The organism is Phormidesmis sp. 146-20 (genome assembly GCF_052939475.1).
In genome coordinates this window covers 1-56,373 of record NZ_JBJPHT010000014.1, presented here as the reverse complement: position 1 = coordinate 56,373, position 56,373 = coordinate 1, and the positions used below count along the sequence as shown (strand labels likewise).

57 protein-coding genes and 1 tRNA gene (1 of these 58 only partly in view) are annotated in these 56,373 nt (G+C 49.0%); 25 read left to right on the top strand and 33 right to left on the bottom strand.

The genetic code is table 11. The features are described 5' to 3' along the window. From ACKFKH_RS13635 to ACKFKH_RS13610, 6 genes are all read right to left on the bottom strand, one after another. Positions 1–230, bottom strand: the 5' portion of a protein-coding gene (locus tag ACKFKH_RS13635; RefSeq protein ID WP_446858852.1) for a class I SAM-dependent methyltransferase. 562 nt of this gene lie to the left of the window's left edge; only the first 230 of its 792 coding nucleotides appear in the window; its start codon is at positions 228–230; its stop codon lies beyond the left edge, outside the window. Positions 231–240: 10 nt separating this feature from the next. After that, positions 241–1,194, bottom strand: coding sequence for a PhoH family protein (locus ACKFKH_RS13630; RefSeq protein ID WP_446858851.1), 954 nt, complete (start codon positions 1,192–1,194; stop codon positions 241–243). A 265-nt stretch (positions 1,195–1,459) separates the two neighbouring features. Then, entirely contained in the window at positions 1,460–1,843 is a 384-nt protein-coding gene (locus ACKFKH_RS13625) for a KH domain-containing protein (RefSeq protein WP_446858850.1), read from the bottom strand. Next, positions 1,836–2,123, bottom strand: coding sequence for a 30S ribosomal protein S16 (rpsP, locus tag ACKFKH_RS13620; protein WP_446858849.1), 288 nt, complete (start codon positions 2,121–2,123; stop codon positions 1,836–1,838). The genes ACKFKH_RS13625 and rpsP overlap by 8 nt, the downstream gene beginning before the upstream one ends. A 172-nt stretch (positions 2,124–2,295) precedes the next feature. Then, complete coding sequence (ffh, locus tag ACKFKH_RS13615; protein ID WP_446858848.1) at positions 2,296–3,789, bottom strand: signal recognition particle protein; 1,494 nt, start codon at positions 3,787–3,789, stop codon at positions 2,296–2,298. A 158-nt stretch (positions 3,790–3,947) separates the two neighbouring features. Continuing rightward, positions 3,948–4,391, bottom strand: coding sequence for a hypothetical protein (locus tag ACKFKH_RS13610; RefSeq protein ID WP_446858847.1), 444 nt, complete (start codon positions 4,389–4,391; stop codon positions 3,948–3,950). 63 nt (positions 4,392–4,454) lie between these two features. Between ACKFKH_RS13610 and ACKFKH_RS13605 the strand changes: the two genes are divergently transcribed. Next, positions 4,455–5,654 (top strand): DUF2252 domain-containing protein, encoded by a 1,200-nt coding sequence (locus tag ACKFKH_RS13605; RefSeq protein ID WP_446858846.1) that lies wholly within the window; start codon positions 4,455–4,457, stop codon positions 5,652–5,654. A gap of 147 nt (positions 5,655–5,801) precedes the next feature. Here the strand turns inward: ACKFKH_RS13605 and ACKFKH_RS13600 are convergent, their stop codons facing one another. Continuing rightward, a complete protein-coding gene (locus ACKFKH_RS13600; RefSeq protein WP_446858845.1) occupies positions 5,802–6,191 on the bottom strand; it encodes a histidine kinase in 390 nt (129 codons plus the stop codon). Positions 6,192–6,409: 218 nt separating this feature from the next. Here ACKFKH_RS13600 and ACKFKH_RS13595 point away from each other — a divergent pair, with 218 nt between their 5' ends. After that, on the top strand, positions 6,410–7,006 hold the full coding sequence (locus tag ACKFKH_RS13595) for a hypothetical protein (RefSeq protein ID WP_446858844.1): 597 nt from the start codon (positions 6,410–6,412) through the stop codon (positions 7,004–7,006). A gap of 95 nt (positions 7,007–7,101) precedes the next feature. Here ACKFKH_RS13595 and apcB read toward each other — a convergent pair whose 3' ends face one another. Next, positions 7,102–7,614 (bottom strand): allophycocyanin subunit beta, encoded by a 513-nt coding sequence (gene apcB, locus ACKFKH_RS13590; protein WP_446858843.1) that lies wholly within the window; start codon positions 7,612–7,614, stop codon positions 7,102–7,104. A gap of 562 nt (positions 7,615–8,176) precedes the next feature. Between apcB and glnA the strand changes: the two genes are divergently transcribed. Beyond that, complete coding sequence (glnA, locus tag ACKFKH_RS13585) at positions 8,177–9,595, top strand: type I glutamate--ammonia ligase (RefSeq protein WP_446858842.1); 1,419 nt, start codon at positions 8,177–8,179, stop codon at positions 9,593–9,595. Positions 9,596–9,808: 213 nt separating this feature from the next. Next, the gene (locus ACKFKH_RS13580; RefSeq protein WP_446858841.1) at positions 9,809–10,924 is read left to right on the top strand and encodes a class I SAM-dependent methyltransferase; all 1,116 of its coding nucleotides are present in this window, start codon (positions 9,809–9,811) and stop codon (positions 10,922–10,924) included. Positions 10,925–11,222: 298 nt separating this feature from the next. On the opposite strand, the gene ACKFKH_RS13575 is transcribed toward ACKFKH_RS13580, so the two are convergent. Beyond that, positions 11,223–11,303, bottom strand: a tRNA-Leu gene (locus ACKFKH_RS13575). Positions 11,304–11,460: 157 nt separating this feature from the next. Continuing rightward, positions 11,461–13,671 (bottom strand): BamA/TamA family outer membrane protein, encoded by a 2,211-nt coding sequence (locus ACKFKH_RS13570; protein WP_446858840.1) that lies wholly within the window; start codon positions 13,669–13,671, stop codon positions 11,461–11,463. Positions 13,672–14,074: 403 nt separating this feature from the next. Between ACKFKH_RS13570 and ACKFKH_RS13565 the strand changes: the two genes are divergently transcribed. Both ACKFKH_RS13565 and ACKFKH_RS13560 read left to right on the top strand, forming a co-directional pair. Further along, entirely contained in the window at positions 14,075–14,896 is an 822-nt protein-coding gene (locus ACKFKH_RS13565) for a cysteine hydrolase family protein (RefSeq protein WP_446858839.1), read from the top strand. A gap of 125 nt (positions 14,897–15,021) precedes the next feature. Further along, positions 15,022–15,921, top strand: a complete 900-nt coding sequence (locus ACKFKH_RS13560; RefSeq protein ID WP_446858838.1) for an FG-GAP repeat domain-containing protein — start codon at positions 15,022–15,024, stop codon at positions 15,919–15,921. 57 nt (positions 15,922–15,978) lie between these two features. Here the strand turns inward: ACKFKH_RS13560 and ACKFKH_RS13555 are convergent, their stop codons facing one another. The 3 genes from ACKFKH_RS13555 to ACKFKH_RS13545 form a co-directional block, all read right to left on the bottom strand. Then, positions 15,979–16,401, bottom strand: a complete 423-nt coding sequence (locus ACKFKH_RS13555) for a hypothetical protein (RefSeq protein ID WP_446858837.1) — start codon at positions 16,399–16,401, stop codon at positions 15,979–15,981. Positions 16,402–16,441: 40 nt separating this feature from the next. Beyond that, on the bottom strand, positions 16,442–16,618 hold the full coding sequence (locus tag ACKFKH_RS13550) for a hypothetical protein (protein WP_446858836.1): 177 nt from the start codon (positions 16,616–16,618) through the stop codon (positions 16,442–16,444). An 80-nt stretch (positions 16,619–16,698) separates the two neighbouring features. Further along, complete coding sequence (locus ACKFKH_RS13545) at positions 16,699–17,313, bottom strand: Uma2 family endonuclease (RefSeq protein WP_446858835.1); 615 nt, start codon at positions 17,311–17,313, stop codon at positions 16,699–16,701. Between the two features lie 41 nt (positions 17,314–17,354). On the opposite strand from ACKFKH_RS13545, the gene ACKFKH_RS13540 reads away from it, so the two are divergent. After that, complete coding sequence (locus ACKFKH_RS13540) at positions 17,355–17,615, top strand: DUF2584 family protein (protein ID WP_446858834.1); 261 nt, start codon at positions 17,355–17,357, stop codon at positions 17,613–17,615. 72 nt (positions 17,616–17,687) lie between these two features. Here ACKFKH_RS13540 and ACKFKH_RS13535 read toward each other — a convergent pair whose 3' ends face one another. The 3 genes from ACKFKH_RS13535 to cysS form a co-directional block, all read right to left on the bottom strand. Further along, positions 17,688–19,025 carry a TldD/PmbA family protein gene (locus tag ACKFKH_RS13535; protein WP_446858833.1) on the bottom strand — a complete coding sequence of 446 codons (1,338 nt, stop codon included), beginning with the start codon at positions 19,023–19,025 and terminating at the stop codon, positions 17,688–17,690. Then, complete coding sequence (locus tag ACKFKH_RS13530) at positions 19,022–20,461, bottom strand: TldD/PmbA family protein (protein WP_446858832.1); 1,440 nt, start codon at positions 20,459–20,461, stop codon at positions 19,022–19,024. Before ACKFKH_RS13530 ends, ACKFKH_RS13535 begins: the two co-directional genes overlap by 4 nt. A gap of 93 nt (positions 20,462–20,554) precedes the next feature. Next, positions 20,555–22,006 carry a cysteine--tRNA ligase gene (cysS, locus tag ACKFKH_RS13525; protein ID WP_446858831.1) on the bottom strand — a complete coding sequence of 484 codons (1,452 nt, stop codon included), beginning with the start codon at positions 22,004–22,006 and terminating at the stop codon, positions 20,555–20,557. A gap of 151 nt (positions 22,007–22,157) precedes the next feature. Here cysS and ACKFKH_RS13520 point away from each other — a divergent pair, with 151 nt between their 5' ends. From ACKFKH_RS13520 to dtd, 3 genes are read left to right on the top strand one after another with little or no spacing between them, the layout of a single operon-like run. Further along, positions 22,158–23,306, top strand: coding sequence for a CobW family GTP-binding protein (locus ACKFKH_RS13520; protein ID WP_446858830.1), 1,149 nt, complete (start codon positions 22,158–22,160; stop codon positions 23,304–23,306). Between the two features lie 55 nt (positions 23,307–23,361). Continuing rightward, positions 23,362–23,646 (top strand): (2Fe-2S) ferredoxin domain-containing protein, encoded by a 285-nt coding sequence (locus ACKFKH_RS13515; RefSeq protein WP_446858829.1) that lies wholly within the window; start codon positions 23,362–23,364, stop codon positions 23,644–23,646. Positions 23,647–23,672: 26 nt separating this feature from the next. After that, the gene (dtd, locus tag ACKFKH_RS13510) at positions 23,673–24,128 is read left to right on the top strand and encodes a D-aminoacyl-tRNA deacylase (protein WP_446858828.1); all 456 of its coding nucleotides are present in this window, start codon (positions 23,673–23,675) and stop codon (positions 24,126–24,128) included. 19 nt (positions 24,129–24,147) lie between these two features. Here the strand turns inward: dtd and cpdA are convergent, their stop codons facing one another. From cpdA to ACKFKH_RS13460, 10 genes are all read right to left on the bottom strand, one after another. Then, a complete protein-coding gene (gene cpdA, locus ACKFKH_RS13505; RefSeq protein WP_446858827.1) occupies positions 24,148–24,999 on the bottom strand; it encodes a 3',5'-cyclic-AMP phosphodiesterase in 852 nt (283 codons plus the stop codon). Between the two features lie 590 nt (positions 25,000–25,589). Further along, entirely contained in the window at positions 25,590–26,261 is a 672-nt protein-coding gene (locus ACKFKH_RS13500) for a sugar transferase (protein ID WP_446858826.1), read from the bottom strand. A 169-nt stretch (positions 26,262–26,430) separates the two neighbouring features. Next, on the bottom strand, positions 26,431–27,132 hold the full coding sequence (locus tag ACKFKH_RS13495; protein WP_446858825.1) for a WecB/TagA/CpsF family glycosyltransferase: 702 nt from the start codon (positions 27,130–27,132) through the stop codon (positions 26,431–26,433). 264 nt (positions 27,133–27,396) lie between these two features. Further along, positions 27,397–27,939 carry a hypothetical protein gene (locus ACKFKH_RS13490; protein ID WP_446858824.1) on the bottom strand — a complete coding sequence of 181 codons (543 nt, stop codon included), beginning with the start codon at positions 27,937–27,939 and terminating at the stop codon, positions 27,397–27,399. Between the two features lie 980 nt (positions 27,940–28,919). Then, on the bottom strand, positions 28,920–29,177 hold the full coding sequence (locus tag ACKFKH_RS13485; RefSeq protein WP_446858823.1) for a hypothetical protein: 258 nt from the start codon (positions 29,175–29,177) through the stop codon (positions 28,920–28,922). A 124-nt stretch (positions 29,178–29,301) separates the two neighbouring features. Next, positions 29,302–29,538, bottom strand: a complete 237-nt coding sequence (locus ACKFKH_RS13480) for a hypothetical protein (protein ID WP_446858822.1) — start codon at positions 29,536–29,538, stop codon at positions 29,302–29,304. A gap of 325 nt (positions 29,539–29,863) precedes the next feature. Next, positions 29,864–30,292 (bottom strand): hypothetical protein, encoded by a 429-nt coding sequence (locus ACKFKH_RS13475; protein WP_446858821.1) that lies wholly within the window; start codon positions 30,290–30,292, stop codon positions 29,864–29,866. Then, positions 30,289–30,597 (bottom strand): hypothetical protein, encoded by a 309-nt coding sequence (locus ACKFKH_RS13470; protein ID WP_446858820.1) that lies wholly within the window; start codon positions 30,595–30,597, stop codon positions 30,289–30,291. Before ACKFKH_RS13470 ends, ACKFKH_RS13475 begins: the two co-directional genes overlap by 4 nt. An 826-nt stretch (positions 30,598–31,423) precedes the next feature. Continuing rightward, the gene (gene leuS / locus ACKFKH_RS13465; protein WP_446858819.1) at positions 31,424–33,982 is read right to left on the bottom strand and encodes a leucine--tRNA ligase; all 2,559 of its coding nucleotides are present in this window, start codon (positions 33,980–33,982) and stop codon (positions 31,424–31,426) included. Between the two features lie 102 nt (positions 33,983–34,084). After that, entirely contained in the window at positions 34,085–34,726 is a 642-nt protein-coding gene (locus ACKFKH_RS13460; protein WP_446858818.1) for a Uma2 family endonuclease, read from the bottom strand. A gap of 143 nt (positions 34,727–34,869) precedes the next feature. Here ACKFKH_RS13460 and ACKFKH_RS13455 point away from each other — a divergent pair, with 143 nt between their 5' ends. Next, positions 34,870–35,340 carry a gamma-glutamylcyclotransferase family protein gene (locus ACKFKH_RS13455; protein WP_446858817.1) on the top strand — a complete coding sequence of 157 codons (471 nt, stop codon included), beginning with the start codon at positions 34,870–34,872 and terminating at the stop codon, positions 35,338–35,340. Positions 35,341–35,370: 30 nt separating this feature from the next. Here ACKFKH_RS13455 and ACKFKH_RS13450 read toward each other — a convergent pair whose 3' ends face one another. Both ACKFKH_RS13450 and ACKFKH_RS13445 read right to left on the bottom strand, forming a co-directional pair. Continuing rightward, a complete protein-coding gene (locus tag ACKFKH_RS13450) occupies positions 35,371–35,928 on the bottom strand; it encodes an anti-sigma factor family protein (RefSeq protein ID WP_446858816.1) in 558 nt (185 codons plus the stop codon). 233 nt (positions 35,929–36,161) lie between these two features. Further along, a complete protein-coding gene (locus ACKFKH_RS13445; RefSeq protein WP_446858815.1) occupies positions 36,162–36,821 on the bottom strand; it encodes a sigma-70 family RNA polymerase sigma factor in 660 nt (219 codons plus the stop codon). An 802-nt stretch (positions 36,822–37,623) separates the two neighbouring features. On the opposite strand from ACKFKH_RS13445, the gene ACKFKH_RS13440 reads away from it, so the two are divergent. After that, on the top strand, positions 37,624–38,139 hold the full coding sequence (locus ACKFKH_RS13440) for a L,D-transpeptidase (RefSeq protein WP_446858814.1): 516 nt from the start codon (positions 37,624–37,626) through the stop codon (positions 38,137–38,139). Positions 38,140–38,220: 81 nt separating this feature from the next. Here ACKFKH_RS13440 and ACKFKH_RS13435 read toward each other — a convergent pair whose 3' ends face one another. Next, a complete protein-coding gene (locus ACKFKH_RS13435; RefSeq protein WP_446858813.1) occupies positions 38,221–38,763 on the bottom strand; it encodes a late competence development ComFB family protein in 543 nt (180 codons plus the stop codon). Positions 38,764–39,236: 473 nt separating this feature from the next. Here ACKFKH_RS13435 and ACKFKH_RS13430 point away from each other — a divergent pair, with 473 nt between their 5' ends. Continuing rightward, the gene (locus tag ACKFKH_RS13430; RefSeq protein WP_446858812.1) at positions 39,237–41,558 is read left to right on the top strand and encodes a cation:proton antiporter domain-containing protein; all 2,322 of its coding nucleotides are present in this window, start codon (positions 39,237–39,239) and stop codon (positions 41,556–41,558) included. A gap of 30 nt (positions 41,559–41,588) precedes the next feature. On the opposite strand, the gene ACKFKH_RS13425 is transcribed toward ACKFKH_RS13430, so the two are convergent. Then, a complete protein-coding gene (locus ACKFKH_RS13425; protein WP_446858811.1) occupies positions 41,589–41,804 on the bottom strand; it encodes an Hfq-related RNA-binding protein in 216 nt (71 codons plus the stop codon). 148 nt (positions 41,805–41,952) lie between these two features. Here ACKFKH_RS13425 and dapF point away from each other — a divergent pair, with 148 nt between their 5' ends. After that, complete coding sequence (gene dapF / locus ACKFKH_RS13420) at positions 41,953–42,795, top strand: diaminopimelate epimerase (RefSeq protein WP_446858810.1); 843 nt, start codon at positions 41,953–41,955, stop codon at positions 42,793–42,795. Positions 42,796–42,864: 69 nt separating this feature from the next. On the opposite strand, the gene ACKFKH_RS13415 is transcribed toward dapF, so the two are convergent. Together ACKFKH_RS13415 and pdxA are read right to left on the bottom strand one after the other, a co-directional pair. Continuing rightward, on the bottom strand, positions 42,865–43,086 hold the full coding sequence (locus tag ACKFKH_RS13415) for a DUF4327 family protein (RefSeq protein WP_446858809.1): 222 nt from the start codon (positions 43,084–43,086) through the stop codon (positions 42,865–42,867). Between the two features lie 275 nt (positions 43,087–43,361). Further along, positions 43,362–44,405 carry a 4-hydroxythreonine-4-phosphate dehydrogenase PdxA gene (pdxA, locus tag ACKFKH_RS13410; protein ID WP_446858808.1) on the bottom strand — a complete coding sequence of 348 codons (1,044 nt, stop codon included), beginning with the start codon at positions 44,403–44,405 and terminating at the stop codon, positions 43,362–43,364. A 222-nt stretch (positions 44,406–44,627) separates the two neighbouring features. Between pdxA and petM the strand changes: the two genes are divergently transcribed. Then, the gene (gene petM / locus ACKFKH_RS13405; protein WP_446858807.1) at positions 44,628–44,732 is read left to right on the top strand and encodes a cytochrome b6-f complex subunit PetM; all 105 of its coding nucleotides are present in this window, start codon (positions 44,628–44,630) and stop codon (positions 44,730–44,732) included. Positions 44,733–44,768: 36 nt separating this feature from the next. Here the strand turns inward: petM and ACKFKH_RS13400 are convergent, their stop codons facing one another. After that, positions 44,769–45,185: an ArsR/SmtB family transcription factor gene (locus ACKFKH_RS13400; protein ID WP_446858806.1), complete on the bottom strand. Its 417-nt coding sequence runs from the start codon at positions 45,183–45,185 to the stop codon at positions 44,769–44,771. A 245-nt stretch (positions 45,186–45,430) separates the two neighbouring features. Here ACKFKH_RS13400 and ACKFKH_RS13395 point away from each other — a divergent pair, with 245 nt between their 5' ends. The 10 genes from ACKFKH_RS13395 to ACKFKH_RS13350 all read left to right on the top strand — a co-directional run bounded on the left by ACKFKH_RS13395 (position 45,431) and on the right by ACKFKH_RS13350 (position 56,203). Further along, complete coding sequence (locus ACKFKH_RS13395; RefSeq protein ID WP_446858805.1) at positions 45,431–46,423, top strand: SDR family oxidoreductase; 993 nt, start codon at positions 45,431–45,433, stop codon at positions 46,421–46,423. 117 nt (positions 46,424–46,540) lie between these two features. Continuing rightward, positions 46,541–47,443, top strand: a complete 903-nt coding sequence (locus ACKFKH_RS13390) for an NAD(+) kinase (protein ID WP_446858804.1) — start codon at positions 46,541–46,543, stop codon at positions 47,441–47,443. A 156-nt stretch (positions 47,444–47,599) separates the two neighbouring features. After that, positions 47,600–48,292, top strand: coding sequence for a response regulator transcription factor NblR (gene nblR, locus ACKFKH_RS13385; protein ID WP_446858803.1), 693 nt, complete (start codon positions 47,600–47,602; stop codon positions 48,290–48,292). A gap of 9 nt (positions 48,293–48,301) precedes the next feature. Next, a complete protein-coding gene (locus tag ACKFKH_RS13380; RefSeq protein ID WP_446858802.1) occupies positions 48,302–48,838 on the top strand; it encodes a DUF192 domain-containing protein in 537 nt (178 codons plus the stop codon). 382 nt (positions 48,839–49,220) lie between these two features. Next, the gene (locus ACKFKH_RS13375) at positions 49,221–49,418 is read left to right on the top strand and encodes a DUF2949 domain-containing protein (RefSeq protein WP_446858801.1); all 198 of its coding nucleotides are present in this window, start codon (positions 49,221–49,223) and stop codon (positions 49,416–49,418) included. A gap of 55 nt (positions 49,419–49,473) precedes the next feature. Next, entirely contained in the window at positions 49,474–50,628 is a 1,155-nt protein-coding gene (locus ACKFKH_RS13370; protein ID WP_446858800.1) for a glycosyltransferase, read from the top strand. 199 nt (positions 50,629–50,827) lie between these two features. Next, positions 50,828–51,979, top strand: coding sequence for a glycosyltransferase (locus ACKFKH_RS13365; RefSeq protein WP_446858799.1), 1,152 nt, complete (start codon positions 50,828–50,830; stop codon positions 51,977–51,979). Next, entirely contained in the window at positions 51,979–53,073 is a 1,095-nt protein-coding gene (locus tag ACKFKH_RS13360; RefSeq protein WP_446858798.1) for a glycosyltransferase family 4 protein, read from the top strand. The genes ACKFKH_RS13365 and ACKFKH_RS13360 overlap by 1 nt, the downstream gene beginning before the upstream one ends. After that, entirely contained in the window at positions 53,070–54,479 is a 1,410-nt protein-coding gene (locus ACKFKH_RS13355) for an SLBB domain-containing protein (protein ID WP_446858797.1), read from the top strand. Before ACKFKH_RS13360 ends, ACKFKH_RS13355 begins: the two co-directional genes overlap by 4 nt. Positions 54,480–55,225: 746 nt before the next feature. Next, a complete protein-coding gene (locus tag ACKFKH_RS13350; protein ID WP_446858796.1) occupies positions 55,226–56,203 on the top strand; it encodes a pentapeptide repeat-containing protein in 978 nt (325 codons plus the stop codon). The last annotated feature ends 170 nt before the right edge of the window (positions 56,204–56,373 follow it).

Below are 56,373 nucleotides of genomic sequence, written 5' to 3'. Positions count from 1 at the left end.
TTCAGCAGATTCGTAGCGATGTCAATCCCAATCACATGTCCATCAGCACCCACGATTTGAGAAGCCGCGATCGCCACGGTTCCTGTCCCAGTGGCTACATCTAAAATCTGCTGTCCAGGCTGAGGGGGCGCATAGTTGATCAGACGCAGGGCCCGTTCGCGAGTCACCTCATTATCGTAGTCAGTTCTGGAATTGTAGAAGTTGGCAACTCGCTGTTTGTACGCATCCATAATTTACCGTCTAACTCTCAAACTTTTCGTAAGCTTCCACGATTTTCTGCACCAGTGGATGACGCACCACATCTGCCTTTGAGAGATTGCAAAACGCTACGCCATCCACCGATCGTAAGATTCGTTCTGCCATTCCCAACCCTGATGTTTGATTGTAGGGCAAGTCAGTCTGTGTCAAATCGCCCGTTACGACCATTTTGGATTTAAACCCGATGCGCGTTAGTAACATTTTCATTTGCGCTGGCGTTGTATTTTGTGCTTCGTCAATGATCACAAAGGCGTTGTTTAAAGTGCGGCCTCGCATGTAAGCGATCGGAGCCACTTCGATTACACCTCGCTCCATCAAGCCTGCAATTTTTTCAGGATCGACAAATTCATACAGCGCATCATACAGCGGTCGCAGATAAGGATTGACCTTCTGCTGCAAGTCTCCTGGCAAAAAGCCCAACTTTTCTCCCGCTTCGACCGCCGGACGAGTCAAAATCAACCGTTCGTATTCATTAGCCAATAGTGCCTGAACCGCCAAAACCGCCGCTAGATAGGTTTTTCCTGTTCCTGCTGGCCCAATACAAAACGTCAAATCATGCGTCCGCACCGCTTGAATATATTGCCGCTGCCGAAATGTCTTCGCTCTGATCGCATCTCCGCGTCGAGTCCGCGCCAGCATATCTCGCTGAAGGTCTTGCAGTTCGTCTTCGCGATCGGTATCCAATGCCTGACGAGCCGTGAGAATATCAACGTTGGTAATCGGCTTGCCCTGAGTCCAATAATCCTTAAGCGCCTGAATCAACCGATGGCACAACTCCACTTGATTAGCAGTTCCAGAAATCAGCAACTCTTGACCCCGCAAAACCAGCGCTGCTCCTGTTTGACGAGCCAACGTCTTCAGGTTATCTTCCTGGGTTCCTGAGAGAGCGATCGCGCTTTCAATACTGGGCAATTGGACGGTTAAAGTGTCTACCATGCAGATTCTAAAAGTTTTGTAATCGACAATAGGAACTCAGACTACTAGTCTGTCAGGAATGAAGTGAGGAATACTAACATCTCTGAACCGATGACAGCAGTTTTCTCACCCCTCATCCCTCTCTTAATGAGGTACTAACCCTTCAAACCGGAAATTAAAACGTTAAAGACACCCGAATTCCTGTCTTAATGTAGACATTTCAGGTGCCTTCTTTCAATTCTTATAGGTTGCGCCCTTGCGAACGTCGATCGACTTCAAGCAGCGTTTACTCACTCAGCTTGGGGCGAGGTTTTGGCACACTTCTGGGAGGCGTTGATCGAGACGGAGTTTCGCCGCGTGACCCGACTGAAGGCCTTTCAGAGTCAGACTCTCGATCGCTCTGACTGCCAAAAATATCTAAAACAGCAGAATAGCCTGCCGCCTTTGCCACACCTTCTAGCACCGATCGAATCGCCTGAATATTGCGCCCACCGCGACCAAACACACGCCCTTTGTCCGACCCGTCAAACGCCAACCGAACCCAAACCCGCGATCGATTTGCCACAACTTCGCAGTCTACTCTGAGAGACTCTGGTGTCTCCAAAAAGGGCTTCACCAAAAACGTGACCAGCCCCGCATAGTCAGGATGAATAGAAGAATTATCAGCCACTGACCTGCTCACTGACGGGTTCACTCACTGGCTCACTGCTTGCGGTCGCAAAGACGTTTTCTCTTCTGAGAATGCTCCGGACGGTTTCAGTCGGTTGTGCGCCTTTGCTGATCCAATCCAAAATTGCGGGGACATTCAGCCGAGTTTCATCGGTTCTGGGGTTATAAAAGCCAAGCTCCGCAAGGGGTCTACCGTCGCGTCGGGTGGTGCTTTGCGCGGCTACGATCCGGTAGCTGACTTCGCGCTTTTTGCCATATCGTTTTAATCGCAGTTTGATCATGCTAAGAAAGTGAACTCCTGTGAATTACTAAGTTGAGAGTCGATTAACGGTTCGCTTGGGGCAATTCGATAATCTGCACTGGAAAGATCATGGACTATCCATATTATCACAGCCCGATCGCGGTTTCTTAATTTGAGGGAAGCGATCTCTTCGAGTTACCCGCAAGGGGTCGCTACAGATTGCCAAATCCTTTCTTTTTCTTGTCTTTGTTTTTCTTCTTTTTGCCAGGGTTGCCCATTGCAGGATAGCCGCGCCAGCCGGGAGGAGGGGCCTGGCCGTAGGGATTGCCACCACCCATTCCAGGCATTCCGCCGCCCATTCCGGGCATTCCGCCGCCCATCCCAGGCATTCCGGGCATTCCAGAAAAGTTGCCCTGACCCATCTGCTGCATCATGTTCCGCATTTTTTGGAAGTTGCTCACCAGATCGCTGACATCTTTCTCCCCAAAGCCCGATCCTTTAGCGACCCGACGACGACGACTGGGAGAACTAGCCAACAGATCGGGATCTTTGCGCTCTTGCACAGTCATCGAGCCGATCATCGCTTCTGCTTTTTTAAGCTGCGTTTCTCCTTGCTGGAGTTGTTCGCTGCTCAGTTTGTTCATACCGGGGATCATTTTGAGAACGCCGCCCAAAGATCCCAGATTTTTGAGTAAGCGAGTCTGTTTGAGAAAGTCGGTAAAGTCAAACTTGGCAGAGAGAATTTTCTCCTGCATTTTCTCGGCTTCGGCAAAATCGACTTCTTCGCGGGCTTTTTCGACTAGCGTCAGTACGTCGCCCATGCCAAGAATACGGGAAGCCATGCGATCGGGATAAAACGGCTGCAACGCATCAACCTTTTCGCCAACCCCAATAAATTTGATCGGCTGCCCAGAAATTCGTCTCACTGACAGGGCCGCACCACCGCGGGTATCCCCATCCATCTTGGTGAGAATTGCGCCCGTGATGCCAATCTGCTCATGAAAAGTGCGCGTCAGGTTAGCGGCTTCTTGCCCCGTCATCGCATCGACGACTAACAGCGTTTCGTGGGGCTGAATGGTTTCTTTGATTTGAGCGAGTTCGCCCATCATCGATTCATCAATTTGGAGCCGCCCCGCCGTGTCAATGATTACAAAGTCAAAGCCTTCTGCTCTGGCTCGTTCGACCCCCTGACGCGCAATCTCGACGGGGTTAGCATCTTTGCCCAATTCAAAAACGGGAATGTTGATTTGTTTCCCTAATGCGACAAGCTGATCGATCGCCGCGGGTCGGTAGACATCCGTTGCCACCAATAGCGTTTTGAATTCTTCTTTCTTCAAATACAGAGCAAGTTTGGCGGTGGCGGTGGTTTTTCCAGTTCCTTGCAGACCTGCCATGAGAACGATCGTCGGTTTGGTCGTCGCCTCAGCCAGGGGAACGTTCGCCTCCCCCATCACCTCGACCAGTTCGTTGTAGACGATTTCGATAAACTGCTGATCAGGACGAACGCCCGAAATCACCTGTGCGCCGAGGGCTTTTTGCTCCACTTCAGCGACAAAATCTTTGACGACTTGTAGATTGACATCGGCTTCGAGCAAAGCACGACGAACTTCCCGCAAAGCGTCTTTTACATTGGATTCCGAGATTTTGTCTTGACCTCGAATCTTTGTCCAGGCTTGTTCTAAGCGGTCGGCGAGAGCGTCAAACATAATTCAAGTAGGGGCAGGCGATCGGCTTTTTCAGAAGAATACGATAGAGCAACCGTAAAAAATGCTCATTTATTTAGATTAGCGTGTTCTGCTCGATCGCTGCCGAAACTTGAAAGATGTTTGAACAGCCTCCACAGGATCAGGCGTATCAATCGCGCTCAATAACACTGATGCACCTCAGAGATTGCCTGACGAATTGAGTTCCATTCGCTGATCAAGCTCGTCTCGTCTCCTCGAATCTTGCGCCCTTTAAGATTGGGATAACGACTATAAAGCACCCCATCTGCAACACTGTCTAGCAGACGAATGGGCAATACCCACTGAAAGGTAACCTTGCCATCGCCACAGTCTCCATTTTCAATCAAGTTCCCTTTTAGCCTAATTTGAATCGCTTGCCACTCCTGGATATAAATAGAATCACCAGATCGAATCTTGCGCCTCAGCCCAACATTAACTCTGTAGAAGTAGTGGTCTGTTAGCTTGTCAAGTGCGCTCTGTGGCGGACTGCTTTGCGCCCGGACTCTATCTCGAACTCCATCGGGTAAGGTAACAGAGAATAGACTGATGGCGACGATCGTAATGGCCCGCAGAGATCGGTTCATAGCGTTAGCAAAGCGTAGAGTGATCAGTTAATCAATTCTTGCAAGCAATTTCAGGACTTTTTCATGACCAGAGATATCGTTGCTCAGATTCAAGCCTTCAACCAGGGGCGCAACCCAGAGCTGCTCAAGCTCAAATATCAATCGATGGCCACGAATGCGTTCGTTTTTTTGCGGGGCACTTGCCATCTGTTTTATCAAGATTTGCCTGCGGACGCTGCGATCAATAATGCTCCCCCGGTCTGGAGTTGTGGCGATCTACATCTGCAAAATTTTGGCAGCTACAAAGGAGACGATCGCCTTGTTTATTTTGACCTCAACGACTTCGACGAATCGGCTCTAGCGCCCTGTACGTGGGATGTAACCAGATTTCTCACCAGCGTTTTGGTCGGCGCGCATACTTTGGATATCAGCGACGAAGAAGCCCAGGGACTCTGCAATTATTTTCTAGAAAGCTACACCGCTGCCCTCGCTACAGGTAAAGATCGCACCATTCATCGTGAAACCGCTAAAGGGTTAGTGGCTGACTTGCTCAATCGGTTGAAACTGCGCGATCGCAAGTCCTTTCTCGCCGATCGTACTGACCTTAAAGGCAAACAGCGCAAGCTGAAATTAATTCCAGAGAAAACCACTCCGGTCACGTCTGAAGCGCGATCGCAGGTCACCGATCTAATCCACACTTGGGCAACGACTCAGAAGAATCCCCAATTTTTCAACGTGTTGGATGTCGCCCATCGCATTGCAGGAACGGGAAGTCTGGGACTCGATCGCTACATCATTCTGGTCGAAGGCAACGGATCACCTCACGCCAACTATTTGCTAGATTTGAAGGCGGCGCGATCGTCCTCACTCCATCCCCATCTCCAGATTCCCCAACCCAACTGGAGCAATGAAGCAGACCGAATCACCAGCATTCAGCATCGCTTTCAAGAATCACCGCCCGCCTTGCTCAACCCCTTACCGCTAGACGGCAAATCCTATGTGCTGCGAGAACTCCAACCGACCGCCGATCGCGTCGATCTCACCGCCTGGAATGGCAAAATCAAACGCCTTCAGCGAGTCATGCAAACAATGGCAGAAGTCACCGCCTGGGGACAGTTACGCAGTGGAGGCCGACAAGGATCAGCGATCGCTGACGATCTAATCGCCTTTGCCCAAGATGCTCCCAACTGGCACAGCGTTGTATTAGATTACGTTCGCTCCTACGCCGCCCAAGTTGAAGCAGACTACATCGTTTTCCGAGACACTTTCGACCAGCAAATTTGAAGCGGTGCAGTTCGCCTGAATTCGATGAAATACTTCTCCTTAATCTTTCTGAAACCTTGAACCGAAAATTTATCTTAAAGTCCCCCAGAATTGGGGGGTTGGGGGGCAGAAAGACACCATAACGAAGCGAAAACCCTTGATCAGGCGCTAACCTCCGACTCTGAGTGAAGAAGCTACTGTACGATCGCACGCCTGTACGCCCAACTCTGGATGCTTACGATACTCGTCGCTTGTTGCCCAAACACAAACAGTACGATCGGCACCCACAAAGTATAAATACTCTGCCGTTGGATCATATTTCAGTCCGACTTTAAGATTTGAGAAATCATCCTCACAAATCTCGTAGCCAAACCGCACGATAATTTGCGCCACCAGGCATTCTGGCGTATCGATCGATTCTCCAGAGGTGTCGCGTTCTTGCCAAAACTTATCCAAAAATCGCTCCAAAATGGGCAAAACTTTTTCGGGTCTGCCGCCTCTGCTGGCGTAAACGATCGCAGGATTACCCTCAACAATAATGTGACAAGCAGTGTTCATGGGGAGGGATGAGGGATGTAAGGAGGGCTTTGCCCCGCATTCGCGAGGAAGGATGAACGTATCATTTCACATTTTTTGTAGTGCGGCCTAATCCCTGATCTTTGGGGCCTCATCTTTCAAAGTTGGGGGATTTACGGTTCTGAATGGGGAACAGTTGTGAGGACAATATTCTTAAATTTTGATACAAACCTTCACAGTTAGCTAGAAAGTTGTACTCTATGGTGTTCCAGGTTCCTCCCTCGGCGATCGCAGCCTCCAAGCAGATTACCGATCATCCTCGCTGCCGGATTCTCAAACGCACCCAGTATCGCTCCTGTCACATTCAAATACCAGATGACAGTCAGCGGCTCGCAGCCATTTGTGTTGAGGAAAAATATTACAGTTTTTTTAAGCTAATCAAGGATCACCCAAAAACCCTGCAAGTTGCGGCTCGACTGGTTTATCGGGGCAATGAGGTCATGATTACGCAGACTGCAAAAGGAGATGTTCTTTGGGTTTATGAACCAGATGCCCAGACAAAAACCTTGCCCTGTGAGTCTGCTAATCGTCACTCTGAAGACGGCCTCTGGAGGATCTTGAACTCTTCTCAGCAATATCAGGTGTGTCAGATTCGCGTACCAGATGTCGCAAAACCTTTGGAGGCGATCGTCGTTGACCACAAATATTACGGCTTTATGAGAAGACTTCGCACTGAAAATGAGGCGATCGAGTTTGCAAATCGTCTTGCCAAGAAAGGCAACGAGTCCATGATTACCAAGAGCGATCGTGCCTGTGCTATTTGGATTTTAGAACCCGATGCCACACTCAACCAGTAGTCAGTTGCTCAACCCCATTACTTATCTGAGATGCAGGGATGCCAATGCCAACAAATCAGTTGTTTTCAGCCCTCCTTACATCCCTCATCCCTTCCCTAGAGATCCTTCTCGCCCAACTCACGAGACATATAATCAAACGGCTGATCGACAAAATCTGGCTTCTCAACGCCCGTCGCCGCAGACACCTGCTCCTTCACGATCTCCTTCATAATCTGAATGCCGCGCACCGTTGGCCCGCAGGGCACGCCGAGGGAGTTGTACGTTTCCCGCAGACCTTCTAAAACACGCTCATCCAATACATCGGTATCACCCGCGACCAGAGCATACGTGGCATAGCGCAGGTAATAATCCATGTCTCGCAGACAAGCGGCGTAGCGACGAGTCGTATAAGCGTTTCCACCGGGGCGGATCAGTTCAGGGAGTTCTTCAAAGAGTCTTGAGCCAGCTTGTTTAACGATCGCCGCCGCATTTGAGTTGATCACAGCAGCGGCCTGCACTCGCCCCATCCCCGTGTCAAAGTAGGTTTTCAGGCTATCAATGGCGTTGCGATCGAGGTAGCGACCCGTCACATCGTAGTTTCTAATCAGGCTTGTTACTGCGTCCCGCATGAAATTTTTCTCCCTATAATCCCTGTAAACCTTGACAAAATAAACTTGAGAGCGCCGACCTACAGCGATTCGTCGATCGCTCACCGTCTATGGAATTTAAGGAAAAGTCTACCACGTGGGGTTGAGCCTAATTTTATGGAGGGGACGATCGTGAAGCATCTATTTAAGAATTTTTACATTGCTTAACATCGCTTAGAACGAAGCCACCCTACTGAGACTTTTCTCCGGTAGCATTTGTAATCCTTAATCTGAGTTTAATTCTATAGAATCCTCAGTTTTTTGTAGCAAAGGATACAAAACCCCTGTAAGCCTCTTTCTACCATGATGCAGGTGACTAAAACCCTGGCGCTAGAATCCTTGCCAAAGCCGCAAATTCCAGCCGTTAGACGACTAGTTTCTAGCGTAAAGAAAATGGACTTAAGAAAATTCTGAATGAATCTCTCCACAGGGTTGCAGGTTAAGGCGAGTGCTTCTTTAATCTGAGACATTCGGAAGGTTTCGCAAAGCTAAGTTTTCAACCCCAACGCTCTCGCAACGCAAGACACGAATTAAGGAGTCATTCATGGCAACCCCGCAGGAAATCCTGGCAAAGATCAAAGACGAGAACATCCAACTGATCGATCTAAAATTTATCGACACGCCGGGTATTTGGCAGCACTTGACGCTGTACCAGGATCAAATTGACGAAAGCAGCTTTACCGAAGGTGTGCCGTTTGACGGATCGAGCATTCGGGGTTGGAAATCGATTAACGAGTCAGACATGGCGATGGTGCCCGACCCTAACACTGCCTGGATCGATCCTTTTATGGAAGAACCGACCCTGAGCATGATTTGCAGCATTCGGGAGCCTCGCACCGGGCAGCCCTACAGCCGCGATCCGAGATCGATCGCCCAAAAAGCCCTCGACTACCTCAAATCTACAGGGATTGGCGATATGGCCTTTTTTGGCCCAGAAGCAGAATTCTTCATTTTTGATGACGTTCGCTACGATCAAAATCAGCATGAAGGCTACTACCACGTCGATAGCGTCGAAGGCGTATGGAACTCTGGTCGTCAAGAACCGGGCGGCAACTTAGCGTATAAGCCTCGCAACAAAGAAGGCTACTTTCCTGTCGCGCCGACCGACACCTCTCACGACATGCGAACTGAGATGCTGTTGACGATGTTGAAGTGTGGGGTGCCGATCGAGAAGCATCATCACGAAGTTGCGACGGGCGGACAGTGCGAGTTGGGCTTTAAGTTCGGTGAGCTAGTGCAAGCGGCTGACTGGCTGATGACCTACAAATACTGCATCAAAAACGTGGCCAAAAAGTACGGCAAGACCACGACATTTATGCCCAAGCCCGTGTTTGGAGACAACGGATCGGGAATGCACTGTCACCAATCAATTTGGAAAGACGGACAGCCCACTTTCTTTGGCGATGGCTATGCAAGTCTGAGCCAAAATGCTCTCTGGTACATCGGCGGCATTCTCAAGCACGCGCCTTCTCTGCTGGCCTTTACCAACCCCACGACCAATTCTTACAAGCGGTTGGTTCCAGGCTTTGAGGCTCCGGTTAACCTGGCTTACTCTCAAGGTAACCGTTCTGCTTCGGTGCGGATTCCGCTGTCTGGTGGCAACCCCAAAGCCAAGCGTTTAGAATTCCGTTGTCCCGATGCGACGGCGAATCCTTATTTGGCGTTTGCGGCGATGCTCTGTGCAGGAATTGACGGCATCAAGAATCAGATCGATCCGGGTGAACCGTTGGATGTGGATATTTACGAACTCAGTCCCGAAGAGTTAGCAAAGGTTCCTTCGACACCGGGTTCTCTCGCAGAAGTTCTCAAAAATCTGGAGAAAGACCACGAGTTCTTAACGACGGGTGGCGTGTTTACCGAGGACTTTATCGAAAGCTGGATTAGCTACAAGCTCGATCGCGAGGTCATTCCCATGAGCATTCGTCCTCATCCGTATGAGTTTGCGCTTTACTACGACTGTTAGTAAGTGACTGTTCAGGCGTGATTGGGTGAATCTGTTTTGGGCGGCGATCGACTTAAAGTTCGATCGTCGCTTTTTTTAGCAAAATAAATCGGTTGTATTGACTTGGATTTGAGAAGAGTAAAAGTACTGGAAAATCTGTCGATCGGGGGTGAAACTCTCTCATCCTATTCGTTACACTTATTCACATAGTTGATTAGTGTTTCCCAACCTATCATGCCTGAAACGTTGACAAAGCTGGCATATCAAACTTTTTCTCAGGGCAAAAGCTACTTTGGATTGGCACACAAAGCCCTCAGTATGCAAATTCTAAAGCTCGTTGACCCCGCTCCCTCCGAAAAGAAAACGACTCCCATTTCTGCTGATTTGCTGCTCAACATTCAGCAGCGCTTTAATCGAGTGCTTGAAGCCGACTGGCAGGATGCCGAAAATGAGGTGTATCCCGATAGCATTTTGTTTGACAACCCCTGGGAAGACTTTTTCCGGTTTTACCCGTCTGTTTGGTTGGATATGCCCCAGATTTGGGATCGGGCTAACCAGAAGCGTCACCAGGAGTTTTCACCTCAAGTCGAGACGAGTGGCTATCCCAGCTACTATGTGCAAAACTTTCATCATCAGACAGACGGCTATCTGAGTGATATGTCGGCCAACCTGTATGACTTGCAGGTGGAGTTGTTGTTTAATGGGGCGGCGGATGCCATGCGGCGACGGGTGCTGGCTCCCTTAAAGCAGGGATTGCAAACCTTTAGCTCGATTGAGCCACGTCAGATCAAAGTGTTGGATGTGGCTTGTGGAACAGGGCGGACGCTTAAAATGCTGCGTGGTATGTTGCCCAAAGCTTCTCTATATGGAGTGGATTTATCTCCAGCTTATTTGCGTAAAGCCAATCAAATGCTGTCCCAAAATCCGGGTGAGTTGCCGCAGTTGCTTCAGTCGAATGCAGAAGAGTTGCCTTATCTGGATCACTACTTCCATGCAATTACCTGCGTTTTTCTATTTCACGAACTGCCCCCACAGGCGCGCCAGAATGTGATCAATGAATGCTTTCGAGTGATTAAGCCGGGTGGAACGTTTGTGATTTGTGACTCGATCCAAGCCAGCGACTCACCCGAAATGGCTCCTTTAATGGATGGGTTTGCGACCACGTTCCATGAGCCTTACTACCGTCACTACACAACGGATGACTTAGTAAAACGGCTTCAAGATGCGGGCTTCTCAGACGTTTCGACGCAGGTTCACTTTATGAGCAAGTATTTGATTGCCCACAAGCCCACTGAGACTGAGCAAATCCGTCAAGATTCCGAGCAGACACAAATTCCGTTAGAGATTTAGTTGACGCGAATTTGATGAAATCTCTCGCTGCGGTGGTCAATTCGGCAGCCCCATAAATTCCCCACTCGTGAGGGATTTTGGGTCTGCCTTAATTTGTAACGACAGCGAAGGATTTCATCAAATTCACGTCAGAATTGGCAGCATGGAGGCAGACGACTTGACCACTGCACCGAAAAAATCTTGTCGAACCAATTTTTAATCAGCTTGCTTGGGAGCTAGGAAGTGAGGTTGCTTCTCCTCCTGACTCCAAAACTTCCAAAAAGAAAAGGCACCTCATCGCGAAGTGCCCTTTTTTTGATGCGGATGGCGAGACTCGAACTCGCAAGGCAAAGCCACACGCACCTCAAGCGTGCGCGTATACCAATTCCGCCACATCCGCATAAGCTGGTTTGATCACCAGAGCAAAAGCCGTTTGATTGAGGTTGACTTAAGCCTTAACTAGCATAACAAAAGAATGGAGCTTTGAAGCGCGGAGTTTAGAGATTGATTGTTTTATCAGAAGTTTCAGAAGTAACTTGAGACAAAACCCAGGTGAATTAGAATTTTTGACCCACTCCAAATTGAAGTCGAGTTGCCCCTTGATCATTCACCCCAAAATCGGCTCGAATAATTCCTAGAGGAGAGTTTAGTCGGAGTCCTGCACCAATGCCAAATCCGGCTCCCGGACGGTTACGATCGACCCCCGGTTCGCCCAAAACGCCCTTAGCTGACCCCAAATCAGAGGCAAAATCAGCAAACAGGGCACCGCCGACAATTCGGTAAATCGGAAAGCGATATTCTGCCGAAGCTAATAGGTAGCTGCGACCAATACCCACTTCGCTGCCACCGTAACCCCGAACTGAATTAGGCCCGCCCAGCGTAAAGGCGTTGTAGGGAGGCAAATCGCCGATCGTCGTCCCTGCCTGCACATTAAAAGCGAGAACTTCTGGCTGCTTTTGAGTTTGCATTGAGTTCAACAGATTGACGGGTCGGTACTCGGTGTAGTTGGCTTGCAGACGATTAGAAAGAATGTTGCCCTGACCGATCGGTAACGACTGCTCAGTACTCAGCGTCAATAGCGATCCTTGAGTGGGGTTAATGGTGTTGTCGCGCAAGTCGCGGGTCGCGTTGAATCCGACCGTCACCAGATCGTCAATGCCCGTTCCACTAAACGAAAGCGGACTGCCATCACGATCGCGCCTTGTCACATCACCAGCAGCATCTCGTAAACTAACGCGGGTGTAATTGAGTCCTAGTGAGCCGTTCCAGTTATTGCCCAAGGGACGATTGACCTCAACGCCGCCGCCAAATCGACCTTCTCGCGCTCGATCGCCGTTGGCCAGTTTGCTCTCATCGTCGTCAAACACACGAGAAATGCCTCGTCGTCGGAAAAAGTTGGCGCTGTAGCCCAGTTTGTCAGGTTCAGTCGAGCGGTATGGGCTGACAAAGCGACCGTCGAACTGTACATCCTTCGTCCCGGCTAGAACGTTACCGCTGATCGTTTGTCCGATGCCGCCGACGTTGCGATCGCTGTAGTTGACACTGCCATAGATGCCCAAATCATCATTGAATCCGCCACTCAGGTTAGCCGATCGACTGCGGGCTTCGGTCACAACATAGACAACATCCAGCTTGCGGGCATCGCCTTGGAGATCGACTCGCGCATTGCTAAACAAGCCTGTGTTGACGAGCCGTTGTAAATCTTGGCGAGCCACGTCTTCTCTAAAAATTTGCCCCGGACGAGTCTGCAACTGCTGCTTGATAAAGCGTTCTTGAGTTCTACCGCGAATCGGTTCGCCTTTTTCGTCAACAGTTTTGCCCTGCTCATCGGTAAATTGGACTTTGATCTCGCCGATCGTGCCTTCTGCCACTCCGATCGTCACTACGCCGTCTCGACTCGGAGAAACCGCCACCACTCGCGCCAGATTAAATCCATTCTTGGCGTACCACTGATTAATTTGGTTTGCGCCTTGATTGAGAGCAGCGGGACTGACGATCGCGCCCAGTTGAGCTTTGAGAAAGTCGTTAGCGATCGCGGGAGTGAGGCTCTGCGCGCCGACAAGTTGGAGAGAACGAACGACGATCGGTTGGACTTGAAACGTCACACTCAACCCATTGGAATTCGGACGACTGTTTACACTCGCATTGGCAAATAATCCCGTGTTCAAAATGGCGGCGACATCTTGCTGAAGCTGACTATTGCTGGTTGTTCCGCCTGGTTGGGTACGAATATTACTGCGAATCACCTGTTGAAGTTCGGTATTTGCGCCTGTGATTTGCACATCGGTTGCCGTCACTACCAGATCAGACGTGGGCTGAGGCGCATTGCGAACGGGAGGATTCGACGGCGCTGGGGCTTGAGGAACAATCCAGGTCGGCTGGTTAATCGAAGGTTGAGAACTGGGCTGAACCGGGGGCGGATTGATCGAAGGTTGAGGTTGAGCCAAGGGCGGATTTGGGGATGTCTGAGCGGTTTCTGTCGTGGGAATTTGATAGTCCTGATAATATTGAGCAGACCGATCGCCCGGTTGCCCGGTTGCTGAGGTGGTTTGAGGAGCCGTTTCTGAGAATTGCTGAGAGACGATCGTTTCCGGAGGTGCGATCGCTTGTACCCGAACAGAGGCTCCCCCTTCAGTCGGGACAACTACGTCTGATACCGCTCCGTTAGCCAAATTTGCAGCTTCGGGAACGTTGGCATTGGCAGGTTGTGAGACATCCCAAGCAGAAAGAGCAGCAAGGGTACAGGCGGCAACGGTAGGGAAACGCATGAGGGTGAGGGATGAGGGAGGGCTTTGCCCCGCATTCGCGAGGAGGGAGGAGGAAGGAAGTGAGATATTTATAGTCCAAAATGAAGGGTTTGAGCGGCTAATTTAGCGGTCGGGCCTATCACCAATGACAGATTTTGATGGCTGCGGTTATGAATCGTACTCAGTTAATTTATCGGATTGGGTTGGTGCGATCGAGCGTCAAAATCCTCAACTGATCGGACATGCCAAGATCTGAAGTATCTTTTGAAATTTAGAGTTTGATTTCAATTATTTCTCGATTGGACAATCAATTCGTAATGCGATGAACAGCTTTTCAGCCAACATTCGTAGTAATTAATGAAGAGCGATCGTGCCTGAGAGTTCCCTTTGGGGATCGCTGGTTTTAACTGTACTGAGCAATTTTATGAATTCACCGCTTCACACCTTGGGCGTTCCTCCAAATGCCTGGTTAGTTGATGAAACGACCGCAGATCTGACCCGTTCTCCTTTGCGATCGCATCCGATCATCGTTGCCACAGATACCAAAAAGCTGCGCGTTGATTTGGCTAAAACAGCGATCGTCGTCATCGATATGCAGAACGATTTTTGTCATCCTGATGGGTGGTTAGCTCATATTGGCGTGGATGTTTCTCCTGCGCGTCAGCCGATCGCACCGTTACAAACGTTTTTACCTGTGCTGCGAAGTCTTCAAGTGCCCGTGATTTGGGTGAATTGGGGCAATCGTCCTGATCTTTTGAATATCAGCGCGGCAACTCGCCATGTTTACAATCCCAGTGGTGTAGGCGTTGGATTGGGCGATCCGCTACCCAAAAATCAGGCTCCCGTGTTGATGAAAGGCAGTTGGGCCGCTGCGATCGTCGATGAATTGGAACCTCAGCCCAACGATGTCAGCGTGGACAAATATCGGATGAGTGGCTTTTGGGATACGCCTCTAGACAGTATCCTTCGCAACCTCGGTCGGACTACACTCTTGTTTACGGGTGTTAATGCTGACCAGTGCGTGATGGCGACTTTACAAGATGCAAATTTCTTAGGGTACGATTGTCTGTTGATTCAAGACTGCACCGCCACAACTTCTCCAGAATTTTGCTGGCAGGCAACGCTGTATAACGTCAATCAGTGCTTTGGATTTGTCACCACCTCGACCGAAATCACGCAGGCGTTCTCTTCGAGTGACCCGCAAGGGGTCGCTTTGAGTGACCCTCAAGGAGTCGTATCAACCTGAGAAACGCTTGCGAACTGAAAGTTTTCCGGTTTTGGGGTCGCCTGCTTTGTAAGTTTATTGTGGTCAAGAAATACTGCAATTGCGTGCATCTAAGTGCTAACCCAATGAGGCTTTAGGTACAAAATATGGTGATCTCAACTAACCTGAATCCATTAAAGCTGCCCGATTTTAATCGCGATGGCACGACTGATGTGTTCTTACGCAGCGATAACAACAACGCGATCGCGCTCCTCGACAATCTGGGCACCGTCAAGCAAAGAAGCTCACTTCCGTCCCTAGAGAGCAAGTCTGGCTGGACAGAACCAACTCTGGTTGATTTTGACAAAGATGGCACGACTGACCTATTTTGGCGCAACGGAACCACAGGTGAAAATCTAGCCTGGCTGATCAAAGACGGCACCTTGCAAAAATCCGGCTCTTTGCCCACATTAGCGCCCATTTGGGACTACAGAACAGGCGACTTTAATGGGGATAGTAAGTCTGATATTCTTTGGCACAATCAAGCGACGGGTGAAACGGTGGTCTGGCTGATGGATGGGCTGACGATCGCTCAATCTGCCAAGCTGCCATCCCTGCCACGAATCTGGGAAGCCGCGATCGCAGACTTTAATGGCGACGGCAAAACCGATATTTTCTGGCGCAACACTCAAACTGGCGCAAACAGTATCTGGATGATGGACGGCGCTAACGTAGTCAAGTCTGATTCTCTAAAGTCACAGTCGCTCACCAATCAATATGAGATTGTCGATTTCAATGGCGACGGCAAAACTGACATCTTTTGGCGAGAGCGCTTTACTGGAAAGAATGTCGTCTGGGTCTGGGGAAAAGATGCGATCGGATCAGACAATCAAGCGATCGATCTCCCCTCGACACCAGGAGACTGGTCTTATCAAATAACCGATTTTAACGAAGACGGTAAAACTGATTTCTTCTGGCGCAATCCTCAATCGGGCGGTAACGAAGTCTGGACTTCTGACGGCGCAAAAGTAAAAGTCAAGGCTTTTAAAGGAATCGGAGGTTTTTAATCTCCAAATATTTTAATCTTCAAGAACAGGATGACCATTTAATTTTGAGTCATCAACTCAGCCCTGCAAATCTCTGATTTCTTTAGCATTTCTAAACTGTTCCAAAGTCGTTTGCAGGAATGTAATTCTTCGATGCTTTTGGCTCACAATCGGTTGAGCTAAACACTCTAATGGAGTAATTTCTAGTTTGTAATAGCGTTTTTCAGATTGAGGTTCTGTAGGAAACAAGTGGGCGCGATCGACGATTTCGATCTTTTCCACTCGCGCATAATAGCGAATTGAATAAGCTTCATTTTCAAACACTTTAGTCTGATAAAACGCTAACCATTGAGGCTCCCAGCACTTTTTCAGAAACTTCTCAACACTTGCGATCGGAATTCGATACCAACGATACTCGCGCGCAATCTCCAGATCTCGCTGATTGTTCATAACAGCCACGAGAACTCGATCGCCGCTTTTGGCTACAGAACAGTTTGCCATAGAGAAGTGTTGAGCAGTTTCAATCTAAGAATTCCCTTTTTTAGACGTAAGTTTTAACGTGAATTCGATAGAGTTTTTTCGCTTCAGTATTTAACGCTTCTGCCCCCCAACCCCCCAAATCTGGGGGACTTCCGGACAGGATTTCTTGCTCAAAGTCCCCCAAACTTGGGGGATTTAGGGGGCTGCCTAGAGTGATCGCCACAGCGAGGGATTTCATCGAATTCACGTTAAGTTTTACCTTATTTTTGATTGGTAACTGACGATCGTCAATCCACTTAAACGCATTAATAATTGATCCTAATCGTCGGAAATTTGCGACGGTGATCCATTATTAGCGGCATCACTGACTGCAAAATCTACATCTTCATACAGCGCTTCCATACTGATCTGAAAATCTAAACTGGCTAACTGAATGCTCTCCTTTTGATCGTAGGAATAAAACACCCAAACGCCTGCTTCGCTGCGACGAAAACATTCAACCTGCTGTCTTTTTTGGCTGATCAACACATATTCTTGTAGCGAGTCTAAACGTCGATAAGCTGCAAATTTATCCCCGCGATCGAAGGCTTCTGTCGAGTCAGACAACACTTCTACAATCAGACAAGGATAGGATTTTGAGTAAGAAGATGAACGATCACGATCGTCACAGGTCACCATCACATCCGGATAGTAGTAACAGTTTAGCGGTGGAATGTACGCTTTCATGTTTTCCATAAACACACGACACCGACCGCCCCGAACATGACTTCTCATTTGAGTAAACAAATTGCCCGCGATCGTATTGTGAGAATCGCTTCCTCCTGACATGGCATAAACTTGTCCATCAAAATACTCATGCCGAATTTGACTTTTCTCCTCTCCTGCTAGATACTCTTCTGGAGAAATGGCTGAGTGCTTGAGTTGGGCAATCATCGGCTTTAATGAAAACACTAATGTTATTTTAGGTCAGACGTATGGGAATGCCTTGCCAAATTAACAGTATTCTAAAATTGAATCAAGATTATCCATCTGAGTTAACGCTGGACGCAACGCATCAAGCAACGAAACCAGGATACCGAATTTTTGCGATCGACGTTCCCATTCCCCTTGTCGATGACCACTGGAACGCTTACGCAGATGTAATTATTGAAAAACTCACCTGGCAACAGCAAGAAACACACCTCACCTTTCGGATCAGTCGCATTTACACACAACCGTTTGCGCTAAAGTCGTGAATGCTTAGTGAGTAGCTGGATGAATCAGAAAATTAACAGAATTGAGAATTCAAAGTTCAAAAATCTGCGACGCTACAGCGTATAGGTAAAGTCATCGACGATCATTCCCGGAGTCCAGCTTCCGCCCAGATTGCGACTGCCATAGGTGCCGACATCGGGGATGAATTCTTGAACACTCGTCAAGGCGACCAAGTGACTGCCCCAAAAATGATAGACGCTATCATCAAAGCGCAAATTCTCGATCGGAGCCACAATCTCACCATTTTCCACCCAAAAACAAGCGTAGCGAGTCATGCCCGTAATCCGACCTGTGGGACGATCGCTCCAGTTTAGATAGTGCAAATTGGACACATACAAACCCGTATCCAGCGCAGCGAACACTTGATCAACGGGCAGATCTCCGGGCGTGATTTCGGGCGATCGCAATCCCTCATCTTGATTGGCCCCATTCGCAGTTAGATTGTATTCTTTGGCAGTTTTTGAAGACACCAGCAGATTGACCAATTGCCCAGACTCGATTAGCGCCAGTTCGAGAGGAGCCGTTTCGCCTAGCTCGTTAAATCGGGGCACCAACCCATGATGAAAGTTTTCTTTGAGCGTAAATTGAGGCGACAGTTTCTTTTCTCCGCGCCGCAACGCCCCAAAACAGCTACCCCCCTGCTGATAAGAAGCCTCACTCACGCCACCCCACGACAGCATCGAGAGCAATTCAGCGATCGCTGCGGGTGCCAGATAGGTGCGATATTGTCCCCGCCGAATCGATTTGGGAGGTTGGGCCAGACGGTCTAGCTGCGATCGCGATTCCTGCATTTTAGCCAGGTAAGCGGCTTGATCCCAATGACTGCCCGCCAGCGTTCCCTTCAGAGCTTGCCCCTGGGAAGTAAACAGCGAGTAGTCAAGCGAAAAAGAATCGGTAGCAAACCAGTGCCGCTGTCCCATTGAGTCGGCATAAGCGCGAATGGTCAGTCCGGCGGCATACAGTCCTGTAAAATCCAAATCAGCGACCGGGGGCAATAGCGTCGAAACCACTGCCTCAGCCGAAAGAAGCTGACCCTCATGCACTTCTCGACTCACACCATTTCCAGAAGGTAGCACCAGATAGGGATTGACCGGAAGCTGAGGAACTTCTTGACGAAGCGCTGAGAGGGCTTGTTGGGACTGCTCGCGATCGACCGCTTCTTCTCCCGTAAACGGAAACTCCACATAGCTACTGCGCTGATCGTGCATCAACGTCAAATGAACGCTGCCATCGCTGACAGTGCCCGTTTGCCGCACTTTGGCGTGATTAAACCGGGTAAATTGGCTCTGTTCGCTGTTGAGCGTCAAGGTAAATTGTTCGTCGGGTCTGAGTTGGTCGGCGATCGTCGCGGACAACTGATTAAAACTGGTTTCCATTGCATCTGTCGTCATGACCCACCCCCAAACACTTCTACATTGGCAAAAACGGCCATCGGCGACCCGTGACCGACCCAAATGACCTGGTTGGGTTCTCCTTTGCCACAGACGGGTGTGCCATACATCTGCCAGGTGTCGCGATCGCCCAGCTTAACAAGACTGCTCCAAAACTGCGGCGTGACTCCTCGATAGTTTGGGTTTCTCACGGTTTTGGTCAGCTTGCCGTTTTCGATCAGTTTGGCGTACTCGCAGCTAAATTGAAATTTGTGACGCTGATCGTCGATCGACCACGATCGATTCGATTCCATATAAACGCCGCGATCAATCCCGCCAATGATTTCGTCAAAGCTGGCTGTTCCTGGTTCGAGGTTCAAATTAGCCATGCGATCGATGGGGGGACGATTCCAGGAAGACGCGCGAGTGCTAGATACACCCAAAACGCCCGATCGCCCCTGGCTTTCGAGTCCGCCCAAACCGCGCTGCAAAATGCCTTCTTTGACCAAATATTCACGAGAAGCGGGTGCCCCGGTATCGTCAAAATGATAGCTGGCAAACTCGCCCGACACGGTAGGGTCAAAGGTAATATTCATCAAAGGCGACCCATAGACTCGCTGTCCAAAGTCTTCTAGCTTGACAAAGCTGCCGCCTGCATAGTTGCGCTCGTCGCCCAAAATCCGGTCTAGCTCTAAGGGATGCCCCACACTTTCGTGAATTTGCAGCAGCATTTGATCAGGAGCCAGTACCAGCGTGGTCGTCTCCGTGGGACAGTCCTCAACGGTGAGAAGCTCGATCGCCTGTTCGCCAATTTGTTGTACTCGCTCCCACAGGTCAGGCGTAACTAAATATTCCAGGCCGCCTTGATAACAGTGAGCCAGCCAGCCGTTGTGCGATCGTCGCTGAATGATTCCCCCATCTTGGGCGGTGGCTGCGTAGTCGGTGCCAATTTGCCAAAATTTTTGCTCAACTTCAGACCCGTTGCTGCTGACAAACCAAGTGTCTTTTTCGGTGGTTAAAGCAGTGGCGCTGGCTTGAACGATCCGATCGTCTACTTTGAGCGTGTGACAAATCTTGACCAAAATTTCGTTAATTTCCCCTGGTGTCAGCGCGTCAAAAGGTTTGAGAATCGGTGAAGTGTATTGACCGACCACTTTGGGGCGGGCCGACAGAGCCGTGGCGTGAATATTCCATTCGCTGGCGGCGATCGCTTGTCGGTAAGCTGATTCGGCGGCGGCCTGTACGCTGGCAAACTTGAGTGAATTGGTTGCTGCATAGCCAATCTGACCGTTGACCAAGACTTCCACCATCAGCCCTTGAGTGATACTGGTGCCGTTGGTTTCAGGAATGCCATCTCGAACGGAACGGGTGGTAGAGGCTTCTCTCGTTGCCCTCAGCCCCACCCAATCGGCAGAAACCGTAAGCGCTGAGAGCAGTTTTGACAATTCAACAATCATTATTTGCTAGAAGAGGAATCATGAACAGCTTTTCCTGAGCGAATAATATTAGCTCACCCAGGTAAAAGCAGAATATTTGAGGATTCTAACAGTCTAACTGCGATGCCAGAGGGTTTCACCCCCCGCTTTGTCGATTAGCGTGATCCTCTGGGCTTGAAGCTCGTCGCGAATACGATCGGCTTCAGCAAAGTTTTTGGTCTGCTTAAATGCTCGTCGTTGCTGAATTTTGGTTTCGATTTCAGCGTCGCTGATTTGATTAGAATCGCTCGTTTCGACTTCAAGTTCTGCCTCTAATCCCAGCACGTCAGCCAGTTCAATTAAGGTCAACCACTGCTGTTGAAGAGTTTGGGCATCAGTTCCAGATGGCTCTCCGTGAACCAGCAGATTCCCTTCTTTCTGCAATTCTTTAGCAATCTCAAACAAAACCGCCAGTCCGCCAGACGTGTTGAAATCGTCGTCCATCGCAGCTTGAAAGGCACTGTGAGCGGGAGAACTCTGAATTTTTGCCTCTGAATCCCAGCCCAACTTTTCGCCATATTGATATCCAAACAGCAGTCCTTCTTTCAGCCTGTGCCAGCCATTTTCGGCAGCGGTTAGCGACTCGTCAGTGAAGTCGATCGGTTTGCGATAGCTCGCTCCCAAGACAAAGAACCGAATCACCATCGGATCAATGCCCTTTTTGTCCAACAAATCGCGAATCGTGGTGAAGTTGCCCAGCGATTTCGACATTTTCTCGCCGCCGACATTCACCATGCCGTTGTGCATCCAATATTTCGCAAGCGGTTGACGTGTGATGGGTTCAGACTGAGCAATTTCGTTTTCGTGGTGAGGGAAAATCAGATCTAAACCACCGACATGAAGATCGATCGCGTCTCCCAAAAATTCGCGTACCATTGCCGAACATTCAATGTGCCACCCCGGCCGGCCCGCGCCCCAAGGCGATTCCCAGGCAGGTTCTCCCGGTCTAGCGGCTTTCCACAGCGCAAAGTCAAACGGGTTTCGTTTCTTTTGACGATCGGGATCATCCGATTCCACCCGTCCACTGGCCCCCGCTTGCAGATCGTCTAGCTTGCGACCAGAGAGTTTGCCATAGGAGCGATCGCGCCCCACTTCGTAGTAAACGTCGCCCTCTGATGGATACGCAAAGCCTTTCTGCTCCAATTCGTAAATCAGTCGTTTGATGCCGTCCAGCGTATGCGTAGCGCGAGGATAAGCGTCAGCTTCCATCACGTTTAGCCGTTCCATGTCCTCAAAGTAGGCTTGAATGTAGCGATCGGACACCTCCTGCATCGACGATCCTTCTTGCCGCGCCTTGTTGAGAATTTTGTCATCAATATCGGTGAAATTCTGCACGTAGCGCACCTCATAGCCTCGCCATTTCAAGTAGCGACGCACCGTATCCCAGACGATGTACGATCGCGCATGACCCAGATGGCAATAGTCATAGACCGTCACGCCACAGCAATACATCCGCACCTTACCGGGTTCGATCGGGTCAAAACTTTCTTTGCGGCGGGTGAGGGTATTGTAGAGCGATAAGGGCATGGGGATGAATGAGGGCAGATTGAAACTTCAGTTTGGCTTAAGAGATAATCATACAAGTCTAGATCAGCGATAATCAGAAAGAGTGGTTTAAGGGGGGTTGAGTAACCATTTTCCCCGTTTCCACTCCCTGCTCTCTCATGTGAAACGCGATATGCAATCAGCAGCGACTTCTTCCGATTTGGCCATGGATACGCCTAAAACTGGGCTGCCCGTCACGATCATTACAGGCTTTTTGGGTAGCGGTAAGACTACTCTACTCAACCACATTTTGACCAACCAGCAAGGGCTAAAAACTGCGGTTTTGGTGAATGAGTTTGGTGAGATTGGCATCGATAATGAACTGATCGTCCAGACCAGCGATGACAATAATATGGTGGAACTCAGCAACGGTTGTATTTGCTGCACCATTAATAATGATCTGGTCGAAGCGGTTTACAAAGTTTTGGAGCGAGAGGAGGCGATCGAATACCTCGTCGTCGAAACTACGGGACTGGCTGATCCGCTCCCTGTGGCGCTGACCTTTTTGGGAACTGAGCTGCGCGATATGACTCGGTTGGATTCGATTATTACCGTCGTCGATTCTGAGAACTTTAGTCTGGATTTGTTTAACAGCGAAGCAGCTTACAATCAAATCGCTTACGGGGATATCATTCTGCTTAATAAGGCTGATCTGGTAGATGAAGCCGATCTCGATCTATTAGAAACGCGAGTTCGAGAAATCAAAGAAGGTGCCAGAATTCTGCGAACTACGAAGGGACAGGCTCCGTTGGCAGTTCTGTTGAGTGTGGGATTATTCGAGTCTGACAAATATTTTGATCCCACTGCCGAAAAGCACGAGCATCACGACCACGAACATCACGACCACGAGCATCACAATCACGACCATCATGATCACGACCATCATTCTAAGGGCGATCACGATCACGAGCAGTGCAGTCATGACCACGATCATGAACACCACCACCACTCTAATCACTTAGAAAATGATGGCTTTACGTCGGTCTCCTTTCAGAGCGATCGCCCCTTCAATATTCGCAAGTTCCAAAATTTCTTAGACAATCTGCTGCCCGGAAATGTCTTTCGCGCCAAGGGTATTCTCTGGTTTGACGAAAGTCCCAAGCGTCACATTTTTCACTTGAGCGGCAAGCGTTTCTCGCTTGATGACACCGAATGGAGCAGCAACCCCAAAAACCAACTGGTGCTGATTGGGCAAGGTTTGGATGAAGAGACACTGCGATCGCAAATCACCGATTGTTTGGGCGTTCCCTCCACCAGTCGCGGCAAAGGGTTTAGAAAATAGGGAAGAATAAGTTTTGAGGCTCAAATTTCACCCTCAGCGCTCAAGACCCAAATTTATGACCCATCTACAAGTTCTCGTTTGCCAGTACCAAAACTGTCTTGAAAAAGATTCAGCGGAGGTGCTGGCAGCTTTTTTGGCGCATCCAATTTCTAACGTGACGGTGATTGAGTCTGGATGCCAGGGACAGTGCAATATGGGAGTGACGGTGCGCGTGCTGCCTGACGAAGTTTGGTACTGTCGAGTTAAGCCAGAACAGGTAGAAACGATCGTCGAGCAGCATCTTAAGCAAGGAAAGCCAGTCGAAGACCTGTTGCATCCTCGATTTCATCCCCGGTTCTGAGGGGAGCAAATCTTCAAACTTCAACCATGCGAGTCATTCTTCAGCGCGTTAAATCTTCTCAGGTGACGGTGGATGGAGCGATCGTTGGCTCAATTAACCGAGGCCTAAACCTGCTGGTAGGCATTGCGACAACTGACACCGAGACAGAACTCGACTGGATGGCGCGCAAGTGCTTGGATCTGCGAGTGTTTCCTGATGGAGACGGGGGACGGTTCGATCGCTCTGTGCAGGAAATTGGCGGCGACCTGTTGGTAGTCAGTCAGTTCACTCTGTATGGAGACTGTTTCAAGGGGCGGCGACCTTCTTTTGATCAAGCAGCGGCTCCTGAAATAGCAGAACAACGCTATGAGCAATTTGTTTCAAAACTACGGCAGAGTGGGCTGCGAGTCGAAACTGGAAAATTTGGGGCAATGATGCAAGTGACGATCGAAAACGATGGCCCAGTCACTCTCATTTTGGAGCGATCGGCGACCAGCGACTAACTGAGTTTCACCAGCGAAATCAATAGCCTGCTGCCACCATATCAAGCTGATGAGAATAGGCAATGCGTTTGACTTGAGTGTGCCACCGCCCCGATGACTCAAGGGTGAGCAGCCGAAATCCAGGTTTTTGATGATCTAGGGCAAACTTGGAGCTTTTTGGCTCAAACTGAATGCAGGTTGAAGGCGTTCCCAAATAAGTCACCTGTTTGCGCTGATACTGAAACTCTTGGTGAATGTGACCAAACAAAACAATTTTGACTTGAGGATGACGATCGAGCACCGCAAATAGCGCATCAGGATTTTGTAAAACGCTGGTGTCCAGCCAATCTGAATGCGTCAATAAGGGCGGATGGTGCAGGGCGACGATCGCCGGACACCCCGAATTCTGCTGCAATTCTTGGTCAAGCCACGCTAATTCGTCGGCGCAAAGCTGACCGTGTACGCACCCCGGCACAGCAGAATTGAGCAAAACAACCTGCCAGCCATTGGGTTGAAATGATTTATCAGGCAAAAAGAGCGGATGAGTGAGCGATCGCGCCATCACATCAGGCAGGTCGTGATTGCCAGGGAGCCAATAGACCGGAATGCCCAAAGGACTCAAAAGAGATTGCAGACGATCGTAAGAGTCCGAGGTGCCATCTTGAGAAAGATCTCCAGTCAGCAACAGCAGATCGGGCTGCGGATTGAGCCGATACAGTTGCTCGATGAGAAACTCAAACGAGTCCGTAGTCGGCAAACCCAAAAGGGTACGATCGGTTTCTGCAAACAGGTGAATATCTGTAACCTGAGCAATGAGTAAGGGAGGATTGTAAACCATACTTGCTGAATTCAGAGCGCGACTCGAATATTGCACAAACTTTTGAACTTCCACGTCAGCCAATTCGTTGAACTTCAGAGCTATCTGACTGATCTTCAATTTAGCTGACAAAAATTAATTAACTTAACTTTAGAAACTAACGCACAGCGACAAATTTGGTCATTAACTTGTAATCCTATTTTTTAGCACACGGTTAACTGGGAACGGCTCATCTTTAAAGGTGGCAGGCTTCTCCTTAAGATTTACTACACCGCAGAGGGGTGCATCGTTTTCAATCCTCCCAGAGTACCCTGTAACAGAACGTGGATTTGCGATCTGATCCCTAAGTTTGCCGTGATTTAGATCACACTCAATACTGATGTATTTCGTTCGACCAAATAATTTTATGATCTTTTAAGATCACCTGTAAGGTGTAGCCAGAAACAATTTTTTCGCTGATGCTGATAGAGAAGCTGGCTGAATTATTGTTTTTGACAAACGATCGTTTGGATACTACAGCGTTTTCGCACTTATTATTATCTGAGTAGAAAAGCTAGAGCAGCGTGGCGGATTGCCTCAATAGGGTTTACGCAAAGGTAGGGGTTGTGTAGATGGCTGTGAGTTGATTCGTTGGATTTTTTTAATTTGTGATTCTTTCATGATTCTTAGTAAGCACCTCTTCGAGCAAAGACAACCAAAATCGTTTTGCAAATGATCATCAAGTCATATCTGACACTCCATCGCTCTTGATACTTGAGATCGAGGTCAAGAACTTGCTCAAAATCTTTGATGTTGGATCGACCGCTGACCTGCCATTCGCCCGTGATTCCAGGTTTGACATTCAGGCGTTGCCAGTGACGATCGCGATAGTGAGCCGTCTCATCCGGCAAAGGGGGACGGGTGCCAACCAGACTCATCTCTCCTATCAACACATTCCAAAATTGGGGCAGTTCATCAAGGCTAGTTTTTCGCAAAAATTGACCGACTCTGGTCACTCGTGGATCGGTATTATTCTTGAAAAAGAGACTGCTCCCTTCGTTTTTGACGTGCTTCTTCAACTCTTCTGCATTAGTGACCATCGATCGCAGCTTGCACAACCGAAAAGGCTTTCCCCGTAGACCACAGCGAGTTTGACTATAAAAGACTGGCCCTGGACTGTCGAGCTTGATCGCTACGACGATCGGAACATAAAGGATTGCAAGAAACAACAGTCCAATCAAACTACCTCCAATATCAATCAACCGCTTGAGCAATGAAATTGTGGACGGATGCGGAGATACCGACGCAAACGGTGAGGTGAATGCAGAAGATTCGCGGGCTTTAGAACTTTTGATCATGGTGCTTCTTCCCAACTCATTGGTAGAGCGTGAGTTTTTGGGGACGTATTGAGTTTTCGCTTGCTTTGTGGGGGCTGTAGGCTGTGGACTTTGGGCGGTGGACTCTGGACAGAGCAGCATTGAAGATTTTCGGTCTTGGGTCTAGCGTCTCTAGTTGTCGGTCTAATCGCTAATCCAAAATTGCTTTGTCTGATAGTTTCTCTTTGACGACTAACCAAAAAAACGGCATCACATCTAGTAGATATCTCTTCCATAGCCTTCTCGGTTCTGATACCAGACGATAGAGCCACTCCAAGCCAACATCACCAATCCACTTGGGCGCTCTAGATTTGTGCCCGGCTTCAAAGTCGATCGCGGCTCCCAGGGCCATGAGAATCTTGATCATCGGGAGTTGGTCTCGATACTTCAAAATCCATTTTTCTTGTTTAGGACAGCCCACCCCCACAACTAATACAGTTGCTTCGGTGTGATTGATTAAGTCAATGATTCTTGAACATTCAGCCTCGTCTTTTTCAAAACCAAAAGAAGGAGAATGAGCGCCGACTACAATTCTGCGGCCGACTTTTTGGTTAATACAATTTTGCGCCTGTAGGGCCACCCCTTCGTCGGCTCCCAACAAAAAGATTTTGATGTCTAAATTTCTGCGGTGACAGGTGTAGAAAGCTGGCAGGATATCTGACCCAGAGATTTTTTCTTGAATTGGTTTGCCCAAAAAATGTGAGGCATAGAGCACGATCGTACTGTCACAGACTACGTAGTCAGCAGCGTTGTAAGCGTTCTGCAATTCGCGGTCTTTTTGCAGTCTAACAATGTGATTAACGTTGGGTGTAAAGACGATTCCAGACTTAAGCTCTTGCAGAAACTCTAGCATTGAAAGATTGTCAATGTTTGTGTTAAAGATCTTCAACTTACGGGAAGCGTAGAACATAGATTGGCCTCGCAATCACTGAGTGTCGGGGGAGTGCGGAGTAACCGCAGAAGTTTGCAAAACGGGCCGTAGCAAGTTGATGCGGCACGGAGAACTCACCAGATCTCTACCTGGTGTCAGCGTAAATTGACGGGAGTGAATGCCCACAGAAGAACGATCAGGATTAACCTGCACGAGCAGGCAACTTTGTATCCGAGAAGGCAACAGTTAGCTATGGGTGTAGAGAAAGCGTGTAAAAAACACCCAGTTAACAACGGTGAAAACCATTGCAGAATGAAGCAGCGATGTCGGAAACAAGATTGCAGAACAGAAAATGCCCCAGATGTAGCGAACCAGTTTTGAGTGCGGGCAGGCCTGCTTTTTCCCTGATTTTGCGCTCTGCGATCGCCCCTGTAAATAAGCAAAAACTTCTTGAAACCGAGTGCCCCATAAAAGCACTTTACTAAAGCTGATTTTTAGCGCTTTCTTGACGGTGGCCATTCCCAAGTTGGAATCAAACTCTAGCAATCGACTGTGATCAAACATCATGTTTGAATCTTCTTGAAAACTGACTGGTCTAAAGTAGGCGGGTGCATGAGGAAGAATCAATGAAGTCCGGCGATCGGACTGAGCAGTGGTAGCAGCATCAAACCAGAAATATCGAGTAGAGGGAGGTTCTGAGTCGTCATCCTCCTGCGTAGAAGTCAGAAGGGAAGTTGGTTCTGGCATCTGGGGATACACCTTAAAAAAAGCAGTTAACAGGTCATGCATTCACTATCAGGAATGACAAGCTAAATAGAAAAACAAACGGTTTAGTTAGAAGATTCAACGCAAATTTCCCACACGATCAACTGTTTCTGAAATAGAACAGCGATTGCTGATTTGAGAAATTACTAACCAAAGAAGCCGAAATCTTACACAGATTTACTTTACAAACAGCCTCTATTTGATGAACCTTACTTTGACAAACCGATAATTTAGCGATGGCTTAATTTTCATGGATGAACGATAGATTAGTCAATAGATTTACAAATTCTTCATTTTCACTTGTGTCAACGATAATTCAAGATACTTACATCAATAGATCTATTGGAAAGGAAACAGCTTATGGTCAATTAATTACTGAGTAACAAAACAGTATTTACAATACTGATGCAATACTTCAATCAAAGCTGTGAATCAGACCTCTGATCAGAATAAAAATATTTTAAGAATGCTGTAGCCAGCCCTGGATCTATATCAGAAGCTTTTTGAACGACATTCTATGATGCACAATATTACTGAAGACCTAAGCGATCAGTAATGTAGATTTGGTCGGGAAAATGCTCAAAAGTTTTTAGGTCACGCTTCTAAAACTTAATTACATCTCAAGACAGTTCACTGTGGTTTTGCAAGGAAATTCACCATCAGAAATTTGGAGTTTGTGACACCCTGTAGTCTCGATCGATTTCTGCATTCATCTACTTCTAAAACGATGCGATCGCAACATTCTTAAGCCACGTCGCTGACATTCAGTTGACACAACAACCCTGTAACCTGTGAGGATAAACAGCAGAACAGAGGCAAGGTTGTCGGGTCAGTAGCTGCATTCTGATTTCGTCTTCCAGGTCAGTCATATCAATTGGGCTTACCGCTGGTGCAAAATCTCAGAACCGCTGAAATTTCTCAAACAACGTTCAAGCGTCCATCTGTAGACCATCCGATCGCAGCAAATCACCCTGGAAAAAGTTGACGAGTTGCTAACCAGATGTTCAGAAGGCTTGAATAGGCGATCGGATGTGAGCTATCCCCAGTGCTACCAGCCGCTTGAACTCATCCTCTCGAATCCAGCCGGGATAGATTTGAGTACAGGCAGCAGACAGACAGCACCGATCGCCAACAGACAAAACGCTTACCAAATACACCAACGTGTTAGACACAAAATTGAAAGGCTGACGGTCACGACAATAAAACGCAACCGCGATCGAGAAAACAAGGCTGAGTAAAGCCCAAAACCTTCGACTTGCCATAGGAGTGATTCAAGTTAGAAAAATGGGTCGAATGCGTCATACAACACCAGACAAAGCTGATCGCCAACGATCGAGTGTGTAGCAATTAAACGCAAGGAAAATTGCTACACAGACTAAGACACCATTAATCTCGCGAATTTTGCGGGCTGCAAAGATTGAATTGAGCAACGCTATCTCGAACCATTTTTTCCAACAGATAGTGGCTCCAACGCTGACTATCAGGTAGTTTTCTCATCAAAAGAGTTGAGTCGGGGATCAAGAAGCCCTGATCATAGCTGCCCGTTTCATCGCTGGCATCTTGATCAGAGTGACTCTCATCCCGTTCTCTAACGAGCGCAATTAAAGCAGTTCGATCGTTCACAGCTACCTCCAAATAAATCATTCACAGTTACTGAGGTTGAATTCAAAAAACAACCTCCTGAAACACAGCAACGAAAAGTATCAACTTCAAAAACAGCTAACTCAAAACTAGACTGGAGATTTTGAACTTCAGGTCGCGTCTGAGTAAACAGGTCTACCCAGTCTGAAGTTCTCTCAGGTCTAACTTTCTTCTACTTGCAACAGCCGCCAATCAGCATTTGGGGATTTCTCCAACAAATACTCACTCGTCCATCACAACACTTTAGAATCGCAGAAATAGATCAGGGATTGCTATCACTCACCTCAATCTGCGCCTTCCCCTTAAATCAAGCTTGAATCAAGGCTCCATTCACCGATCCAAGACTGTAATAGCCATCTGTAACCACGATCGTCTTCACGGGCTGAGTCAGTAAAATCAACAGCCGCTCAAGCAAAGAATACAACACAAACAGCCATAACCGCTTAATCGCGATTAGAACTAGCGGTTGCCCAGGCAAAAACCAGACTTGATTCTCTGGTTCTACCCCACGCTTCAACCTCTCTAGTGTGACAACTAGATTGTGAACGACCTGCACGCGATCGACGATGAAGCCAATCGGTTTCAGGCTGTCCGCAAACTGCTGAAAAGCAACGATCGCATCACCTCTCTGGAAAACCCAGTTCAACAGATGAGAAATTAGTCGCATTTTTAGCGTTGAGGCACTTTCGGCTCCTTGAAAGACGAGTCCTTGTACCTTCCCAACGACAGCGGTCATCGTGCAAGACGAGAGCCAGGTCGGAAGGGAAGGAACGTTTCCTTCAAATTGAGTAAGCGTAAAGATTGAGGAAATTCCTTTCTGAGATGGTGTGTGGGAGCATATAAACTGAGCAGTAGACGCTTGCCTCCCAAATCAACCATTTGCACCTGTAGGGGCACCTGAGAGCGATATGCACCTTTGACTTTTGGTAAGACTAAATTCGATCCAACATCGCGATCAACAAAACCGCGAGTCAGGTTGACCATCACACTCTTAGTATCACCACTACAGAGATTATGATCAAAAAACGCAGGAGTTGACATCTTTCAAGATTTTTTAATTAACTGGAAAGCGAGTTCGCAGCCCAATCTGAAATGCAACCAATATCAATTAGTTACTACATTTAAGATTTAGAGAAAAAATCTCCAGGAATACGAACGCATTTGCTGATGCAACCGAAGTAGACACCCAAATTTCCCAAGCTCACCTCAAAAGCAATGGTTGCTGAAGTTTGCTCGGTAGCTTCCGCTATTGAGGTAAATACTATGGTGAATATAAATTCGCGATGATGCAGGTTAGTACAGTCTGACAAGCGTCACATAGCTGCCAGAAGCTGAGGACAGCCGTCACCAAACAGTTTGACGCTACTGTAAGGGTCTTGAGTAATTGATACAAGTTGTGAATCGCGATCGCAATGGTCTAGTTTAAATTCTGTCCACTACAAAACCCATTATTGCGAGATTGTGGTTTGAAAACTAACGTGTTCTATAAAGTATCAGTTTTGTATTAAGAGTTATCTTAAGTTAATAATCTCTGTATTCCTAAACAGGTTCTATCACCGATATTTTTTGATTCTTTTTTTATCTCTTTATGTTCATCTTACGATTTATCAGAGCGTTTTGATCAGCGTAAATTCAGTGAGTTTTTCCGCTTCATTCTCTAGCGCTTTAGACATTACATTTCCATTTTGGAGAACTTCGAGCCGGAATTTTTGACCCAAAGTTCTCCAATTTGAAATCTAGGTAGCGGTCAGAACGAATGCTTAACAGGCGTGGAGGAGTTTCTTGATTCAACGTCCGCTACAAGAAATCGTCTCTCTCAGATTCGCTTGGCGATCGCGCTCTAACCGCTACTTTCATCTATTGCTAACTAGATCACAAAGTTCACCAGCTTTCCGGGAACAACGATCACTTTTTTGGTCATTTTGCCTTCAAGGTAGCGTTGAGCAATTTCTGACTCACGGGCTGCCTGCTCGATCGCCGCCTTGTCCGCCTGAGCCGAAACCTGAATTGTGCCGCGCGTTTTGCCCATAACTTGAATCACGATCGTCATTTCATCAGCCACCAAGGCGGAAGGGTCAACGATCGGAAAGGATTGAGTATGAATCGAGTCAGCCTGTCCGATTGAATGCCACAACTCATCGGCAATATGCGGCGCAAACGGGGCTAACAACAACAGCAACGTCTGAATGCCTTCGGCATAAACGGGAGAATCTTTACAAGTTGCATCCGTCAACGCATTGCTGAGTTTCATCATTTCTGAGACAGCCGTGTTGAATTGATAGTCACCCTGCAAATCTTCGGTGATTTCTTGGATGGCAATGTGAATCGATCGCCGCAGTTCCTTCTCAGGTTTGGCGAGATCAGAGGTTTGGATTTTGGACTTTGGACTTTGGATTTTGGATTCTGTGACCAACCGCCAAACTCGATTCAAAAAGCGAAATTGTCCTTCTACGTCAGCGTCTTCCCATTCCAAATCCTTTTCGGGGGGCGCTTTAAAGAGAATGAACATACGTGCGGTGTCTGCGCCATATTTGTCAATTACATCGCCCGGAGCCACGCCGTTGTACTTTGATTTGGACATTTTTTCATAAACGACTTCTAGCGGCTCGTGCGTTTCCGGATCGGTTGGATTCGCCAAATCAGCAATATTGCTGGCAGTCACATATTTGCCCGTTTTGGGATTTTTGTAGGTCTTGCCCTGCACCATGCCCTGCGTCAACAATCGTTGAAACGGTTCATCAAAATTGAGTAAGCCGCAGTCGCGCAGCACTTTTGTAAAAAATCGCGAATATAACAGATGCAAAATCGCGTGTTCGATCCCACCGACATATTGATCGACGGGCATCCAATCATTGGTTTTGGCGCGATCGAAGACCGCCTGATCATTCTTCGCATCGGGATAGCGCAGAAAATACCAGGATGAATCGATAAACGTGTCCATCGTATCGGTTTCCCGTTTTGCCGGAGTGCCGCAGGTTGGACAAGGCACATTTAACCAGGAGTCTAATTTACTCAACGGAGAACCGCCCCGCCCAGACAACTCGACATCTTCGGGCAACTCCACAGGCAACTCAGACTCAGGTACGGGAATCGCACCGCAATCAGGACAGTGAACGATCGGAATCGGGGCCCCCCAGTAGCGCTGGCGCGAAATCAACCAATCCCTAAGCCGATATTGAATCCGGGCTTTGCCGTACCCTTCTTTTTCTGCCTTTTGAATCACAGCTTGTTTGGCCTCCAGCGAAGGCGTTCCGTCAAACTCAGCAGAATTGATCAAAACGCCCGGTTCGGTATAGGCAGCCGTCAACGGAGCAAACCCATCCCCCTCTTGAGGAATGATCACCGGAACGATCGCCAGTTCATTCTGTCGAGCAAACACAAAATCTCGCACATCATGCGCCGGAACCCCCATCACCGCCCCCGTCCCATACTCATACAGAACGTAATCGGCAATCCAAATCGGGATCTCCGCCCCTGTAAACGGATTGATCGCCTTGCCGCCCGTAGGAATTCCTCGTTTAGGCTTATCTTCTGCCGTCCGCTCCAATTCGCTCTGACCCGACACTTCTTGAACAAAGGCCTCTACCGCAACGTGTTGATCCCCAGTTGTGACTTGTCGCGTCAAAGGATGTTCGGGAGCCAGCACGACATAAGTTACGCCGTACACGGTATCAGGGCGAGTCGTAAAAACGCCAACTTTTTGATCGCTACCGACGATCGGAAACTCTAAATACGCGCCGACGGATTTGCCGATCCAGTTTGCCTGCATCAGCTTGACGCGATCGGGCCAGCCGCTCAACTGATCCAAATCATTCAGCAACTGTTCGGCATAATCGGTGATCTTCAAAAACCACTGACGCAGCAATTTTCGTTCGACTTTTGCGCCCGATCGCCACGACTTACCATCGGCATCGACTTGCTCATTAGCCAAAACCGTTTGGTCGATCGGGTCCCAGTTCACTGTCGCTTCTTTTTGATAAGCCAATCCCCGCTCAAAAAATTGCAGAAAGATCCATTGCGTCCAGCGATAGTAATCAGGCGAACAGGTTGCAACCTCGCGATCCCAGTCAAAGGAAATGCCCAACCGATTGAACTGATCCCGCATCTGAGCAATGTTTTGATACGTCCATTTGGCAGGCTGTGTGTTGCGCTCGATCGCCGCATTTTCGGCAGGCAGCCCAAAGGCATCCCACCCCATCGGATTCAAGACGCGGTACCCTTGCATTCGTTTGAGACGAGCGATGACATCGACGATCGTATAGTTCCGAACGTGCCCCATATGCAGGTCACCAGAGGGATAGGGAAACATCGACAGGGCATAAAATTTTTCTTTGCTGCTGTCGATCGTAGTCTGGTTGAGTCCTTGCTCAGTCCAAACTTGTTGCCACTTCTGTTCAATCTCTGCTGGGGTATAGCGGGACTCCACGATCAAAACTCCTAATAAATCAAGTGTTTACCCATTCTATTCGCGTTAGGCACTGGGAGAGGGGTTTTGAGTCTTCAGCCAGTGGTTTTCAGCCATCGGTCTTTAGCGATTATTCTTTAGCCATTGACGGAGCGATCGCACCACGCTAATGTCATCTTCTGTCTCTGCAAGTTGAAGAAACTGCCCCAAAACAGCTCCAGAAATCATCGGAAAAGTTGGACTAAACTCACATTCCACGTACTCACCTTTTTGTAGCTGATAGATGACTACACCTCGCGATTCTGTATATCGCCAAACTTCAGGAATTTGTAATTGTAGGTAAACGCCAAATCGCCGACGAGAAGAGCTAGTGATGTCTACTTCAACGGCCAAATCAGGAGGGGGATCAGTCGTAATATCGAGCTTTTTACCCAAAATTCTGCCTATATTCTGAATATAAAAGCAGGCATCAGGTTCAGCCCCTTGTTCCAGATCTTCGCGATTAAGCGTCGTCGAACCGTACCCTCTTAGCCGCATTTTTGATTCTTCAGCCAATACTCTCACCAAGGCTTCTAGAAATCGATTAATAAATTCGTGTAAATCAGAAGGCATAATAATTTCTAAAGTACCTCGATCGTAAGCCAGCCGAGAAGACCGACGATCGCCCAAATCTCGAAGCAGTGCTTGATACGTTGCCCAACTGACCCCTTCAACGACAATGTGTTGCGTCTGCTGACTTGAGGATGGAATGAGTGTAATTGCCATAACCAATACCTCCTTTGCCCGTATTCTATCGGATTCACCCTCTCGTTACACTTCTGGAAACTGCCCATCTCTTAAGCGCAGAGTCGCTTAATCTAAACCTATCCGCCGATCTCTTCGAGTGACCCGCAAGGGGCCGCCCACCCATGACCCTGATTCGCGTCTTTACCTACGGAACGCTACAGCCTCAAGAGCTTCTTAAACCAGATGCCAACTCATATCAGCGATCGTGTGCCCAAAAGCTGGTTGAATCCCGTGAGGCGATCGCCTTTGGCACCCTTTACCATTTACCGCTCGGCTACCCCGCCATGACTCCGGGAACTGCTCCCATCTATGGCTCTCTGCTTTCTTTTAGCGATCCCAGCATTCTGCAAATTATGGACGACTACGAGCGACACGACCCAGATGACTTAAAGCAGGTCTTCCCAGATCAGAATTTGGAAGATCACGAATATGGACGGCAAGAAATCGAAGTGTTCGATCGCCACCTACACGCTTTAGGGGTTGCCTGGGCCTATGTGATGACGATGCCACAAATCGATCGTCTGCAAGGAATCCCAGTTGTGAGCGGCAGATGGAGCAGTACAAAAAATAATCCGCAGCCAAGAACTTCCTGACTCCGGATTCATCGATTTCTAAAATAAAGCCTAGTGAGCGCTGGTCGATTTGTTTTCCAAACCAGTCGGAGCTTTAGAATCAACGGTAGCCGTTTTGGGAATCGACAGGACAGGTTGATCGAGCGCCACCAACAGCCCATCCCCATCAGATAGGTTTTCTTGAGGAGACTGCACCGCAGGGCGCTCAACTCTTCTTGCCATTTCGGGAGTCGGGGACTGACCCATCGGCGCAAAGATCGTCACTGCACCTACAAATAGAGCGGCGATCGCCGTCCCACCCCAGACGAGAGAAAGTTTAGGGCGGCGGTCAAGGCGAGCAAATACCTTCTCAACCGTCACTTCTACCGGTTGACTTTGAGGCGTGGGTAGAGAGCGGAAGCCCTGACGCAACTTGAGTAAACGGCTATGAAGCTGCTGCACCGTCACATCAGTCGCCAGCCACTCTTCTACTTGCTTGCGCTCTGCCGCCGTCACTTCACCGTCTAGATAGGCACTCAGCAACTCGAAGCGATCGCGCTGCGAAGGGTTTGACTCAACCTGATTATTCATAGTGTCGGGTGTGGACGGATCGATCGGAGATGGTTGCATGGAATTTTTGTGCGAATCAAAATCGGGGTTCATCTTAGGATCACTTCAGTTGAGATGAGAATACCCAGTCATCAACAAACGCTAGTCTACTAAGTCAGTCTGAGAAACTTCAACTCACGCTAGATAGGTCTCGAAATCGCCGCTATTGAGGGAAATATTACCAAAAAGGGTAGATGAAATATCACCAAAAAGGGCAATTGTACTCGCAAGCTCACAGAGACTTTAAACTTTGTCTAGCCGCCGTTTAAGTAAGTCTGCAATTGGGTCTGGAGTCGGTGGCGCGCTCTGGCAATCCTCGACTTGACGGTGCCCAGCGAAACCCCAGTCAGTTCAGCGATTTCTTCATAAGCCATTCCTTCAATCTCGCGCAACACGATCGTCGTGCGAAAAACTTCGGGAAGGTCAGCGATCGCTTCATTTAACTGGTCATAAAACTCGCGCGTCGTCAGATCTTCTTCAGGGCCTGGGGTTTCTGAAGCAAGCTCCCAATCGAGTTCGCCATCTTCAAGCGACAGCGGTGCATCTAAAGAGAGCGGGCTAGAATTACGTTTGCGTTTGCGTAGCTCGTCATAAAACAAGTTGGTTGCAATCCGACTTAGCCAGCCTCGAAACTTCACTGGCTCATTGAGACGCTTGATATTGCGATAGACGCGAATCCAAACTTCTTGAGCGAGGTCAGCTCGATCTTGCCAGTCAGGAGCCAAGTGATAGAGAACTTTGTCAACGTGAGACTGGTACCGCCGCATGAGTTCAGCAAACGCCGCTTTATCTGGACGGTGCCCTGTCTGACACTGCAAAACCAAGTCGTAGTTAGGGAGTTTTTCTGCTTGCACTGGTGTCTGAGGGGCTGTTGCCTCAACCGCAGACCAGGATACAGGAAGGGAGTGACTCATGGGCGGAATTTAGCGATACGTTCCTACTTTCCTTCCATGACACAGACTCTATTGAAGAAGTTCCCTAAAAGTTTCCTAATCCTTGTGGTTGTTCTACCAGCATATCTTGCACCGGGAACAAAGTTTTTCTCTCTCCAAGGAGTGAGCCGTTCAGTGACTTTGTTTGGCGGTAGGACATTGGAGCGAAATAAAATCGTTCTAGCTACTTGCTCCAATCAACACTTGCTAACAGAGTTGTGACCTGTGTTTGAGCAATCTGCAACTCCAGAGGAATTTTTGTTTCTTGAAGGGAAGTTGAAGAAATCCCTAAAAAATAGTTCAGCGAGAATGTGATTGTGACTGCTAAAAATAATTTGTTGAACATAGAAACCTCACCTCACAACACCTGGAAACTGCCTTACCGACTGAATTGTAGATTCAAATACTTATTATGGAGAGCAGTTGACAGACTCTTTAAACACGGGTGAGTCAGCTGTCAAAATAAGGTGCCCTATTTTGTCTAAATTGATCGAACTTAAAAAGTAAAAGATGAAAATAGAAACTGCGGAAATGTGCCTTTGTATATAAGAAATTTTGAGAAGGCTCAATCAAACGGATGGAAATTTATTCCCCCTAAAGGGTTACATTTTGAACTTCATCCGTGGCGTGATTGCTTCCGGAAGAATATTCACAGAATACGATCGCAGTCCGAAAAAGTTGACCGCATTTTTACAGAGATCAAGTTGATAAAGTATTTTAGGAAGAAAGACATTTCTCCAAGATGGCGGCAAAGATCCAAAACACATCCCTATCAAGAACGTTCATGTTTCTCTGTGTCGGAACAGGCGCTTTAATCGTTGGGGCGCAGTGGCAGCAGCTTCCAAAAATTTCTCTCCCCAGAGTCGAGTTAGCATCGCCAAGGCCGGAGCCGTCTCCAATAGTGCCAACTTCTAACGCTAGAGTCGTGGTTGATCTGAGCGATCGCCGCGTTTATCTCTACAGAGGCAATCAGCTAAAAGCCAAATACTTTGTGGCGATCGGGCAGGCAGGCTGGGAGACACCGACTGGCTCCTTTAAAGTTTTTCAGATGTATCGCAATCCAGTTTGGCAGCACCCGATCACAGGGCAGACAGTTCCACCTGGCGAAAAGAATCCGCTAGGAAAGTGGTGGATTGGCTTTAGTACTGAAGAGGACTTGTTGATTGGGTTTCACGGCACTGACGAAGAAGAGCTACTCGGTCAGGCCGTCTCGCACGGCTGCGTCAGAATGAGAAATTCCGATGTCGGCAATCTGTATCGCCAAGTCTCGATCGGAACTCCTGTCACCGTGAAACCTTAATTTTTGCTAGATCAAAATCTGAAAGGGATGATGGTCTGTTTCACTTTCGAGGTCGCTTTGAGGTCGCGGTGTCAATTGACTCTAGCGAGGCTCTGCTTCAAAACTGGGCGCATATGCCTGAAGTAAAGCGCTGACCTGAGTCAAGATTTCATCCTTAGAACTCTTCCCGATCGCCTGACGCTCTGGAAAGAATTCGGGCTGATCGAGGTTTTTGGCGATCGCTTCTCCAACTCGTTGAGAAATCACGCCCTGTAGCTCTTCTTTGGCAGTTTGACGCTGATAAGTTGCCCCTTCTTCGGTAGTAGCGTAAAGCGGGGGAAGGCGGTTGAGCGCATAGGCGGCAATATCCCCCAGATCTAAAGTGCGATCGCTGGTTGCCTCGATCTCCGCTACTCGTGCGATCGCCTCCGTCAACACCAATTCTTCCATCACATTAATAAACTGTTTGCGCGGGACTGCCACCACCTCGCCTGTCAGCAGTGCACCCATCAAACGGTCTAAAGCCATGTATTCTTCGATCGAAAGCTCTAAGGCTGTGTCGCAGATACGCCCTACTTCTGCTTCCATTGCTGGTGTCAAATAGCCATCCTGTAGGGCTTGTTCAACGATCTTTTCAATGCTCATAGCGCCTCTTAAAAACTCCAAACAGCGTTTGAATGGACTAACCCCGGAATCATTCTGCCCCAGATTCTGCATCTAGCAACATGCGGATCTGATTGATCAGTCATGAATTATGCAATTTCTCGATTCGATAAATGCAGATTAGGCGATCGAACAGAAGCTTGACAAGTGTGAACGATCTAGCACGTCTCGCGCCTTGAGAAAGGCAGACTCTTGAGAAAGGCAGACTAATGGACTGCGATCACAATTTATCCTAATCAATCAGTTTATTCACGCGAACGGCTTGACGCATTCTGAAGACAGCGCGTGCAAATTATGCATCAAATTTCATAAATGGTTTCACTTTACGAGCCAGAGAATTCATCCAGAATAAAACAACTCTAGAGAAAGGAGAGTGCGCCTGTTCCCTAGATTATGAAAACTTAGTATTCTAAAGTTTATAGACTGTAATATTTTTTCTAATATTTAGGACGCTCGTGCAAGAAGACTTCAGGCTGATTGTCGATCTCGTTTCTGTTTTGGCTGCTGCCGCAGCAGGAGGTTTGCTGGCTGCCCTGCTCAAACAACCTGTTTTGTTAGGCTACTTGCTAGCAGGGATGGTCGTTGGCCCAACAGGGTTAGGACTCATCAAAGAACTGATTCAGGTAGAAACACTGGCGCAGTTTGGAGTGGCCTTTCTGCTGTTTGCCCTGGGAGTGGAGTTTTCTTTCTCAGAGTTAAGAAAAGTTAAAAATATCAGTTTAGGTGGCGGTGGGCTACAGATTGCGCTGACGATCGTGGTGACGACTCTAGTCTCGATCGGCATGGGTTGGGTCGCTTCTCCGGCTCAGGGCGTTTTCTTGGGAGGGATTTTGTCGCTCTCTTCGACCGCTGTGGTTCTCAAGTGCTTGATGGAGCGTAATGAAACGGGCACGCCTCATGGTCAGGTGATGCTGGGAATTTTAGTCGTGCAAGATCTGGCACTGGGTCTGATGTTGGCGGTGCTGCCTGCGCTAGATAAACCCGCCGAAGAAATCAGTCTGGCGGTCGGTTGGGCCCTTCTGCAAACAGGACTTTTTGCGCTGGGCGCGGTGGCCGCTGGCATTTGGGTCATTCCTCCACTTTTGAGGCTGCTGGCAAAAACAGAGAGTCGTGAATTATTTTTGCTAGGAGTGGTGGCGATTTGTCTGGGAATTGCCTTGCTAACTGAGCATTTGGGACTCTCGATCGAGATGGGGGCCTTTGTCGCTGGGTTGATGATTTCTGAGGCAGAATACGCCGACCAGACGCTGACCTATGTCGAGCCGTTGAGAGATATCTTTGCATCGCTATTTTTTGCGTCGATCGGAATGCTCATCGATCCCGGCTTCCTCTGGAATAATTTGGAACTGATTTTGGGGTTGGTGGCTCTGGTTTTTATTGGCAAGTTCATCATCATTACGCCTCTGGTTCGGCTGTTTCGCTATCCGCTCAAGACGGCTTTGATCACAGGATTGGGGCTGGCTCAGATTGGGGAATTCTCTTTTGTACTGGCTAGTGAAGGTCAATCGCTGGGACTAGTTTCTCGCCGAGTTTACCTGCTGATTTTAGGAACGACGGCTGTCACATTGGTTTTGACTCCTTTTGTGTTGCGATCGGTGCCAAAGCTTTTTGATTGGGCTGAGTCACTACCCTGGATGCAGCGCTATCTCGAACAAACTGACGTGCCTTTGGGTGTTGCGGATGATCTGCCGACTCAAAACCATATTGTGGTCTGCGGTTATGGACAAATCGGGCGAAACATTGTGCGGCTGCTCCAAGATCGCAATTATCCTGTTCTGGTAATCGACCAGTCTGAGAGCCGAATTCAACAAGTGCGAGAAGCGGGACTGCCTTACATTTACGGCAACGCGGCCAGTCTGCATGTGTTGGAAAAAGCAGGCGTGGCTCAGGCCAAAGGTATGGCGATCGCCCTTCCTGATCCAATGAGTACGCGCCTTTGTTTGAAGCGATCGCTAGAAGTGTCTCCTGATCTAGATATTGTCGTCCGTGCCAACAAAGATAAAGACATCGAACTGCTTTATCAATTGGGTGCGCGAGAAGTTGTACAGCCTGAGTTTGAAGCCAGTTTAGAACTGTCGGCTCATCTGCTTAACGGAAGCGGCGTGTCTCTGTTGACGGTGCAGAAAGACGTGCAGAAAGTTCGTAATTCTCACTATTTGGAACTGCGTCCAGAGCGTCCTTCCTATGAAATTTCTCGCGATCTAAAAGCCGCCACAGGCGAAATGAATAGCAAATGGTACTCATTGCCGGAAGCATCGCCGCTATTGGGGATGACGATCGAAGAAACCGATATCCGTCACCTCACAGGCGTTTCTCTAGTAGCCATTCGTCGGGCAGGTGGAGCCGAACTTGACTACCCTGACTCATTGACCACTTTGGAACAGGGCGATCGCCTCTTGATTGTTGGAGAACCGAATGAAGTCGCTGCTTTTGATGAACTGGCCAAAGGGGAAGCGGCCGTTCCTGCGCCCAATGCCTCTTGCCAATGGATTCAGATGCCCGGAGACAGCATGATGGTGGGCAAAACGATCGCCCAAATTGATCCGCTACAACAGTACGGCATTCGCATTCAGGCAGTGCGGCGAGAAGGCAAGTTTTTGCGATCCCCAGAAGATGAGGTGGCGTTGCAAGAGGGCGATCGACTTCTCTTGTGCGGCAGTTTTCATGCGCTGATTCAGGCAAGAGAGGCGATCGCGCCCAAACTACAACCTTCCCTACTCTCAGAGATGGGGGCTGAAACCAATGGCGGGCTTCTAGAAAAGCAGGTGGAGTCTTGACGCTTTGCGCTATACAGGGGTGAGCAAGCTTCAGAGCTTGGGTTTGACATATACGATCGCCTGCCGCCAAACGATAATCGGCTGATCGTATTGATCCAGCACACAGATACAATGTGGGTCTTGCCAGCGAACTTTTCCGGTGAGCAGATCGCCCGTAACGAGTTTCATCTCGACTTCTTTTTCCTCACGGATGATCGTCTGCACCTGACGAATGCTGGGTAGCCCGGTTTCTAGTTCAGTAGACATTTTTTCTTCCTCTGGCAAATGACAAACAGCTTAGAGTCGTAAGTTTTGAATTGAAGCAGCTTGCAGCCGCAGATTCAAAATTTGGATCTCAAAACTTTTTCTATAGTTCCGCAATCTCAACTCTACACATCCTTCGGAGTCGCGAATCATGAATGTTGAATTCACTAAGTATCACGGTTTGGGGAATGACTTTATTCTGATTGATAATCGCAGTTCATCAGAGCCTTGCTTGACTCCAAAACAAGCGGTTGAGCTGTGCGATCGCCACTTCGGAATCGGAGCAGACGGTGTGATTTTCGCGCTTCCGGGGCAGGATGGCACCGATTACAGCATGAGAATTTTTAACTCTGACGGCTCAGAACCAGAAATGTGCGGCAATGGAATTCGCTGTCTGGGCCGATTTTTAGCAGATTTGGAAACCTCAGATCACGGAACCGCCCGCGCAGAATATCGCATTCAGACGCTGGCAGGCGTGATGACACCCAAGCTAGAAGCCAACAGTCAAGTGACCGTGGATATGGGAGTGCCTCACCTTTTGGCCGCAGAAATTCCCACCACGATCGTCGCCCCTGACCAAACTGCAATCGATCAACCCTTAGAAGTCGCAGGTCAAACTTGGCGCATTACCTGTGTGAGCATGGGCAATCCGCACTGCATCACTTTTGTAGACGATGTAGCAGAAATTCCTCTAGAGCAAATTGGCCCAAAATTTGAGCATCATCCAGCGTTTCCACAACGGACAAACACTGAATTTATTGAAGTGGTGCGATCGGACTATCTTAAGATGCGCGTGTGGGAAAGAGGCGCTGGAATCACGCTGGCCTGTGGCACAGGGGCTTGTGCGTCCCTGGTTGCTGGAGTGCTTAACAAACGCTGCGATCGCCGAGTAACAATCGAGCTGCCCGGTGGATGCTTAGACATCGAATGGGCAGTCAATGACCGCCTCTACATGACCGGGCCAGCAGAGCGAGTGTTTGTGGGCAAGCTTTGAGCCTGTTTCAGAGCTTTGGATCGATGGGGCTGCAAAACTCAGAACTGAAAACTTCCCCACACAGCCCGTTTAATCGTTATCCCAAAGCTCGCTGCCCATCAAGTCACCAATACGATCGCGCAGCAAAAAGTCACATTTTTCTAGCTCACACTCAATGCAAACCCATTCGCGGGCAGGAATATGCTTGCAGAGTGTATAAATCGGTTGCTGACGATTCACCACTCCCTTTTCGACCAGTTGACGTACTTCGTCTTGAATCATGGTCAGGGAGTATTGGATTGTCTGAATCATGTCACCCTCCTGGGAGTCCTTAAAATTGTGCGCGTTAAGAATTAAAAGATTTTGCAAAAAGCATTTTGTTCGTGCCTCGAAGAAAACAGCTTTGTAGTCAGATATACTGAATGTTTTCTATTCTCAGGCTACTTCTTTAGGAATTATATTAAGAAGTGTTGCTTTTGTCAGCAAGGCTTGACATTGTTTCCATTCCTGGTTCGCCCCAAAATTCAAAGTGAGTCAGGTTTGTGGTCTGGATCACATTGTAAAAGTTTGTAATAGTGCAAGTTTGTCTAGCAAACCGATGAGGCCGCAAGTTGATGTTCTGATAGTTCGATCGCTAGATCGATCGCCGCTTTCAAACTAGTCGCCTCTGCAACTCCTCGCCCTGCGATGTCAAAGGCCGTTCCGTGGTCAGGAGAAGTCCGAATAAAGGGCAGCCCGATCGACGTATTTACGGCACGATCAAATGCCATCAGCTTCACCGGAATCAAACCCTGGTCATGGTAGAGCGCCAAGTAGCCATCGTGAGCCATTCCCTGACTGCCATACCAACATTGTCCCGGCTTCACCCAGAGCGTATCCGGCGGAATTAAGCCATCTAGCTGAGTGTTGGGAAAGCGAACACACATTTCTTCTAACCACGTTACCATCCAATCCTGTTCTTCGCGACCGAGTTGTCCCTGTTCTCCACTGTGCGGATTTAGGCCCGCGATCGCGATTTTTGGACGGTTGAGGCCAAAATCTCGCTGCAAGCAGTCGATCAGCAATTCTAGTTTGAGGGTCAACAAGTCTGGAGTCAGTGCGTCGGCCACCTGGCGTAGAGGAATGTGAGTCGTCGCTAACAGGGTTCTCAACGTCCAACCAGTGTGAGGCGATCGAGCGACAAACAACATGCCAAATCGAGTCACGCCTGCCCGCTCTGCCAGCAGTTCGGTTTGCCCTGGGTAAAAGTGTCCGGCCGCTTTCCAGGCAGATTTGGCGATCGGCGCGGTGACAATTCCCTCAAAGTTGCCTGCCAAGGTTTGAGTGATCGCCGTTTCTAAATATTGAAAGCTCGCTTCGCCACTGGCCGCATTACCCTCGCCTGGGATAATTTGCGACTCTAATGCTGCTGTTAGCGGTACCTCCAACACATTTAAGCGATCGGGATGCGCCAGCAAACAAACAGAATGAAGGCGATCGTAGGTTTTTTGAAGTTGAGACCGGGTGCCCACGATCGTGACAGACGCTTTTTGGGCAACCGTATCGTCGGCCAGCGCCTTTAACACAACTTCAGCACCAATTCCAGCAGGGTCGCCAACCGGGATTACCAGACGAGAGCGTTTCAGAACCATAAAAAATTAGAAACTAAAAAACAAGCCCCAGGAAAATGTCTATTCTCACCTTCGACAGCGTGGCGCAAAGACGACCTTTATTCCTGAGGAGGCACTACTCAACTGGTTTACAATACTTTTGTAGGGATTTAGATATTACTAGGTAACCATACTCATTTGACAAGAGTAAAGTCTTCCCGGTGACAATCGTCCCGTCCCCATCAATTTAGGAGAATTGAATTCATGGCTGGAGAAATTTTTACAACGGCTTTCTTCGCATTTACGCTAATTTTAGTCGGTCTGAGCCTGGGCTTTTTACTGCTCAAAATTCAAGGCGGCGAAGAGTAGCCAATAGGGGACTGAAGAATCTGGACATTCTAGCCTTCAGTCTTCTTCATCTAGATGCTCGGCGACTTCTCGATACAGATTAAACACATGGCTGTCTTTGAGGTAGTAAAAAACGTTGCGCCCTTGCTTGCGGTAGCCGACCAGACGCATCGATCGCAGGGCCCGAAGTTGGTGAGACACGGCAGACTCACTCATTTTGACAGCCGTTGCCAGATCACACACGCAAAGCTCATGAGTTGCCAGCGCTGAGAGAATTCTCAACCGATTGGCATCTCCCAACAGCGCAAAAAACTCTGCCATTCGCTGGGCTTTTTCGACACTGACAATGCTGCGATTGAGTTGGCGAACATGGCTCAGATCTACCGGGTGCTGGACTTCACAATTCAACCTTTCTGTCGCCTTTGGTTGGTCTTTGTCAGGCGCACCCATCGAAAGGGAGTTGAGATTCGACATAACATTCAACCCAAATCGCTCAACAACTTAGTCCTATTCCAGGGTAGCGTAATTGACCTCGAAACAACTTAGAGCAGAGCGGCTTTGGACTCAGCGGCTTTGGATTCAGTGAGTGACCCTGCAACAGATCGGGTAGGATTGTAAACACTTACCTGAGAATCTAATCTGCTTTGGGAAAAAACCAATTTTGACGATAATTTCTGATAAGATTTGACAAAAAGTTAACAATTCGTCACGAACTCCTCATGACCTTATTAATTGTGGGTGCCACTGGTACCTTGGGAAGACAGGTGACTCGTCGCGCTCTAGATGAGGGTTACGAAGTGCGCTGTCTCGTTCGCAGTCTCAAAAAAGCGGCTTTCTTAAAGGAATGGGGCGCGGAGTTAGTCACGGGTGATCTGTGTAAGCCTGATACCCTACCCGCAGCCTTGGAGGGCGTAAGCGCGATCGTCGATGCTGCTACCGCACGAGCCACCGACTCTCTCAGCATCAGACAGGTGGATTGGGACGGTAAGGTCAACTTGATTCAAGCTGCCAAGACCGCAGGCATCGATCGCTACATTTTCTTCTCCATCCTGGACGCGGAAAAATTTCCGGACGTACCGTTGATGGATATTAAAGCTTGTACAGAAAAACTTCTGCTTGAGTCAGGGCTAAACTACACGATTTTGCGACCTTGTGGCTTTTTGCAGGGTTTGATTGGTCAATACGCCATCCCGATTCTCGAAAGTCAAGCAGTCTGGGTGATGGGAGACACGTCGCCGATCGCTTATATGGATACGCAAGATGTCGCCAAATTTGCCGTTCAAGCGCTCAAAGTGCCTGAGACTGAGCAAAAATCTTTTCCCGTTGTGGGCGCTCGTGCTTGGGGCGCTTATGAAATCATTCGGCTGTGCGAACGGTTGTCTGGTAAAGAAGCGAGAGTCTCCACGATGCCGATCGGCTTGCTGCGGGCCATTCGTCGATTTGCGCGATTCTTTCAATGGACTTGGAATATTGCCGATCGACTTGCCTTTACCGAAGTCGTGGCCACCGGAAAGGCCCTCGATGCCTCAATGGGGGATGTCTACAAAACCTTTGGGCTGGAGCAGTCAGAAATGACGACTCTGGAAGCCTACATGCAGGACTACTTTGGACGCATCCTCAAAAAGCTGAAGGAAGTGGAATACGCCCAGGAAAAAGCGAAAAATAAGAAAAAGAAAGTCGCCAAAGACGGGAGAACTTATCCAAAGTTTTAAGGTTTGAGCAATGAGTTTTTGAGTTGTCTCTAATTCAAAGCTCATTGTCCAGAACAGATTGCTGAACTGGAATGTTATATTCCGAAATACCCGATTAATTAGATACGGACTTTTTTTGTGCCCAAGGCTGGCATCATTTACAACGACGACAAACCCATCGCTTGTCAAGCTGCGGCTGCACTAAAAGACAAGCTAAATTTGCGCGGGTGGGAAGTTATTTTGGCCACCGGAAGTGGGGGAATTTTGGGCTATTCCAATCCTTCGAGTCCAGTCTGTCATACGCCGATCGACACCATTTCACCGCCAGGGTTTGATCCAGAAATGAGCTTCGCGATCGTGCTGGGCGGCGACGGAACCGTTCTCTCGGCATTTCGTCAAGTCGCACCAAGTGGCATTCCGCTATTGGCCGTCAACACAGGACACATGGGGTTTCTCACTGAGATTTTGCTTGATAAGATGCCAGAAGCGATCGAGGCGGTGCTCTCTGGCGACTACGAGATCGAGGAACGCACCATGCTCAAAGTGCAAATTCTCCGAGATGAGGTCTCACTTTGGGAAGCGCTTTGTTTGAACGAAGTCGTGCTGCATCGAGAACCGCTGACCAGTATGTGTCATTTTGAAGTGGCGATCGGGCGACACACCCCGGTTGACATTGCTGCCGATGGGCTGATTTTGGCGACTCCGACCGGATCGACTGCCTATTCGCTTTCGGCGGGTGGCCCAGTCGTAAAGCCGGGGGTTCCTGTACTGATTTTGGTGCCGATTTGTCCACACTCTCTGGCATCTCGCGCGCTGGTGTTTGCCAATAGTGAGCCTGTGACGATTTTTCCGGCGACTCCCAATCGGTTGGTGCTGACGGCAGACGGTAATGCGGGTTGTTATGTGTTGTCGGATGATTGTGTGCGGGTGGAGCGATCAGACTATCCGGCTCGATTTGTGCGTCTGCGTCCGCCAGAATTTTTTCATGCGCTGCGCGACAAGCTCGGCTGGGGGTTGCCACACGTTGCTAAACCGACTTGAGAAAAAATCGAGAAGGCTGTGCAGAACTTTGCCCACAATCAGGGCCAGGCGCGAAACTCAAAATTCAAATCGCTTCGAGACGTGCTAAAACAATGGGGAACCTCACTAAAGATACATTTCAGTATAGAAAATCCTCTGTCCCCCAGGCATTCTCTTATGAGTACCACTCTCGAACTCAACCCCTGCGTGCTGATCATCGAAACGGATGAAGCGCTGGCCCAAAGTGTCAGTCTAGATCTGCAAGAATCGGGCTATGACACGATCGTTGCCCACGATTCTCCCAGTGGTTTGCGTCATGCGACAGAACGGCACCCGGCTTTGATTGTGGTCGATCGACTGCTCAGTGGAGACTCAGGACTGACCTTTTGCAGTCATCTTCGCAATACGGGGGCGCGGATTCCGGTGCTGTTGATGATGGCAAAAGATAGCGTTGAAGATCGGGTGGCTTGCCTAGAAGCGGGAGCCGACGATTATTTTCTCAAGCCCTATCGCAGCGATGATTTTCTCAAGCTCGTCAAGCTTTATCTACAACCTGAAACCCCTGGCAATGAGCAGTTGAGATTTGGAGATCTGATTTTGGATCTTTCAACTCGTCAGGCTTTAAGAAATGGACGGGCGATCGACCTGACGATGAAGGAGTTTGAGTTACTCAAGTATCTGATGGAGCACCCCCGCGAAGTTCTGACTCGTGAGCAAATTTTGGAAAATGTTTGGGGATACGATTTTGTGGGCGAGTCCAATGTGATTGAGGTTTACATTCGCTATCTACGTCTAAAAATTGAAGACGAAGGCGAAAAGCGGCTGATTCAAACCGTGCGCGGGGTTGGCTATGTGTTGCGTGAAGCTTGAGGCGAAAGAATGGGAAAGCGGAATTTTGTTCAAACCAGCGTGATGGGGCTTGGGTTAAGTGTAGTGCTGATGGGTTGCGCGCTCTCGACAGCGGACACTTCAACCCAGGCTTCCGATGTCCCGATTGTGCAGGCGGCGATGGCTCAAGACTTACCCATTACAGCGATCGCTGACGTTGCCGGAAAGAAGATTCAGCTAGAAGTCGCCAATACCCCTCAAGAGCAAGCGACTGGATTGATGGGTCGCACCAGCTTGGGAGACGATCGCGGCATGTTGTTTCCCTTTAATCCGCCTCGCCCGGTGCAGTTTTGGATGAAAAATACGCTGATCAGTTTGGACATGATCTTTGTGCGTCAAGGGGTTGTCAAGGCGATCGCGGTTGATGTGCCTCCCTGCAAGTCTGACCCCTGTCCTGTGTATGGCTCAGGAGATGAAGTGGTTGATCAGGTCATTGAGGTGAGCGGCGGACGATCGAAAGCGCTGGGTTTAAAGGTGGGTGATCGGCTTCCCGTTCAGTTTCTCAAATCAGACTCCAAAAAGCCTTAAAAATCGTACCGCATTAGTCGTCTCGCTCCCTTCAAAAATTTCTGTCTCGTATAAATTTTTCGTGCAGATATTTTTTAATGGAGCGGAATGATGGATACTGAAATTTAGAGGCTTTCGCACGTCATATTTGATACTTTGAGCAGCCGTACTGAAGCCGAATCCCTCTCAAGATAGAGGACTCACATCCGGGAAGGGTCTATTCTTGATCCCCAAGCAATCTATATCGGGGATCATCTCTGAGCCTTGATTGAGCGCGATCGTGACGAGGTGTGAGTGTGGGTCGATTTGCGTAAATAGTCCAGATCAAAGAGTGGCTACCTGTGGGTGTTCATTAAACGCAATGTTTGTCCACAATGGGACTCACTCAGGAGATGAGAGAAAAATGGCACCTGCAACTCACCTTAAATTTATTCGCTTTTTGCGAGAAGAATTGGCGATTTCTGACTCGTCGATCGCCTTTGCACTGCGCCACCGTGAGCAAAATAACGGCCCGTTGCCGATGATTCTCTGGCAATACGGACTGGTGACATTGGAGCAGCTCGATCGCATCTACGATTGGCTAGAATCAGCCGTTAGTTAGATAAATAATTCTCTAACTCAAGATTGAATAGCCTGAAAAGTCATCTGGCTATCCCGTGAAAATTTTATTTTTGGATCAAAGTGGCAAATCCGGGGGCGCAGAACTCTGTCTATTAGACATTGCCCAATCGCTTCAAACGCAGTGTCTCGTCGGTTTGCTTGAAGATGGCCCCTTTAAAGACTTGCTTCAAGAAAATCAGATCCCCGTCCAGGTGTTGGGTCGCGAGCCTATACAAGTTCGCAAAGACAGTGGTTGGCGCACAGGGTTGAGGAGTCTGGGGCAGATGATTCCCCTGATCGTAGAAGTCGCCAAGGTCAGCCGCCACTACGATCTGATTTACGCCAATACGCCAAAAGCGCTCGTAGTCGGAGCGTTGGTCAGCTTGATCACTCGGCGATCGCTGGTTTATCATCTACACGACATTCTCTCAACCGAACACTTTAGCCCGACAAATCTGCGGCTGGCGGTAACTCTGGCTAACCGATCAACGCTGGTCATCGCCAACTCTCAAGCCAGTCGATCAGCCTTTATCGCAGCAGGCGGCCGGTCAGAAATTACGCAAGTCGTCTACAACGGATTTCGACCAGAGCAGTATCGAGGTGAAGATTCTTCTCTTCGCGCAGAGTTGGGATTAGAAAATCGCTTTGTCATCGGTCACTTTAGCCGTCTCTCTCCCTGGAAAGGGCAGCATGTTTTGCTAGAGGCGCTCACTCAGTGCCCCGATGTCACCGCCATTTTTGTGGGAGATGCCCTGTTTGGAGAGCAAGCTTATGTCAAACAGCTTCACCATCAGGTTGAGGAATGGGGACTAAACGATCGCGTCCGTTTTTTAGGATTTCAATCCAATGTGGTGCCGCTGATGCAAGCCTGTGATCTGATTGCTCACACCTCAACAGCCGCCGAACCCTTTGGGCGAGTCATTGTCGAAGCGATGCTCTGTGGAAAACCGACGATCGCAGCCAAAGCAGGCGGCGCATTAGAATTAGTCACTCATGGAATCAACGGTTGGCTAGTCACCCCAGGAGACGCTGCCCAACTCGCAGACCTGATCCAGCAGATTCGGCAAGACTGGCAGGGAGCGATCGCCATTGCTGATCACGCCCAAACCCAAGCGGGCGATCGCTTTCACCTTGACCAGACCAACCTGCAAATTCATCAACTGCTGACACAGGTCTTGCAAGAGGAGTGCCCTTTGACGCAGGTCGCTTGATCGAGAACAGTCCACAGCAAACCGGATTGAAAGTCACTAAGCATCGCTCACACAGCCCCTAAATCGGCAAAGAACGACGCTCAAAATTCCGTCAAAAGGACTCAAGAGATAGGCAGATTGATAGAGGCGGTGGTCTTACAAATCCTCAAGGGAGTCTCACTTCTGGGAGAGGTATTTGATCACGAGTCGGGTCATCCTCATGAAGGTTGGCGCATATGAATATATGACACTCAAACAGACTTCGGTAGGTGTGTTTCTTCCAGCTTTAGCAGGAGGGGGTGCAGAAAAGGCAATGTTACATCTGGCACAGGGTTTGGCAGAGCGGGGAATCAAGACTGATCTGGTGCTGGCAGAGGCAGAAGGCGATTATTTGGAGCAGGTTTCGTCGAATGTCAGGCTGGTTGATCTCAAGTCCAAATTTCCGATCGTACTCTCCAAAACCCTGGCACTCCAACGCTATTTGCAACGAGAACAGCCGACCGTCTTGTTTTCAGCGTTGGATATTGTCAGTTCTTCTCTCTGGGCAAAGTGGGGATCAAGAGTGCCAACTCGCGTCGTGATGTGTGTCCAAACTTACTTGTCGGAACAGTTTAGACATGACGAATCCAGCACGCTCAAAAAACTCCGCCCTCAGATGGTGCGCTGGCTGTATCCGCGATCGGACGAGCTTGTGGCCGCCTCCAAGGGCACGGCTGCTGATCTGGCACAGATTATCGATTTACCGCTCGATCGAATTCGCGTCATTTATAATCCCGTCGTCACGCCAGACGTTTTAGAAAAAAGTCAAGCAGCCGTCGATCATCCCTGGTTTGCGCCTGGAGAACTGCCCGTGATTTTGGGTGTAGGTCGTCTGGTTAACCAAAAGGACTTTTCTAATCTGATCAACGCTTTTGCCCAAGTGCGAAGAGTGCGCCCGGCGCGGTTGATGATTCTAGGCGAAGGAGAACAGCGCCAACTATTAGAAGATCTGGTTCTCAAACTGGGTTTAGAAAACGATGTAGCCATGCCGGGATTTGTGGACAACCCTTACGCCTACATGTCAAAAGTGGCTGTATTTGCGCTGTCTTCTAAATATGAAGGATTTGGCAATGTGGTGGCTGAAGCGATCGCCACGGGTACGCCTGTCGTCTCGACCGATTGCCCCAGCGGCCCCGCCGAAATTTTGGACAACGGCAATTATGGAAAACTGGTGCCTGTCTGCGATTCGTCCGCTCTGGCCGAGGCCATTCTAGAAACGCTGAATCATCCCATTGACCGAGGAATCTTGAGGCGACGATCGCTAGACTTTTCAACCGATTGCGTCGTCGATCAGTACATGGAAGTTTTAGAACGCATCACCCAAAACAACTGATGAGAATCCTGCATGTCCTCAACGATATTGAAAAGCTGGGTAACGGCATTATCAACGCAGCGATCGATCTGGCGTGTTTGCAGTCTCGATCGGGGCATGAGGTGGCGATCGCATCTGGCGGCGGTGAATATGAAACGCTGCTCACTCAGTTTGGCATTCAGCATTTCAGGTTTGACCAGCGCAGACGGCCGATTCCTTTGATGAAAGCGATCGGGCGGTTTGGAGAAATCATTCGCAGATTTGAGCCAGAAATTGTTCATACCCACATGATGACGGGCGTGGTCTTGGCCAGACTGCTCAAGGGAACTGCAAACTACTTGATCGTTTCTACGGTTCACAATGAATTTCAGCGCAGTGCAATTTTGATGGGGCTGGCTGATCGCGTGATTGCCATCAGTCAAGCCGTCGCGATTTCGATGCAAAAGCGAGGAATTTCACCTGACAAACTGCGCGTCGTCGCCAACGGAACGTTAGGCAGTCCTCGGACTCCTCCCCTCCCAACTATCGAACCTGTAGCCTTGCAGCATCCTGCGATCGTCACCGTAGCCGGAATGTTTCGTCGTAAGGGCATTACGAATCTGATTCAGGCGTTTGGTCAACTGGCAAGCCGCTTTCCAACCGCTCATTTATATCTAGTCGGAGACGGGCCAGATCGACCTGAATTTGAACAACTCGCCCGTCAAGCCCCCTTTGGCGATCGCATCCACTTTGAAGGCTTTCAACCAGAACCTCAGCGTTATCTATTGGCGACCGACATTTTTGTGCTGGCTTCGCACCGAGAGCCGTTTGGTTTAGTTCTGTCTGAAGCGCGGGAGGCCGGATGCGCGATCGTCGCCAGCGATGTAGACGGCATTCCTGAAGTGCTGGAACAGGGACGCAGAGGACTTTTGGTGCCGCCAAGAAACGAAATGGCTTTGGCCAACGCATTGTCTCAACTGCTGTCAAACCCAGAAAGCCTACGAAATTGGCAATATCAGTCTCAGCAAAATCTAGAGTGGCTAACCGTCGATCGAGTGCATCGAGAAACGCTAAAAATTTACCAGGGGGCGATCGCTCCCGTTGGGCTATCTGTTCTCAAAGGAGAAGCGCGATGATCAAAAAAACGGCACTCTGGCTGACGGTGACGATCGGATGGGTCAGTCTAGCGACTCCAACACTTGCTCAAACCGCTCCCACGGCTCAACCTGCCGCGCCCGTTATGGCAGACGAAGGTTATTTATTAGGAGCGGGCGATCGCCTCAAGCTCGACATTTTTAGCGTTCCAGAGTACAGCGGCGAATATCAAGTGCTGGCAGATGGCACCTTAAATCTTCCTTTAGCTGGAAGTGTGGCAGTCCGAGGATTGACGCTCAAACAGGCTTCTGGTGCGATTTCTAGACAATATCAAGAATGGCTGGCCCGTCCGGTGATTACCGTTAGCTTGCTGGCTTCGCGGCCGATTCAAGTCTCTGTCGCGGGAGAAGTGCCTCGTCCCGGTTCGTACACCACAACGCTCACTGAATCGGGCATTCCCACGCTGACCAAAATGGTGCAACTGGCAGGCGGAGTCAACCAATCAGCCGATCTGCAACGAGTACAAATCATTCGTCGCAAACCCGGACAAAATGCAGGCACCCAGACCTTGAATGTGGATTTGCGGCAACTGCTGCGATCGGGCGACATTAGTCAAGATTTACCGTTACGAGATGGCGATCGCATTCTCATTCCCGCAGCGACGGCGATCAATGTAGACGAAGCAAACCTGATTGCCAACTCCAGCATTTCGGTCAGCAATGATCAGCCGCTCAGTATTATCGTCGCAGGCGAGGTCAATCGTCCGGGCCCACACAGCATTCGGGGAGAAGTCACCCCTCAAACTGGAGCAGGCGGCCCAACGGCAACTGTGAGCCAAAAGATTCAGGTGCCCACCGTGACCAGAGCGCTACAACTGGCAGGAGGCATTACGGGAGCCGCCAACATTCGTGATATTGAGGTGCGCCGAAGAACGAATTCTGGAGGCGAACAGATCGTGAGAGTCAATCTGTTTCAACTGATTCAGGCCGGGGATGCGCGACAGGATATTCCTTTACAAAATGGCGATCGCGTCATCGTTCCCACAGCGACCGCGTTGACTCCCCAAGATGCCGCCACGATCGCCAGAGCCAGTTTTTCGCCCGACTCGATCAATGTGACGATCGCAGGAGAAGTGATCAAGCCTGGAACGCTCCAGTTGCCCACCAACACAACTTTGAATCAGGCACTTCTGGCCGCTGGGGGCTTTAATCCTCGTGCCAAGAAGCGATCGGTCGAATTTCTCCGCCTCAATCCCAATGGAACCGTCGAACGCCGCTCGATCGCTCTGGACTTTAATCAAGGCATCAACGACCAGACCAATCCACCATTGCGAAATAACGATACGATCGTCGTCGGCAAATCAGGCCTCGCTGGAATTGGGGATGCTTTGGGCACCGTCTTTTCTCCACTCACAGGCATTTTGGGCATCTTTAATTTCTTTCGTTAATTGGTAAAACTGGTAAAACTCAACCCACAAACGTCCCTAGTGCGGGTGGTTTCGTCGCTCAGAAGCGGAACCTCTGCGCTAGGATCTTGTTATGCAGATTGTCTCAATAGAAAGCCAGGGAATTCAGAATTTGGACTTTAGACAGACGTGAATTCGATGAGAGTTTTTTCGCTTCGTTGTTCACCGCTTCTGCCCCCAACCCCCCAATTTTGGGGGACTTTCAGAGAGGAACTCTGGTTCAAAGTCCCTCACTCGTGGGGGATTTAGGGGGCGTTCCCGGATCTAAAAGCGAAGCGTTCATCGAACTGACGTTAAACAGAGACAGATTTCAGTCTTTAGTCCAGCGTCTAACGTCTAACGCCCAGCATCTTTCTACTTACTTTTCTAGACTGATTATTCTCTCTTATCTATTTGATTTGCCAAACCTATTAAATCAGTCTTTACTTCCAGCCAACCTTGTGAAGTTGGGACTACACTGTGTAGACGGACAAGCCTACTCGTTTGTAGGTTCAGAATGAGAAATCGGAATTGGCTCAGAGACGCGGAAAACTCATGAATCACGACCCTTCTATCCATCCTTCTAAACGACTTGACTATCCTTTTGGTGTGGGAGCATTCTGGTATTTTCGCGTCGATTCCCAATTAGCCAAGCTGACTACTTCACTGGGGAGCGTGCGCGTTTGCCCCTTGAGAAACTGCAAAACAGCCGCTCTGTAGATGATCGAATGGTATAGGGGGTGAAGTAGATGAGCGAGTTAGACCGTTGTTATCGAATTTTGGGACTTGAGCCTGGCGCTTCGACCGAAGAGGTGAATCAGGCGTACAAAGACTTGGTGTTTATTTGGCATCCCGATCGTTTGCCAAAAGATAATTCTCGCCTGCTGCAAAAAGCGGAAGAAAAGCTAAAGGAAATCAACCATGCAAGGGATACTTTGAGATCTCACGGGCGCGATCGCAAACCTCAACCCCAGCCCGCTCAGTCTCGTCCTCCAGCTTCCAGCTATTATCAGTCTTACTATTACCGTCCGCCTCAAGCGTCACAAACGCATCAAAACGCGCAACATTCCACCAACGGGCATTCCACTCAGTCTAAAACTCACACCAACGGACATTCTGCCTCGGGCCATTCGCAAAATCATTCGCAAAATCACTCTCAGAGCCACGCTCAGAATGGTCACACCAAACACGAGCAAAAACCTCACCAATCAACGGAGCAGAGTTACTACACCCAGTCTCACTATCGAGCGGAATATCATCGCCCCCAGACACCGCCCACACCACCCCCTGCGCCTCACCCGCCTCAGTCTTACTATTCTCAGCAGTATTATCGCCAGTCTCAGACACCGCCCCGGCCCAGTACGCCCGACTTGAGCGGCTCTGATCTACATGGAGCAAACCTGCAAGAAAAAGATCTGTCAGGTCGCAATCTCAGCCACGCCAACTTGAGCAACGCCAACCTGAGTGATGCCTTTTTGCACAAGGTCAATTTAGAAGGTGCCAATTTGTTTAAGGCCAACCTGTTTCGGGCAAATCTGTTGGGGGCCAATTTGAGCAAAGCAGATCTGCGAGAAACGAATTTAATTGGCGCGGATTTTAGTGGAGCCGACTTACGGGGAGCCGATTTGCGCGGGGCAAAGATTGGGTTTGACGATCGCATTATGGTCAAACTCACGGGAGCCTTTCTCACCGGAGCCATCATGCCCAACGGCAAGGTTCACGAGTGAATTTTGACACCAAACTCTACACCAAACTCTACGGAATTGCGCTCAAAGATCTGTAGGTGTTAAGGATAAACATCAGGGGAATCCTGAGACTAGTCTTTTAACGTGAATTCGATGAAGTTTTCTCGCTTCGTTATTCAGCACTTCTGCCCCCCAACCCCCCAATTTTGGGG

What these genes read in the sequence shown, in the direction of transcription:
- ACKFKH_RS13600 (WP_446858845.1), bottom strand. Translation starts at nt 6,191, where the DNA reads ATGAACACTGCTTGTCACATTATTGTTGAGGGTAATCCTGCGATCGTT.
- dtd (WP_446858828.1), top strand. Translation starts at nt 23,673, where the DNA reads ATGCGAGTCATTCTTCAGCGCGTTAAATCTTCTCAGGTGACGGTGGAT.
- ACKFKH_RS13605 (WP_446858846.1), top strand. Translation starts at nt 4,455, where the DNA reads ATGACCAGAGATATCGTTGCTCAGATTCAAGCCTTCAACCAGGGGCGC.
- ACKFKH_RS13520 (WP_446858830.1), top strand. Translation starts at nt 22,158, where the DNA reads ATGCAATCAGCAGCGACTTCTTCCGATTTGGCCATGGATACGCCTAAA.
- ACKFKH_RS13415 (WP_446858809.1), bottom strand. Translation starts at nt 43,086, where the DNA reads ATGATTCAGACAATCCAATACTCCCTGACCATGATTCAAGACGAAGTA.
- ACKFKH_RS13595 (WP_446858844.1), top strand. Translation starts at nt 6,410, where the DNA reads ATGGTGTTCCAGGTTCCTCCCTCGGCGATCGCAGCCTCCAAGCAGATT.
- ACKFKH_RS13500 (WP_446858826.1), bottom strand. Translation starts at nt 26,261, where the DNA reads ATGATCAAAAGTTCTAAAGCCCGCGAATCTTCTGCATTCACCTCACCG.
- ACKFKH_RS13475 (WP_446858821.1), bottom strand. Translation starts at nt 30,292, where the DNA reads ATGACCGCTGTCGTTGGGAAGGTACAAGGACTCGTCTTTCAAGGAGCC.
- ACKFKH_RS13580 (WP_446858841.1), top strand. Translation starts at nt 9,809, where the DNA reads ATGCCTGAAACGTTGACAAAGCTGGCATATCAAACTTTTTCTCAGGGC.
- ACKFKH_RS13440 (WP_446858814.1), top strand. Translation starts at nt 37,624, where the DNA reads ATGTTTCTCTGTGTCGGAACAGGCGCTTTAATCGTTGGGGCGCAGTGG.
- ACKFKH_RS13380 (WP_446858802.1), top strand. Translation starts at nt 48,302, where the DNA reads ATGGGAAAGCGGAATTTTGTTCAAACCAGCGTGATGGGGCTTGGGTTA.
- ACKFKH_RS13460 (WP_446858818.1), bottom strand. Translation starts at nt 34,726, where the DNA reads ATGGCAATTACACTCATTCCATCCTCAAGTCAGCAGACGCAACACATT.
- ACKFKH_RS13425 (WP_446858811.1), bottom strand. Translation starts at nt 41,804, where the DNA reads ATGTCTACTGAACTAGAAACCGGGCTACCCAGCATTCGTCAGGTGCAG.
- pdxA (WP_446858808.1), bottom strand. Translation starts at nt 44,405, where the DNA reads ATGGTTCTGAAACGCTCTCGTCTGGTAATCCCGGTTGGCGACCCTGCT.
- ACKFKH_RS13435 (WP_446858813.1), bottom strand. Translation starts at nt 38,763, where the DNA reads ATGAGCATTGAAAAGATCGTTGAACAAGCCCTACAGGATGGCTATTTG.
- apcB (WP_446858843.1), bottom strand. Translation starts at nt 7,614, where the DNA reads ATGCGGGACGCAGTAACAAGCCTGATTAGAAACTACGATGTGACGGGT.
- cysS (WP_446858831.1), bottom strand. Translation starts at nt 22,006, where the DNA reads ATGCCCTTATCGCTCTACAATACCCTCACCCGCCGCAAAGAAAGTTTT.
- ACKFKH_RS13490 (WP_446858824.1), bottom strand. Translation starts at nt 27,939, where the DNA reads ATGCATGACCTGTTAACTGCTTTTTTTAAGGTGTATCCCCAGATGCCA.
- ACKFKH_RS13565 (WP_446858839.1), top strand. Translation starts at nt 14,075, where the DNA reads ATGAATTCACCGCTTCACACCTTGGGCGTTCCTCCAAATGCCTGGTTA.
- ACKFKH_RS13630 (WP_446858851.1), bottom strand. Translation starts at nt 1,194, where the DNA reads ATGGTAGACACTTTAACCGTCCAATTGCCCAGTATTGAAAGCGCGATC.
- ACKFKH_RS13395 (WP_446858805.1), top strand. Translation starts at nt 45,431, where the DNA reads ATGACCTTATTAATTGTGGGTGCCACTGGTACCTTGGGAAGACAGGTG.
- ACKFKH_RS13540 (WP_446858834.1), top strand. Translation starts at nt 17,355, where the DNA reads ATGGGAATGCCTTGCCAAATTAACAGTATTCTAAAATTGAATCAAGAT.
- ACKFKH_RS13455 (WP_446858817.1), top strand. Translation starts at nt 34,870, where the DNA reads ATGACCCTGATTCGCGTCTTTACCTACGGAACGCTACAGCCTCAAGAG.
- ffh (WP_446858848.1), bottom strand. Translation starts at nt 3,789, where the DNA reads ATGTTTGACGCTCTCGCCGACCGCTTAGAACAAGCCTGGACAAAGATT.
- ACKFKH_RS13485 (WP_446858823.1), bottom strand. Translation starts at nt 29,177, where the DNA reads ATGGCAAGTCGAAGGTTTTGGGCTTTACTCAGCCTTGTTTTCTCGATC.
- dapF (WP_446858810.1), top strand. Translation starts at nt 41,953, where the DNA reads ATGAATGTTGAATTCACTAAGTATCACGGTTTGGGGAATGACTTTATT.
- ACKFKH_RS13530 (WP_446858832.1), bottom strand. Translation starts at nt 20,461, where the DNA reads ATGATTGTTGAATTGTCAAAACTGCTCTCAGCGCTTACGGTTTCTGCC.
- ACKFKH_RS13400 (WP_446858806.1), bottom strand. Translation starts at nt 45,185, where the DNA reads ATGTCGAATCTCAACTCCCTTTCGATGGGTGCGCCTGACAAAGACCAA.
- glnA (WP_446858842.1), top strand. Translation starts at nt 8,177, where the DNA reads ATGGCAACCCCGCAGGAAATCCTGGCAAAGATCAAAGACGAGAACATC.
- ACKFKH_RS13445 (WP_446858815.1), bottom strand. Translation starts at nt 36,821, where the DNA reads ATGAGTCACTCCCTTCCTGTATCCTGGTCTGCGGTTGAGGCAACAGCC.
- ACKFKH_RS13470 (WP_446858820.1), bottom strand. Translation starts at nt 30,597, where the DNA reads ATGTCAACTCCTGCGTTTTTTGATCATAATCTCTGTAGTGGTGATACT.
- ACKFKH_RS13360 (WP_446858798.1), top strand. Translation starts at nt 51,979, where the DNA reads ATGAGAATCCTGCATGTCCTCAACGATATTGAAAAGCTGGGTAACGGC.
- ACKFKH_RS13555 (WP_446858837.1), bottom strand. Translation starts at nt 16,401, where the DNA reads ATGGCAAACTGTTCTGTAGCCAAAAGCGGCGATCGAGTTCTCGTGGCT.
- ACKFKH_RS13570 (WP_446858840.1), bottom strand. Translation starts at nt 13,671, where the DNA reads ATGCGTTTCCCTACCGTTGCCGCCTGTACCCTTGCTGCTCTTTCTGCT.
- ACKFKH_RS13560 (WP_446858838.1), top strand. Translation starts at nt 15,022, where the DNA reads ATGGTGATCTCAACTAACCTGAATCCATTAAAGCTGCCCGATTTTAAT.
- ACKFKH_RS13450 (WP_446858816.1), bottom strand. Translation starts at nt 35,928, where the DNA reads ATGCAACCATCTCCGATCGATCCGTCCACACCCGACACTATGAATAAT.
- ACKFKH_RS13515 (WP_446858829.1), top strand. Translation starts at nt 23,362, where the DNA reads ATGACCCATCTACAAGTTCTCGTTTGCCAGTACCAAAACTGTCTTGAA.
- ACKFKH_RS13375 (WP_446858801.1), top strand. Translation starts at nt 49,221, where the DNA reads ATGGCACCTGCAACTCACCTTAAATTTATTCGCTTTTTGCGAGAAGAA.
- nblR (WP_446858803.1), top strand. Translation starts at nt 47,600, where the DNA reads ATGAGTACCACTCTCGAACTCAACCCCTGCGTGCTGATCATCGAAACG.
- ACKFKH_RS13535 (WP_446858833.1), bottom strand. Translation starts at nt 19,025, where the DNA reads ATGACGACAGATGCAATGGAAACCAGTTTTAATCAGTTGTCCGCGACG.
- ACKFKH_RS13610 (WP_446858847.1), bottom strand. Translation starts at nt 4,391, where the DNA reads ATGAACCGATCTCTGCGGGCCATTACGATCGTCGCCATCAGTCTATTC.
- ACKFKH_RS13355 (WP_446858797.1), top strand. Translation starts at nt 53,070, where the DNA reads ATGATCAAAAAAACGGCACTCTGGCTGACGGTGACGATCGGATGGGTC.
- ACKFKH_RS13495 (WP_446858825.1), bottom strand. Translation starts at nt 27,132, where the DNA reads ATGCTAGAGTTTCTGCAAGAGCTTAAGTCTGGAATCGTCTTTACACCC.
- rpsP (WP_446858849.1), bottom strand. Translation starts at nt 2,123, where the DNA reads ATGATCAAACTGCGATTAAAACGATATGGCAAAAAGCGCGAAGTCAGC.
- ACKFKH_RS13350 (WP_446858796.1), top strand. Translation starts at nt 55,226, where the DNA reads ATGAGCGAGTTAGACCGTTGTTATCGAATTTTGGGACTTGAGCCTGGC.
- ACKFKH_RS13550 (WP_446858836.1), bottom strand. Translation starts at nt 16,618, where the DNA reads ATGAAATCCCTCGCTGTGGCGATCACTCTAGGCAGCCCCCTAAATCCC.
- ACKFKH_RS13545 (WP_446858835.1), bottom strand. Translation starts at nt 17,313, where the DNA reads ATGATTGCCCAACTCAAGCACTCAGCCATTTCTCCAGAAGAGTATCTA.
- petM (WP_446858807.1), top strand. Translation starts at nt 44,628, where the DNA reads ATGGCTGGAGAAATTTTTACAACGGCTTTCTTCGCATTTACGCTAATT.
- ACKFKH_RS13365 (WP_446858799.1), top strand. Translation starts at nt 50,828, where the DNA reads ATGAAGGTTGGCGCATATGAATATATGACACTCAAACAGACTTCGGTA.